This window comes from Alkaliphilus hydrothermalis, from assembly GCF_016908555.1.
Lineage (GTDB): Bacteria > Bacillota > Clostridia > Peptostreptococcales > Natronincolaceae > Alkaliphilus > Alkaliphilus hydrothermalis.
In genome coordinates this window covers 57,672-115,342 of record NZ_JAFBEE010000009.1, presented here as the reverse complement: position 1 = coordinate 115,342, position 57,671 = coordinate 57,672, and the positions used below count along the sequence as shown (strand labels likewise).

Genomic DNA, 57,671 nt, shown 5'->3' with positions numbered 1-57,671 from the left:
ATCCCATCTTAATCGCCGTTTCCTTGTCTATCACTTCTATCTGATGAAAATCATAAATTTCATTAATTTCCCTTGTAATACCATGGGCTAATTCTGTAGCAACTTGCCCTCCATCCTCCCAATATACCTTGTACCCATTGTATTGGGGGGGATTATGACTGGCGGTGACGACAATACCAGCAATTGCCTTTAGTTGTCTTACTGCAAAGGAAAGGACTGGAGTTGCCCTTAAGCTTTCAAAAACAAAAGCTTTTATCCCATTAGCAGCTAAAACCTTCGCAGCTTCTTCAGTAAACTCCTTTGACATATGCCGAGAATCGTAGGCAATGACAACCCCTCTTTTCTTGGCCGCTTCGCCATATTTACTTATAAAGTTAGCCAAGCCTTGAGTCGCCTTTCTAACTGTGTAAATGTTCATGCGGTTAGTTCCCGCTCCAATTACACCTCTAATCCCACCTGTACCGAACTCTAAGTCTTTATAAAAACGATCTTCTATCTCTTTTTCATTCCCTTGCAGATTTTTTAGTTCCTTTTTTGTATTAGAGTCAAAATAATCATCCGTTGACCAAAGCTCATAGTTTTTTATTGTCCTCAAATCCATTCTATATTCCCTCCCGTTACCTAATCTCATCTATACTTATAGAATCTCCCCCTAGTGCCTTAAGTAATTATACGCTAAATATAATGGATTCGATTACTAGATTTCTCTCTTTGTAAAGGTCACATAGCCATGGGGTTACCTTAACACCCTTTTCCTGAAGAATTTTCACAATGGGTCTTTGGAAGTTTTCATTGTTGATAACCTCCACTACCCCCACCATTCCACCATTTATTCTCACCAGCGTCCCAAGGGGATAGGGATTTACTTTCTTGGCAAAAATCCTTGTTAAGTCTATGCTAAAGTATTGCCCCCCTCCACCTAAAATATACTCAATAGCTTCCTTAGCTGGCAATGCCCTACGATAATACCGGTCAGAAGTTAAGGCATCGTATACGTCTGTAATGGAGGTAATTTTTGAGTATATATGAATATCTTTTTCCTTTAATCCATTGGGGTATCCTCTACCATCTACCCGTTCATGATGCTGCAAACTAACGCTCCTTGCTGGTGCAGAGAACTCCGAATAATTCTTCAACCATTCAAATCCTTTGGTGGTATGTTGTTGTATTGCTATATATTCATCATTAGTTAACCCCGATGGCTTTAAAAGGATTTCCTTTGGTATAAATAGTTTTCCTACATCATGCATAAGGGACCCAATAGCCAAATCATATAATTGCTGCTTATTCATGTTGGCACCGATACCTACCATAACAGAAAGTAGCATAACGTTTACACAGTGTCCATAGGTGTAATCGTCCACCTTCTTAATATCCACCATGTTCATAACAATATCTTTTTGAAGGAACAAATCGTCAATGATGGCTTTTACTACTGATTTTACCTCTTCTTCTTTGTTTTGAAGATTCTTCATATCATTAGTACTCATTTTTCTAGTATCAATAGAACCCTCCAAGAAGGCTTGAAGGGACTTAGTAGCCTTCTGTCTCACCTCTGCCTCGATTACATCTTCGATTTCATGCTGGGAGTGTTCATCCTTAATATATAGCGCTAAGAAGCCCATTCTTTGTATCTTTTGAATTAAGGACTCATTAAGCTGAGCGCCTGCCTTCAATAAAATATGGCCATTATCATTGATTAATGGCTTTGCTAAAAAACTTTCTGCCTTAACATGTTGAATAGGAACATATCTCATTTCTTTAACTCATCTCCTAACAAATCCCAACGATTCCAAAGATAAATAATATTCTCTTATATATCATTTGGTTAAATTGATTAATTCCTTTAATTTTTCTGGAAATTATCCACAGAAAAACCACCTTGATGACCTAAAGAGCCTCCCCTCTAGTGTACATACTTGGTAGTTTTTAAGAAAAAACAGGTTTTATTTTGGGTCAATTAAAGCAAAGGTTAAATCGGCACTACAAGCTAGCTCATCCCCAACTAGAGCCTTAGCCGATGCTTTGCCGATTCCTCGTCTTAAAGCAGTCATTTCAATTTCTAATCTTAAGACATCCCCTGGAACCACTTGCTTTCTAAACTTACAGTTGTCAATTCCAGTGAATACCCCTAATTTCCCCTTATTTTCTTCTAAATTCATACAAGTCACAGCCGCCACTTGAGCTAATGCCTCTGTAATCAGGACCCCTGGCATTATTGGATTCCCAGGGAAATGTCCTTGAAAAAAGGGTTCATTAATGGTAACATTTTTAATTCCTACGGCCTTTTTTCCTGGTTCCATCTCAACGATTTTATCCACCAATAAAAAAGGATATCTATGGGGAATGATTTTTTGAATCTCTACATTATTTAACTCCATTTTACACAACACTCCTTTATGTATCTCTTAATATACTTATTATCGACTAATCTTGTAAAATTCAATCTCTACTATTGAAATAAGCCAGGATTACTCCTGGCTTAGTCTGTTCATACCTTTAACTTGTTCCACGGCCGTAAGATTTTTGAACAGCTACTGTTTGTTGCCTCCACAACTCCAATCAAGATTTACTCTTGTTGGGATGGTTTAACATTTGTTACATTGTATGTTCTAGATAATTGGCGATACATTTCCTTTGCCAGTCCAATTCCCTGTCCCTTTGACATTGACTCCGAAAGCTTTTCGTCATACATGGATTCAAAGATCTCACGGCCTTGGCTTTTCTCCGTTAGTCCATCATCAGGTACCGTTGACCGCATCTCCTTTAGCATCATATTAATGAAAACTGCCTCAAACTGACGACATGCCTCCATTAATTTCTTTTGGTCATCGGTTTGTGGGGAATTGATTTTCCCCACTGTTGGATTAGCAATATTATTCATTTCATTAATTTTCATTGCTCCACCTACTTTTTAAGCAAACTATCGCTTAAGATTATTGGCGATTCCCAGCATCTCATCACCAGTCTGGATTGCCTTCGAGCTGATTTCATATGCTCTCTGGGCAGTAATCATTCGAACCATTTCGTCAACCACCTGTACATTGGAGGTTTCAAGATATCCTTGAAGAATATTACTTGTTTTTCCTTCCTCCTCCATACGAATTTCTTCACCAGAAGCTACTGTTGACTTATATAGATTTCTCCCTATGGATTCTAGTCCTTCTGGATTCATAAACTTAACTAGCTTGATGGAGGCAATCTCAACTATTTCGCCACCTTCATTTTCAGCAGTAATTAGCCCCTTATCTGATATGGTGATATTATCAAGGCCTTCCTCCAAAACAATGACATCATCAAACTCTGATAATACCGCATATCCATCAGAGGTTACTAGTTTTCTTTCTGTGTCTTCTACACTGATTTTAAAATTACCGTCCCTTGTATAGGTAAATTCTCCATTGGAGCCTTCGATGGCAAAAAATCCTTCCCCATCGATTGCTAAATCATAGGGGCTTTCTGTCTTTTCTAAGCTGCCTGTGATAAAAGAGCGACTTGTACCAGAGGGCATCACTCCATGCCCCACCTGTAGGTTCACAGGTCTACCAGTTCCATCATTTATATTACTTTTGCTAAGGGTAGCATACAGCAAGTCTTTGAATTCTACCCTTTGTTTTTTATAAGCAGTTGTATTAACGTTAGCAAGGTTATTTGAAATTGTATCCATATTTAATTGCTGTGCCTTCATTCCTGAAGCAGCAGTCCATAATGCCCTCATTAGTTAGCCTCCTCTACAGCTTTCCTATTTCATTCACCGCCCTATGGAGCAGTTCATCATAAGCCTTCACTACCTTTTGATTAGATTCATATGTTCTGTAGGCACTAATCATTTGTACCATTTCTTTAATAGTGTTAACATTGGAGGATTCTAGGTATCCTTGAAGTAGGCCTCCAGTAAATGATTGGGTTTCTGCCGTCGCCCCGTCAACAACTTTGTAGTATCCTTCTCCATGTTTCCTTAGGTCACTTACATTTCGAATATCTACTACATCAATTTTATCTACAGGTTGATTATTAATAATTAATTCACCCTTTTCAGATACTTGAAAATCGTTGCCCTCCACCAGTATAGAAGCTCCCTCATCATTTAGCAGAAAATATCCTTCACTGGTGACAATCTCTCCATTGCTATTAAGGGTAAAGTTCCCATTTCGAGTATAATAAGTATTACCATTTCCATCTGCTATTTTAAAAAATCCATTTCCTTGAATCGCCATATCTAAGTTATTACCAGTTGCTTCGATTGTCCCTTGACTAAAATTCGCCTCAATCTTAAGGATACCAATACCACCATTAATTGTACCTATTGTATTAGGCCCACCTCTGGTAATCATATTACCTACTATTTGACCATTTGCAACCACGTTTCCCGTTGGCATAATCTCGAAATCCCCACTGCCTACGAATATTGGTTGTTTATTTGAGTTTAAAATGTAATTTCCTTGACTAGCATCCACTCTTCCCTCTACATCTCTACTATAGGTTCTTAAATAGCCATCCTTATCTACAGCAAAGCTGGTCTCACGATTGTAGCTAATCCCATCTGGGGTCTTTGCCATGAAAAATCCCCCTTGAGTAGATAGATGATAGGAGCCATTTTTCACCTCTACCTCCACCCTTGTTGATTTATTGAAGGCCTCTGTAGGTAGTTCTCCATTAATTTTGTGTAATAATACCTCTGAAAATGTCTCAGAAACCACTACATCCTTTTTAAAACCAGTGGTATTAACATTTGCCATGTTATTAGCCATTACATCAATCTTTTTTTCGGTTGTCTGCATTGCTGATACAGCTGTGTAGAGTCCTCTTAACATTATACCACCTCATCATTTAATCTCTGTATGTGTTATCGACATAATGGTGTCTAGACTTTAGTCAAAAGTAGGGTTTTCCATTTATTGAATCAAAATAGGTCTTATGTCCTAGTAGAATAAATTTAGAGTATTCTACGATGCTATTATAAGTATTTTGATCTTGTATTTTGACTTCCCTGTTCTAAAATATGTAGAGAGTCTAAAGCCTTCCCAGTTCCCTTTGCTACACATGATACGGTATCTTCTGCAATATAAACTGGTATCCCAGTTCTATTGGAAATTAATTTATCTAGTCCCCATAAGAGGGCTCCACCACCCGTCATGATGATGCCTTGGTCTGCAATATCAGCTGCCAACTCTGGTGGAGTTCTTTCAAGTACACTATGTACTGCCTCTGCAATAGCCATTACCGCCTCCTCTAGAGCATCCTGCATTTCCTTGCTACTCACTTGGATATTGACAGGCAAACCAGAAATAAGGTTTCGTCCCCTTACCTCCATGCTGATTTCATCTTTTCTAGGGGAAGCAGTGCCAATATTTATCTTTAGATCTTCAGCAGTTCTTTCACCGATCATTATATTGTGCTTTTTCCTCATATACCGGATAATCGCTTCATCGAACTTATCCCCAGCCACCTTTATTGATGTACTGACAACAATACCTCCTAGGGAAATAACCGCTATATCACAGGTTCCACCACCTATATCCACCACCATATGTCCATTAGGTTGAGAAATATCGAGTCCTGCTCCTATTGCTGCAGCAATGGGTTCTTCAATAATATGGGTCGTTCTGGCACCGGCCTCATTAGTGGCATCAATTACCGCTCTTTTTTCTACCTCTGTTACACCACTAGGAACACACACAATGATTCTAGGCTTGAAAAATAGCTTTTTACCTACAGTCTTATTGATGAAGTATTTAATCATTCTTTCCGTCATCTCATAATTGGAGATAACGCCATCCCTTAGAGGTCTAATCGCTACAATGTTACCAGGAGTTCTGCCTAGCATTCTTCTAGCTTCCTCTCCTACTGCTAATATTCGATTGGTATTATTATCGATTGCCACTACAGAAGGTTCCTGTAGTACAATTCCCTTTCCCTTTACAAATACCAATACACTGGCGGTGCCAAGATCAATTCCGATATCCGATCCAATTCCAAACATTGATTTCCCTCGCTTTCAATAATAATCTATTGTAATTTCCAATTCCCCTTAAATCTCAGAATTGCAAATTTTTAACTTGTTCATAAATAGGTAAACTTCAACTATTATGACTTCTATAAATTTATGTAAATTCCTTTTTTTTGGGGACTTATTTTTATGTAACTTTTCTGCATATCCACGAGTCTTATTCATCACTTCAAAAAGAAGCAAAGACCCTCAATATCCATTGAAGGCCTTTTTATTGGGGCGTTTATTTTTTAGATCTTTTTCTCAACCTATGAACCAGTCTTGTACTTCATTTTTGTCGCTCTTCCACCCCTAATGTGTCTTTCTGCCTTGTTGATGTCAAGGATGTTTTTGACCTGGTCGGCGATCAGAGGGTTTATCTTAGGAAGTCTTTCTGTGACATCCTTATGTACTGTGCTCTTACTAACACCAAATAGCTTGGCTGTTTGTCTTACCGTTGCTCCTTCGTTGATGATAAAGTTGGCAATTTCCATCACCCTTTTTTCTATATAATCCTTCAAAACTTTAACCCCCCTCTATTAAAGTGTCTTATTTCATCTTATGAGGGGTGTAGGAATTTTAGAATTAAGAATTAGGGAAAATAGTTAAAATATCAACAATTATTTAAAAACTAATTATTTTCAGGTAAATATGTCATCGGATTAACAACTTTTCCATCCTTAATCACCTGGAAATGTAATAAAGGGCCTTCCTCAGCCTTTACTGATGCGGTTGTTCCAACGCCACTGATAATCTGTCCTTTAGTTACCATATCTCCCACCTGTACCATGGCATCGGTGGATAAATTGCTATATCTTGTTAAGACTTCATTTTCATGTTCTAGGGTGATGGTGATTCCCATCACTGTATCATTAATTACTTCTAGAACTTCACCCTCCATTACCGCTCGAACTGGGGTTCCTTCTTCTGCATGGATATCAATCCCCCTATGGGTACTCCATTGATCCAAGGTTTTATGATACACCAAATGGTCGTCCGCATACTCCAGTCCTAGTTCTCCCATTACTGGCATCATCATCACCTGCAAAGCTTTTGCTTCCGCAGCTGTTTCTGTTTCGTCTACTTCCTTTACTTCATTAGTCTTTTCAGACTTTATCGTTTCTTCTTCTTTTTTAGTAGCAGGTTTTTCTTGTTTCTTCTCCTTCTTCGTTTGAGGAATCACTACAGTTTCACTAGCTTCCTCCAGATCTGTGGTTGGATCTTTCTCCACTAGGGTTACATCAGGAGCCTCTTCTCCCTGTTGAGATGGTTTTTCTCCTACGATTGGGTCTTGATTTTGGTTTGAAACCCATATGGCTGATACTGCAACAATGCAAACACAAAGAAAAAGAATGATATAAAACCCTTCCTTGTCCAAAAATTGATACAGAGATTTTTTGTTTTTCTTATCTTCGTTGTCGTGGTTATTATTATATGACATTATATCCACCTCCATTTGTAGTATCACCACTTTAAGGGGTTTCATACAGGAGAAGGTGGATATTTTAGGTTAATTTTGATAGCTTTTCATTTTACTTAAGGTAATACCTTGATAATAGTGTTTTAAGATTTCTTCGTAGGTATGGCCCCTTTCTGCCATACCATTGGCACCCCATTGACTCATTCCTACCCCATGGCCATATCCTCTGGTGGTAAAGGTGATATGGTCTCCTTTTATGTCATATGTAAAATTAGATGATCTCAACCCCAAAATTCGCCTAATATCGGAGCCCCTAAATTCTACTCCTCCAATTTCTATTCTTTTTACGCTTCCGCCTGCACTCCTGTCTAATATCTTTATTTGAGAGTCTATATCCTTTTCCTTCAGCTTTACTGTATCGTTTAGTACCTTCGTTCCTTTAATAAACTCTTTAATAGATACCTTTTTCGTATCAATCAAATAGGGGGCCCGTTCTTCATAGGGGCTGGATACACTTTTGAGATAGGGCATTGCAGTAGAAAATACATCCTCAGAGTTCTCTGTCCTACCACCACTGGTGGAATGATAAAGAGGCTCTACCGGCTGCATATTGTAGGTCATGATAATCCCTCTAGTTTCCTCCACTGCCTCCTGAATCTTAGGCCAATAGCTATACATCCATAGTCGATTGTGTTTTTCCCGCAGTTCCTCCTTTGATAACCAAGCTTGGCAATGATTGTGGTCGGTGCAAAGGTCTGCCTCAGGATGATCTGGGTTCGGTTGATCTTTAAATCTCATCATTTTCCATAGGGCATAGCTTCTGGCGGCCACTGCTTGTGCTTTCAAGGTTTCTACTTCAAAGGAAGCTGGTACTTCTGCCGCCACGACATTGGTAACATACTCTTCTAAGTTCAAATCCATCACTTCATTGGTCTTATGATTTAATACTTTAATTTTTAAATCCGACTCAATAGTTTGCTGTTGTATCGGCTTGTCTCTTAGTGGTATATCCAATTCAAAGGTAGTGACAATTAAGAGCGGTATTAATAGGGTTGAAATAATCAATAAAAGTATTGTAAAAAAAATACCCTTCATCAGCATGTCTCCTTATTATCAAATTATAATAAGGTATATGCTACTGGTATAATTCCTAGAACAAAAAAGACCAGCGGCCGTGGCGTATAAATAATACGCGAGGGTGCTGGTCTCTCGCAGTGACGAAGAAGATGATGGCTTTTCAACAGGCTAAATTTATTCTGATTCTTCTTCTACTACATCCTTCCTATATATCTTAGCACCCAAACCCCGTAGCTTATCTTCTATATTTACATAGCCTCGGTCTATATGCTCTATATTTCCTATAATAGTAGGCCCCTCTGAAACTAGGCCACCTAATATCAAAGCTGCTCCTGCTCTTAAATCAGTCGCCTTTACTGGACCACCCAGGAGATGTTCTCTACCTTTTACGATGGCAGATCTACCTTCGATTTTAATGTTTGCTCCCATTCTTTCCAGTTCTCTAACGTGCATAAATCTATTTTCAAAAACTGTCTCAATAAATACACTGGTTCCCTCTGCCACTGACATCATCACCATAAACTGCGCCTGCATATCAGTGGGGAATCCAGGGTAAGGAAGGGTTTTGATATCTACTGCTTTTGGTCTTTTTTTGGCAATTACCCGAATCCCATTTCCCTCTTCAATTACTTCAACATCACTTTCCTTTAACTTTGCAATAACAGGTTTTAAATGGTCTGCTACTACATTGTCTACTAGCACATTTCCTCCTGTCATAGCAGCCGCCACCATATAGGTTCCTGCTTCAATTCTATCAGGAATAACAGTGTGGACAGCCCCACCTAAGGATTCTACGCCATTTATTTTAATGGTGTCGGTTCCTGCCCCCATTATTCTCGCCCCCATCTTATTTAAGAAGTTGGCTAAATCTGTGATTTCAGGCTCCTCTGCAGCATTTTCTATAATTGTCTGTCCTTCTGCCAATGTCGCAGCCATCATAATATTTTCAGTGGCTCCTACACTTGGAAAATCTAAGTAAATCTTTGTGCCCACTAGGCGCTCTGCCTTTGCTTCTACATATCCGTGACCAAAATTAATTTCAGCCCCCATTGCCTTGAAGCCCTTTAAGTGTAAATCAATGGGCCTTGTTCCAATGGCACAACCGCCTGGCATGGAGATTCTAGCTTCCCCAAGTCTTGCTAACAGGGGGCCCATTACTAAAAAGGAAGCCCTCATTTTTCTTACTAGCTCATAGGGAGCTTCACAGCTTGTAAGATTAACGGCATTTACCTCTACTTTTTCTCCCTCTAGTCTATTAACCTTTGCCCCTAAGGAAGTTAAAACGTCGCATATTACATCTACATCATTTAGACCTGGAACTTCTTCTAAAATACATTGATCTGTCGATAGTAATGACGCGGCAAGTATTGGCAATACAGAATTTTTTGCACCACTTACCCTTACTGTTCCCATGAGGGGGCCGCTTTTTTCAACGATAATTTTCCCCACAACTTTTTCCTCTCTTTCTCTTTCCATCGTGTCATCAGTCCTTTAATATATATCTGTTTTTTAAATTATATGTATACGAATAAATTAATAAGTATTGGTAATTAGAGGTGTCGCAATCCACATATAGGTTTTATCTTCAAAAGCACTATATCGCGTGGCAATTTGAACATTGATTTTCTTATTGTCATATTTCATTACTTTTGAAATCTCTTTGGTGTATAAAGTGGTGCTGGTATAGTCATCATCCATTACCTCTTCAATTTTTTTACCCTTAACACTTTTAATCACTGACTCAACCCACGCTTTTGTACCTTTTTCAGTGAATCTCCCTGCTGTAGTGCCTACTAAGGTAGTGGTGGTTTCGATACGGTCTCCATATTTAGTAAGTAGTTCCTGTTGTTGTCTAATGTTATCTCCTATATCTTTATATCCTTTATTTTTTACTATGTCAACAATAATATGCGATTCTTTTTTATTATCTACCTCAGCAGAGTATAATTTCAGTACTGCCATTTCACCACTTGGATCTATCGAGCTAACAGTTATTTGATTAGTTGCTTCATCTCGATATCTATTAATATAGATTACTTTCTCTTCAATAGCCTCTCCCACCATAAAGTAAGGATCATAGTGCTCTTTATTTTCGGTTAATTTTCTTTCTCCTTCTAATCCTAGGCCTCTTATTAAATTTTCTTTTATATTTTCCATTTCCTCTAATGTAAGTATTTTATTAGGCAGTTGTAGGGTAGAATTAACATTTATCTCCATTAAATCTGTTTCACTTGTTTCAAAAGCTTTTATTAGTGCATTTGCCTCTTGGTGTATTGGGTCTTCTTCTATCCTTGAGTTCCCTTCAGAAACATTTACTAAACTAAATAATAAAATAATAATCATTCCGTAAAAAGATAGCTTTTTCATGTTGATCCTCCTATTAATTGTAATTGTTCGGTGAATATAGCCTCTTGATCATATTAAGCAATTAAAGAGAAGAGAACTAAGATTGTATTTGGATGTTAAAGGGGGACAAAAAACATCTTGCTTCACAACTCATTCTCTTCTCTTGTATTATGATTATAGACAGAATACATTTCCTTATACACTTCAACCCCAAAAACAGAAAAAAATTGCTGTGTTCAACAGCAATTTTTTCTCTACATTAAGGGTCCACCATCTTCAATTTTCTGGCATACAGCGCATTTAATCCCCATCATCCTATCCCCAAAGGAAATTTGATTGTAGCCTTCTATGTACTCAGGTGCAGTCTCTTCTAATTCTTTAAAGTGCTTAGAGCAAAGGGATTTGTGGTGAAGATGTCTAAACTTTTCTGGTAACATTTTTATTTCTGGAACAACATCATTTCGGTTGATGGCTCTACGATTAACCACCACTACCCCCATGGCTTCAATACAGTTGGTTGCCATGGTTTTGTATTCTTTATTCATACGTTTTGCCAGTTGCATATACTTTGTCATTATTTTCATCGGAATTCGATTATTAACAATCAGTATTTCTCCCATTGGGTCCTTTAGCGCATTCTCTACGTATCTGATGGCTTCATCCTCTAGGGCCTGTTGAAAGGTAATTCCCATCAATACCCTTTCTCGGAATTCGCCTAGCCACTTTCTCTTTTCATCCGCCTTCAGTTGTGGAGTCCCATGTAGGGCATAGTCTAACACCCTTTTCAAATCATCGTTTTCAGGCATCATCTTTCCTCCTGTCTTTTAGTCTCCATGAGGTATTTTTTCTCTAATGATAAATTACCCCTTTTTATAGGCTATTATTCTAATGCCGAATTGTCAAGCATACATAAATAGTTTATAATAGTTTTATCGATCTTATGGAAACTCCCATTACTTGATGAATCATCTTAAATGATTTTTTCAATTGCCTGTAGACTGGAGGATTACAATGAAATTTATGAAGTTAATGACAACTGCCGATAAAATTTTGATCCTTTTTATTATAGTTTTAAGTATTTCTTCTATCTTTGCCATTCCCCTATTGCTACCGGAGGGAACAGGTGATAAGGAAGTGGTGGTAAATTTAGATGGTAAAGCAATCCATCGTTTCCCCTTAGTTGATTCCCAAATCCCTGAAATAATTGATTTCGATTTTAAGTTTAATAATAAAAATTATACTGGTCGTCTCGAAATGAAGGATGGACAGGTCAGACTGCACCGACTTTCCGAAGAAATATCCCCGTTGTCCATTCATGCTGACATGGGATGGATCAGCGAGCCCCATCAGATGATCGTTTCTTTGCCTGTTAAAATGGTAATCACCATTGAATCTGCTGAAGAAGCACCATTTGATGCAATTTCATATTAAGCCACAATAGTTTAAATGCTACAGCTGCCAAATAGGATCTATTCGGTGGCTGTTTTAAAAAAAGAATGCTGATCCTTAAATGAATTAGCATTCTTTATTAATGTTAGCTTGTAAGCTAGGGATAAACCCTGCCTACTTCATTACCTTCTCTGGGCCAAGTTAAGACGATTCATTGCCTTCTTTAGGGCAATTTCTGCCCTAAGGGTATCAATGTCTTGAGTTCCCTTATTTAAACGCTCCTCTGCCCTTTCTTTGGCTTCCTTTGCTCGATTTACATCTATTTCATCTGGCCATTCTGCAGAGTCGGTGATAATCACTGTCTTTTCACGATCCACATGAACGAATCCTCCAGCTATAGCTGCTTCTCGAGTACTACCATCTTTGTTGATTTTTAGCTTTCCAATTGATAGAGGTGTTACCATAGGTATATGATTTTTCATGATACCCATATCCCCTTCAACGGTTCTAAGTACTACCATTTCTATCTCTTCATCTAAGAAAGTCCTAGTGGGTGTTATGATTTGGAGATGAAATTTAGAGGCCATCTCATCACCTACTTCCCTTTAGCTTTTTCAATTGCCTCTTCGATTGTTCCAACATATAGGAAAGCACCTTCTGGTAAATCATCATGCTTTCCTTCTAAGATTTCTTTAAATCCACGGATCGTCTCAGCAACAGGTACATACTTACCGGGCATTCCAGTAAACTGCTCTGCTACGTGGAAAGGCTGAGATAAGAATCTTTGGATTTTTCTAGCACGGGATACGATTAATTTATCTTCGTCGGATAATTCATCCATACCAAGGATAGCGATAATATCTTGAAGTTCTTTATATCTTTGAAGAACTTCTTGCACGCCCCTTGCAACGTTGTAGTGTTCTTCTCCAACTACTGTTGGGTCCAGGATTCTAGAAGAAGAATCCAGTGGATCCACCGCAGGATAGATTCCTAACTCTGCGATTTGTCTTGAAAGTACTGTGGTTGCATCAAGATGGGCGAAGGTAGTCGCTGGAGCTGGGTCAGTTAAGTCATCGGCAGGTACATATACCGCTTGAACTGACGTGATAGAACCCTTCTTAGTTGATGTGATTCTCTCTTGTAATGCTCCCATCTCTTGAGCTAGTGTTGGTTGGTATCCTACGGCACTAGGCATACGACCTAGTAATGCAGAAACCTCACTACCTGCTTGGGTGAAACGGAAGATATTATCAACGAACAATAATACGTCTTGACCTTCTTGATCTCTGAAGTATTCAGCCATTGTTAATCCTGTTAAACCAACCCTCATTCTTGCTCCTGGTGGCTCGTTCATCTGACCATATACTAAAGTTGTTTTATCGATAACGCCTGATTCAATCATCTCATGATATAAGTCGTTACCTTCTCTTGTACGCTCACCAACACCTGCGAACACTGATAAACCACCGTGCTCCTTTGCAATGTTGTTGATTAATTCCATGATCAGTACAGTTTTACCTACTCCTGCACCACCGAACAGACCGATTTTACCCCCCTTAGAATAAGGAGCGATTAAGTCTACAACCTTGATTCCTGTTTCAAGAATCTCAGTTGATGTCTCTTGTTCTTCAAAAGATGGCGCTTGTCTATGGATCGGTGACTTGAATTCAGAAACCACTGGTTCCTTCTCGTCTACCTCTTCCCCTAATACGTTAAAGATTCTTCCTAGAGTTGCCCTTCCTACAGGAATTGTAATAGGTGCACCAGTATCAACTGCATCCATTCCCCTTACTAATCCGTCTGTAGAACTCATGGCAACGCATCTTACGATTTCATCTCCGATATGTTGAGCAACTTCAACAACAACCTTCTTCTCTCCAGCCTGTACCTCGATGGCATTTAAAAGCGCTGGCAGATGATCTCTGTTAAATCGTATATCTAGAACTGGCCCGATAATCTGAACTACTTTACCGATGTTTCCTCCAGCCATGTCGTTACCTCCCTCCGAAGGATGTGTAATTAATAGCTAATAACTAATAATTAATAATTAATAATTAATAGTTAATAATTAAAACATCAATCCTTCATTATTCATTATTCATTCCTAATTCTTAATTGCTCTTCTTCATTATTCATTATTCTCTTACTTCAAGGCTTCTGCTCCACCAACAATCTCTGCGATTTCTTGGGTAATAGACGCCTGTCTTGCCCTGTTATATACTAACTTTAGGTTACCGATCATTTCTTCAGCATTGTCGGTAGCACTTTCCATCGCTACCCTTCTAGCTGCCTGTTCACTGGTGGCAGATTCCACTAAAGCCCCAAATACCATTCCATCAACATATTTAGGTACTAGGTAATCCAATACAGCTTCTGGGGATGGTTCGTAGGCGATCATTGTTTTACTTCCCTTTGAACCTTCTTCTGCTGAAATTTCTAGAGGAAGTATTCTTTTCACCGTTGGCTTTTGGTTAATGGTTGAAATAAACTGTGTATAAACTAAATTTACTTCATCCACTAATCCCTGCTTATATAACTCTAGAGCTAGTCTACTGATTTGCTGAGCAGTCGAAAAGGACGGCGTCTCAGATAGCTGAGTATACTCTCCGTCAAAGTCAAAATCCCGCTTCTTGAAGAAATCTCTTCCCCTTGCGCCTACAGCAATAATAGACTTGTTTTGCTTTTCAGCCATATGACTATTGGCAAGCTTGATTACATTTGAGTTGTAACCACCACAAAGACCACGGTCGGCTGTAATAACAATATATGCAGTTTTCTTTACATCTCTTTGGGTTAAAAACTCATGTTTTATCCCCTTTGTATTTGCAAAAATCCCACGGATGGTATCCTCCATAGCATTGAAATAGGGCTTAGTTTTTTCCAACTCTTCCTTGGCTTTTCTAAGCTTTGCTGAAGAAACCAATTCCATAGCTTTTGTAATCTGTTTTGTACTATTAACACTCTTTATACGTCTTTTAATATCCCGCATTCCAAGTCCCAAAAATCTCACCTCCCGGTTAAAGCGGCATCAAATTTAATGATTATAATTCATCTTTGAACTGCTTCTTGAAATCTTCAATTGCCTGCTTAAGTTTTTCTTCTGTTTCCTTCTCAAGCTTACCTGTCTCTACGATGGTCCCTCCAACCTCAGAACGTTGATTTCTCATGAACTCTAAGAATTCAGCTTCAAATCTACTGATGGCATCAACAGGGATGTCAGTTAAAAACTTGTTGGTTACAGCATAAATAATCATTACCTGTTCTTCAACAGGAACTGGACGGTATTGTGGCTGCTTTAAAATCTCCATGATTCTTTCCCCTTGGGCTAACTTCTCTTGAGTTTCCTTATCTAGGTCAGAACCGAACTGAGCAAAGGCAGCTAATTCTCTATATTGGGCTAACTCTAATCTAAGCTTACCAGAAACCTGCTTCATAGCTTTGATTTGAGCATTACCCCCAACACGGGATACCGAAATACCAGGGTTTACTGCTGGTCTAATACCAGAGTGGAATAATTCTGACTCTAGGAAAATTTGTCCATCAGTAATTGAGATTACGTTAGTTGGGATATAGGCTGAAACGTCCCCCGCTTGGGTTTCAATAAATGGCAGAGCTGTTAATGAACCGCCACCTTCAGCATCACTTAATTTTGCAGCTCGCTCCAACAATCTACTATGTAGGTAGAATACGTCTCCAGGGTATGCCTCACGACCTGGCGGACGTCTTAATAGCAATGACATTGCACGATAAGCAACTGCATGTTTTGATAAATCATCATAAATGATTAGGGCGTGCTTTCCATTTTCCATAAATTCTTCTCCCATAGCACAACCAGCATAAGGAGCAATGTATTGTAATGGAGCCAATTCACTGGCGGAAGCTGATACGATAATGGTATAGTCCATAGCACCTTGCTTCTCTAATGTATCATATATTTGAGCAACAGTAGATTTTTTCTGACCGATTGCTACATATATGCAAATAACATCTGTATTCTTTTGGTTGATGATGGTATCAATGGCGATGGCTGTTTTACCAGTTTGTCTATCACCGATTACAAGCTCTCTTTGACCTCTACCGATTGGAATCATAGAGTCAATGGCTTTGATCCCCGTCTGTAATGGTTCATGTACAGACTTTCTCTTAATAATTCCTGGCGCAACCTTCTCAATTTCACGATATTTACTTGTTTGAAGAGCACCTTTTCCATCAATTGGTTGACCTAGAGCATTTACTACTCTACCTAGTAAAGCATCACCTACGGGAACTTCCACGATTCTTTGAGTACGCTTTACGATGTCCCCTTCTTTGATATTGTCATCAGAACCTAAAAGTACACAACCTACGTTGTCTTCCTCAAGGTTTAATGCCATACCATATACATTACCAGGGAACTCCAATAATTCACCGGCCATACATTTTTCTAGCCCATGAATCCTTGCAATCCCGTCACCAACCTGAATCACAGTTCCAACATCTTTAACTTCTAATTTATTTTCATATCTTTTAATCTGCTCTTGAATAATTGAGCTTATCTCTTCGGGTCTGAGATTCACGTCAAATCACCCCTATCCTATACTATGATTTGTGATAATTGTTCCTTCATTTGCGCTAATCGGTTTTTGATTGTTCCGTCGATGACTTGATCTCCCATCTTAATTAGAACTCCACCAATTATACTGCCATCTATTTCGTTTTTGATTGTTACTGTTTTACCAGAGGTTAATGAAAGCTTTTTTTGTAATCGAGACAAATCATCCTTTGACATTGCTTCGGCTGTAATTGCAATCGCCTCAACCATGTTTTTAGCCTTCTCCACCATCCCTTTATACTCATGGATAATTTCTTGAATATGATTTTGTCTTCTTTTATCCACTAAAATGTATAGGAAGTTTGATACTTCTTGGCTAATCTTCCCTTGAAATACCTTAGTGAGAATGTCTTTTTTCTCTTGTGATTGGATGAGGGGAGATTTTAACAACTGGTCAAATTGTGGGTGCGCAGTTAAAGTGTCTAGTATTGCCAGCAGCTCTTCCTTAAAAATCTCTTGCTTTTGCAAAGGGATGGCTACTTCATACAAGGCACCTGCATACCTTTTAGCAACTAATTCTGCCATTTAGCTTCCCCTACCTCATCAATAAATTCTTTGATTAATGCTTCATGCTTATTCTGATCTAATTCCTTTTCAACAACCTTTGAAGCCGCCATAATCACTAGTCCAGAAATTTGCTCCTTTAATTCGTTTAGGGCCTTTTGCTTTTCTCTAGCGATATCATTGTTGGCCTTATCTATCAACTTCTTAGCCTCTAGCTCAGCCTTCTTGATGATTTCCTCACCCCGTTGGTCTGCACGCTTAGTGGCGTCCTTTATCATTTCACTTCTCTCTTCTTTAATCTCATCCAGCTTTCTTTGATATGCATTCTTTAATTCTTCAGCTTCTGCATTTTTGCCTTCTGCCATTTTGATAGAATCTTCGATGCCTTTACGTCTATTTTCCATGAACTCAGTTACAGGTTTGAAAAGAAAATGCTTAAGAATAACGAAAATTAAAATCGTGTTAAGAATTTGGAATATAAAACTCCAACTTATACCTACCAATGGTTCCACCTTGTTGCCTCCCTTCCACTATAAATAATATTAGGTAAATACGGGGGAGTTTTGTCCCCCGTAACATTAATTAACCTAATAGTCTCAAAAACGGATTGGCAAATAACAGAATTATTGCAATGAAAAGCCCATAGATACCAGTTGTCTCTGCAACCGCTTGACCTAATAACATTGTTCTGATAATTTCGCCTTGAGCTTCTGGTTGTCTACCTACTCCTTCAGCACCTTTACCAGCTGCGTAACCTTGTCCAATACCAGGTCCAATACCTGCGATTGCTGCTAAACCAGCACCTATTGCAGACGCTGCCATAACTAATTCTCTACCTGTAATTCCTTCCATTAGTAATTCCTCCTTATAAATATAGATTATTTTTTTACTAGCTTATTTTTTAGATTTCTATTCTATATAAAATAGAAAAATTATAATACGTATGCCCTTTTTCATTATAATCCTTTATTCTACAGCCATAGAAATGAATACCATAGATAACATTACAAAAATAAAAGTTTGTAACACTCCTGAAAATAAGTCAAAATATAGATGAAATACGATCGGAATGGCAGCTTGGAAAACCGGAATAATGGTAATACCTAACATACCACTCAAAGATTGTAGTGCTCCATATAATAACGTTATGATTAGCGCTCCTGCCACTACATTCCCAAACAAACGAAAAGCTAATGAGACTGGGAAAGCTAGTTCTCCAATAATATTCAGTGGTAACATTGCAGGAAAGGGTTCAATATAGTTTTTAAGATAACCTTTAATACCTTTCTTTTTCATTCCACCTAAATGGATTATTAAAAAAGTCATTGTGGCTAATGCAAAAGTAGTGTTTAAATCCGCTGTGGGTGGTCTAAGACCAAATAAACCTGCTAAGTTTGCGAATAATAATAAAAGAGCTAATGATCCCATATAAGGACTAAATCCTTTTTGCTGCTCCCCCATAGTATCAGCAGTAAAATTATTAAATAGGTCTACTACTGCCTCAGCTACGTTTTGCATTCCCTTTGGTATCCTATTTAAACTACGTGTGGAAACAATAGCAAATAAGGTGAGTACACCCATTATAATCCACGTATTAACTACTGTTTCTGATACAGGTATACCCAATATGGGTAATGTAAAAATTATTTCTGCACCTTCCATAATTTATACCTCCTCCTCCTTTCTCTTTAAAATGTCTTTTATTAGTTTTTTATTCAATAACTCATTTCTTAGAATTACCAATTTTAATAAAAACAAGCCTGTTACTACGCCATACACGTTAATGTGATTAGCCCTTACAGCAACAAATAAGACTATTCCGGTAATAACATATCTAACTAAGTAATTACTGGCTGCGTATCTCTCAGCATTATGTGGTAACATATGAACTGCTCTACTTAATGTTAAATATAACAGTCTAAAATTTAGGACACTTGTTATTCCACCAAAAACTAGCCCTAATATAAAGGATTTAGGATTGTTTAAAATAACTAAACATGCAACAGATATGATGCCTATTAGAATAAACACCTCTTTAATAATAATAATAAACTGACTATTTTTTACTTGCACATTTAATCACGTCCTTTTTTTGAAACATTCTTCATTGCCACTCTAAATAAATTTGCAAATGATGAAATTATTCCGAGTATAATAAAAATAAACAAAAATATGGATTCGGTTTTAAACTTATCATCTAGCCATCGCCCTAAATATAAGCCACCTAAAATAGGCAATAGCATCATCAGTCCAATATGACTGATCAGAGCTAGATTTTGTAATGGATGACTTTTCTTTGCCATATCCTTCTCCTTTTCGAAGCTTACTAACCCACCTCATAACGATAACCTCCTACATTAATCTCGTTAAAACATTATCAATATTTGCAGGTTAACTTAAATTTTATGCACATATTGTATACAGTATTATATTATGCAGAAATCACTTACGTCAGGTGTTTACTACGTCATATAGTATTCGACACAGAATTACAAAATCCTTTTAAAAAACACTATTTTGCTTTATGTTTTTTAATTTAGAATCTCTTGTTAATGTTTTAACTCTAAGTGATTTAACGTAGTATTTTTGTATCATTTTTCATAATTTTCTCTATTTTAATTATTTTTATGATAGTTCAACAGTACATCGACTATTCTATCACAGGTCTTTCCATCACCATAGGGATTTACTGCATTTGCCATAGCCTCATAGGCTGCTGAATCTTTTAATAATATTTCAACTTCTCTGACAATATCCTCTTCTTCCACCCCTACAACTTTGACAGTTCCTGCATCAACCGCTTCTGGTCTTTCTGTTTCCGTTCTCACTACAACTATTGGTTTACCAAGGGCTGGAGCTTCTTCCTGTATCCCTCCAGAGTCTGTTACAATTATATCAACTTTGTTTAATAGGTTGGCAAATGCCATATACTCCAAAGGTTCTAGTAAATGGATTCCTTCTACCCCTCCAAGGATTTCTTGTGCTAATTTTCTAATAGCTGGGTTCATATGAACGGGAAAAACCACCTCTACTTCTCGATTTCTTTCCACAATTCCTCTCACTGCTCTAAAAATATTTTCCATGGGCTTTCCCCAGTTTTCTCTTCTATGGCAGGTCATGGCAATTACTTTTTTGGACTTGTAATCAATTTGGTTTAATATTTCTTCTTCAAAGCGATAATCATCCTGTACTACTTGAAGCAATGCATCTATTACAGTATTACCAACTATATGTATTTCATCGTGGGAAACACCATTTTTTATTAAATTTTCATAATTACCTTTTGTAGGCGCAAAGTGGAAGTTAGTTAGTGTCGTCGTAAGCCTTCTATTCATTTCCTCTGGATAGGGTGAATATATGTTATCAGTCCTCAACCCTGCCTCCATATGACCTATTTTGATTTTCTGATAAAAGGCTGCTAATGCCCCGACAAAGGTAGTGGAGGTATCCCCATGCACTAAAACGATATCCGGCTTCGCTTCAGCCAAGACTCCCTCTAAGCCCTTTAACACCCCTACTGTAATGTCTGAGATCGTCTGACCATGTTTCATTAGATTTAAGTCATACTGGGGCTTTATGTCAAAAATTTGCAAAACCATATCCAACATTTCCCTATGTTGAGCAGTAACACATACAACCGATTCGATCTCTTCTTCTTTTTCAAGTCTTTTCACCAATGGCGCCATTTTAATGGCTTCTGGCCTGGTGCCAAATATGGACATTACCTTTAATCTCTTCATTTATCTATTCCTCCTAGTTTATCCCACTATTGATTTTTCCCAAAGTTTTCAATCAATATGTAGTAATTAAATTAATTTTTTTCATTTTATACATAGAAATAATCAAAACCCTTAACATACTTACAACACTTTAAGCATTTAAGGTTAATAATAGTACGTAAATAAGACCTACTTTTAGTTTTGTTTCTTAAAAAACAAGTCCATACCCTTGGTATAGACTTGTTTTAATCATCACTAGGTGTAACCATCCGTTGTATTTCCTTTACTATGCTATCCATCATTTGACTCATATTTAGCTCTTGAGTTCCCGCTATGTATACACCACATCTATTGATGGGAAGAAGCATTTTTTTTGCATTACTACTGGTAATCGCCTCAGCCATTACTGATGTAATTTCCCCCATCATGGAATTAGCCATTAATATCGCTATTGGCCCTATAATTACGTCCACTTTGCTACTCATTACTTTTATAGCATTTTCTCCTGTAGCTCCAGAATTTGCCCCTGCCTTCATCATATTGGAGGTGGCTAGAGAATTCGTCCCTAAAGCAATGATTTCAATATTTGTAGCTTTAATTTGTGCTTTAATCTTTTCGGTAATGGATTTACCCAATCCACCACCTTGACCATCAACCACTGCAATTTTCATAAAACATCTCCTCTGGTTCGGAAAATTAATACTTTTTTACAATCTACTATATTCTATATTAACTAATTGGCAAAATCAAGCCATGTTAAAAAAGACTAATGCAGAAAAAACCTATCTTATATCATAAGATAGGTTAGTGTTTTACTTATATCTTTGCCTTTTCTTCCGTTACAACCTTCTTTACCAACCCAATTCTTAAAGCACCATATAGAATAATACAAGCTACAGCTGTTAATACCGTATAGGCTCCTACTCTACTGTTGGTATCGGATATGAAAACCGCACTGGCCCCCAAAAGTCCGCTAATACTATACAGCACCAGTACAGTTTGCTTTTGGCTCAACCCTCTATCTAATAGTTTGTGATGTAGGTGGCCCTTATCAGCCTCCATAATCGGTCTTCTATTCACCAATCTTCTTGCTATTGCAAAAGCTGTATCGAACACTGGTATTCCTAAGGCTAACACCGGAATTGCAACAGCAATCACCGTAGCACTCTTGATTACTCCTGCCACTGAAACCGTAGCCAGTACAAAACCAATTAATAAAGAACCAGTATCCCCCATGAAAATTTTGGCTGGGTTAAAGTTATGGGGCAAGAAACCTAACGCTCCACCTGCTAATATTAAAAGTAGTAACGCTGCCTCTGGCTGTCCATTTGAGAAAGCGATCACAGCTAAGGTGATGGAGGCTATAGAAGATACCCCTGCTGCCAATCCATCTAGTCCATCAATTAGATTTACTGCATTGGTGATCCCCACAATCCAAAACAATGTCATCGGAACACTATAAATACCAACTTTAATCAATCCTCTGTTTAAAGGATTACTGAAATACTCTATTCTAACCCCACTATAGATTACCACTAACGCAGCTGCTATTTGCACCACTAGCTTGTACTTGGCGGAAATCTGTTTTACGTCATCGATGATCCCTATCAATACAATCATGGAGGCGCCAACCAAAATCCCTGCCAGTTGTTTATTAACTGGGATCATGACTAGAGAGGTAATCACAAAAGCACTAAATATTGCCAACCCACCTAAACGAGGAATTGGGGTCTTATGCACTCGACGGTTGTCCTTTGGTACGTCAATAGCACCAATCCTATGGGCTATTTTAATGGCATAGGGTGTTAATATATAAGAAGTCATCAAGGCAATTAGAAAAGCTATAATGTATTTTTCCATGTTTTCACTCCTTGCTTATCACATTTAATCATTCATCATCATACAACAATGGTTTCTAATAATCAATATTTTCTTTATTATGTTTTCTTAATCAAATTTTATTAACTCCACACCAGCCTCCAGTAACATTCCTTCCGAAAACTGATCAGGATAACTTCCTTTGAATACAACTTTTTCTATCCCAGCATTGATAATAATCTTAGAACAAAGTACACAGGGCTGTAGCGTTACATAAAGGGTTGCCCCTTCTATCTTTACTCCATGCAGAGCTGCTTGAATAATCGCATTTTGCTCTGCGTGAATCCCACGGCAAAGTTCGTGTCGCTCACCTGATGGTATATTTAATTGTTCCCTCAAGCATCCTGTATCTGCACAATGGGCTAATCCACTGGGTGCTCCATTGTAGCCACTGGCTAATATCCTTTTATCCTTGACGATCACAGCCCCTACTTGTCTTCTTAGGCATGTAGCTCGAGTTTTAACTACTTCTGCCATTTCCATAAAGTATTGATCCCAGGAAGGGCGCATATCGTTTTCCCCCTTAATTGAGTATAGTCTACTATCCTACATTTTAACATACTTCTAAAAAAATGTATTGGTTGTCACGAAAACTTAATAATTAAGAAAAATCTACCAATTTACATATAATGCCTTTGGTTTGATTTAAGCCATGAAAAAACCCTCATTTTATATATACGGGTAGGGGATGTATTTTTGGGGGGAGCTTTATATTAATTTTTTATTTGGTATATAAAAAAAGCCAACCCTAGGAATCATTCCCTCTGATTGGCTTACATTCTTTCATTTTCTTTTATTCTACTTCGTTCCGAATAAACGGTCTCCTGCATCCCCAAGACCTGGTACGATATAGGCATGGTCGTTTAATTTTTCATCTATAGAAGCTAAGTAAATATCTACATCAGCATGGGCTTTTTGTACTGCTTCAACACCCTCTGGAGAAGCAATGATACAAACAAGCTTAATGTTAGTGGCTCCACGGTCCTTTAGGAATTTAATGGCTGCAATAGCTGAACCACCGGTTGCTAACATTGGGTCAAGTACGATTAAATCTCTTTCCTCAACATCAGTAGGTAGCTTACAGTAGTATTCTACTGGCTCTAGAGTTTCTGGGTCTCTGTACAGACCAACATGACCTACCTTAGCAGCAGGCATTAACTCTAGGATTCCGTCCACCATTCCAAGACCTGCTCTTAGAATAGGTACGATTCCTAGCTTCTTTCCTGCGATTGCCTTAGACTTAGTCTTGCATACTGGTGTCTCGATTTCTACTTCTTCTAAAGGAAGATCTCTAGTGATTTCATAGCCCATCAACATAGACATTTCCTTTACCAATTGCTTAAAATCCTTTGTTCCAGTATTCTTATCCCTCAACAGGGTTAACTTATGTTGAAGTAGTGGATGATCAATTACAATTACTTTACTCATTCAAATATCCTCCTTAGTATTAAAAGATTACTACTTAGTATTAAAATTTACTCCATAAAGACAAAGTCCTACTTACTATACTTCTTTTCAATATCAGTTATTAAATCCACACGACGTTGATGTCTTCCACCTTCGTACTCTGCCCCTAGCCATGTATCTACTATTTTAAGAGCTAACCCTTGACCAACCACTCTACCACCTAAGGCCAAGATGTTTGAATCATTGTGTTGGCGAGTTGCTTCAGCTGTAAAACAATCACTTACTAAAGCACATCTAACCCCTGGCACCTTGTTGGCAGCTATTGAAATACCTACTCCCGTGCCACATATAAGAATACCCTTTTCATAAGATCCCTCTGCCACTGCTTCCCCCACTGCTTCAGCAAAATGAGGATAGTCGCAGGAATCTGTAGAATCAGCGCCAAAATCCTTTATCTCAATCCCCTTCTTTGATAAATGACTTTTTATGATTTCCTTCAGTTCAAATCCACCATGATCACTACCTATCGCAATTTTCATAATTACACATCCCTTCCAGTAAAATCTCAAACCTATATACTATTCTACGTTTTTTTTAAAAACCCTTTAATTATTTTATGTTATTTTATGTCATAAGGTATTTTTTTATTTGTGCTTTTATCGTACTTTGATCGTGATTGTTTTCTAGCTTTTAGTTTGGCTTTGGGGTTGGCTTTTTATTAATTCTTTTTTAATTTTACTAATAACTTCAATAAACATTCCTTTATTTCCTCAGCACAATTTCGATAAACCTCCACCGGTTGCCCAAAAGGGTCTGATATATCTAAGGAAGCCCTCATATCTATTGGAATCTCTTCTTCTGTAAATTCTTTTAGGGTAAAGACTTTTTCCTCTGCATCTGGCAACATATACAGTAATGCCCTCTTATGATTCATGGTCATGGTAAGGATTAAATCTGCCTCCTCCACTAATTTCTTTGTGATAGGGGTTGATCGATGTTCCTCTAGAGATAACCCCCACTCCTCCATTACAACAATTGCTTGGGGAGAAGCCTTGCCCCCCTCCATTGCATAGGTTCCAGCAGATGAAATTTCAATATCTCCAAAAACTTCTTTTCTATCATTAATCAACTGCTTTAAAATAGCCTCTGCCATACTACTACGACAGGTATTACCAGTACACACCAATAGAATTTTCTTCATATTGTATCACCACCATTTTTCCTTCAATCTAAACCTTTAATATTATCCACATTTCTAATAAAAAATATATGTTTTATCCCCAATATCTACACCATTACCAACATCAAACCTCCAACACCCGATGTCCTGCCGCCTTCATCAGACGGTTCATAATTGCTTGTCCCAGTCCTGTTTCTTCAACAGCCTCAGCTATGATTACTTCCACATCAGTTTCGTCAAACTCCCGTAGAATCCTGAAAAGGTTCGCCGCAATCTCCTTTGGATTACTTCGACTTCCCATTGATTTCACTAAATGATTTCCAAAAAACTTTTCAGTCTCATCAGTACAAATAACCCCAATCACCCTTCCTTCAGATTGGCACTTCTTTTGTACTGCCATCATTTCATCGACAACTTTATCTAATTGTCCTTTGATAATGGTCACATCAGCCTTTGGGGCATAGTGGGTATACTTCATCCCTGGGGACTTTGGGCTCATTGTAAAGTTTTTGTCCTCTAAAGCAGGGTCTATAGCTACCTCTGGAAGAATCATCTCCAGCATCTCTTTAGTAATTCCCCCTGGTCGTAAAATAGTTGGAGGCTCTACCGTCAAATCCAACACCGTCGATTCAACCCCTACGTCACTATTACCTCCAGCAACGATGGCATCCACCTTTCCTGTTAAGTCCTTGATCACATGCTCTGCCTTTGTTGGACTTGGCTTCCCAGAAACATTGGCACTGGGGGCTGCTACAGGGACTCCAGCCCCTTCTATTAGTTTTCTGGCAATGGGATGTTGGGGTATTCTAATCCCTACAGTATCTAATCCCCCTGTGGTTTCCTTTGGTACAATGCTACTTTTTTTCATCAGTAGCGTAAGGGGACCAGGCCAAAAGGTTTCCATTAATTTTATTGCCACCTCTGGGATTTCCATAACCAAGGGCTCCACATCTTGAGGATTTGCTATATGTAATATTAACGGATTATCAGCTGGTCTACCCTTTGCTATAAAAATCTTTTTCACTGCATTGGGGTCCAATCCATTTGCCCCTAGTCCATATACTGTCTCAGTAGGAAAAGCCACCGTTCCCCCATTCTTTAAAATTTTGCTACCTTCTGCTAGTATTTCTTCCTTTATACTAGAGGGATCTACCTCTAGTATCCTTGTATCGATCAATTTAAAACACCTCTCCTCAACGCTTCCTTCATTAGTTCTCTTGCAATAGGAGCTGCCGCTGCACCACCCGTCTTACCTTCCTTCTCCAACACCACAGCTATTGCTATTTTAGGTTTATCAGCAGGGGCAAATCCTATAAACCACGCATGACTGGCTCCACTATCATTTTCAGCCGTTCCTGTTTTACCAGCCACTGACACCCCTTTGATCCTCGCATTTTTTCCTGTTCCTTCATTCACAGCCGCCACCATCATGTCCTTCACTTGGTTGGCAATAGAAGCTTCCACAATATCTATTGCCTCGCTCTCCTCAGCCTCAGACCCTCTCCCCTCTGGCGTTTCAATCTCCTTCAAAACCCTCGGCTCCTTCATGACACCACCATTGGCAAAAACCCCTGCCACCAACGCCATATGTAGGGGGGTCACTAAAAGTTTTCCCTGCCCTATTGATACAGCCGCCAACTCTGTAGGCTCCATATTTCCCTTATAGGGGAATAGACTTTTAGTTATAGGAAAATCCCCCCTTAGATCTCCATCCAAGAGAAAGCGACGGGAAATCTCCATAATCTTTTCATCCCCTAGCTCAACCCCCATACGGGCAAAATTCGTATTACATGATACCACTAGGGACTTCCTTAAATCCAATGGCCCATGACCACTTTTATCATAGTCCGAAAGGGTATATCCATCAATCGTAATGCTGCCAACACAGTCATACTGAGGATCAACATCTCCCGATTCTAAAATCCCAGCCGTTATAACTGTCTTATATGTTGAGCCTGGGGGATAAAGCCCTGATAAGCCCCTATTGAGTAAAGGACTGCCCTCATCATTCACCAAATCGTCCCAATCCTCCACCAATCTATTGGGATTAAAATCTGGTTTACTAACCATTGCTAAAATCTCCCCAGTGGCAGGATCTAGAGCAACAATCGAACCCCTTTTACCCGTCAATAGAGCCTCAGCCTTCACCTGTAGCTGATGATTTAGGGTTAAATATAGATGATTTCCTTTAATGGTGTCATTGGTGATTCGCTCAATAATTTTATTTACAGTCCTTCCATCAGAAAGACCCATCAATTCTTCATTGTAAAAATCCTCAACTCCAGCCCGACCATATTGTCTATGGCTATAACCTACTAGATGGCTGTATAGCCTGTTGTAGGGATATTTCCGTGTGTATCCTTCTTCTCCATCAAAGGTTTCTGCCAAAAGAACGCCATTGCGGTCGTAGATATTTCCCCTTAGGGTCATTTCCTCCCGTTGCCATTGTCTTCTATTGTAGGTATTCCCCACTATGGTTTTGGCTTGAAAGATTTGAAAGTAGGTAAGATATGCAATAATACTAAAAAACAATAGACAAGTAAAAACAATTAAATGAATAATCTTCTTATCATTGGCCTCCAACGATGGCAACCTCCTCTCCATCCATAGATTTTTTGGAAAGAGCCTGTAAAATACCTAATGCAATGAATCCAGAAATCAACGCACTCCCTCCATAACTAATAAAAGGTAGTGTAATCCCCGTCAATGGAATCAGCTTAATTACTCCTCCGATAATGATAAAGGTCTGATAGCTGTAGGTTAAAGTAATCCCAAGGGCCACGGTTCGTTTGAAGGTTTCCCTGATGGTAAGGGAAATCTTGAAGCCCCTATAAATTAAAATAAAGTACAATAATACTACTGCAATACCCCCGAAAATCCCTAGTTCTTCACAAATAGCAGAGAAGATAAAGTCAGTATGTACTTCTGGAATATAGTCTGGTCTTCCCAAACCCAAACCCACACCAAAGAAGCCCCCCTCTGCTATGGCAAACAAGGACTGGGTGATTTGATATCCCCTCCCCGCTATATCCCTCCATGGATTGAGCCATGCTTCAAAACGGACTTGAACATGGGTCATGGTAAAGTAACTAAAGACTGCGATGGGAATTGCCAACAAGAAGTTTGAGTAAAACAACCTCCAATCCTTAAAGTAAATATAATAAATACTAATGAAAATTCCATAAAATAATACCGCCATCCCTAAATCCCTTTGGAGGACCAGGAACATAATATGTACATAAATTAATCCTAAAAAGATATATTCATTTTTAAATTTATCGGGAAATTTAACATAGGCCGCGATGAAAAAAACATAGAAGATCTTAATGATTTCTGCCGGTTGTAGGGTAAATCCACTGATTTTAATCCAATTGGTTGCCCCCTTCACCTTTGTCCCTAAAGCAAAGGTTAACACAAATAAAATCAGTCCTCCTGCGACATATAAGTACCCATAGTTCTCCCAGCCCTTAATCCAGTTGAAAATCAGATAGGCCAAGAAATATAGCACTACTCCTATCCCATACCAGCTGATCTGCCTAAGGCCATAGTAGGGGTTAAGTCTGTAAAGCATCACTACTCCAATACTTGTTAGTACCGACAGGATTAAAAAAATATATTGGTCCCCCATCTTGGCTTTAACAATGATAAAATACGCCAGCATCATCAGCCCCGTCAGTCCAGCACCAGCCAATAGGATATCCGTATCATAGGGCCCTATGTATAGGAACAACAGTCCAAAAAACAGGAAGTTGATAAAAAACAATATGTTGATGGGTCCACTTAAAACAAGTCTTTTAAACATCTACTAATCCACCTCTTTTACAAATAAAAACTCCACCTGCCCCAAACCGATTCGATCTCCATTTTTAAGCTCCACCACATCTTCTATTCTTTCACTATTTAAGTAAGTGCCGTTAACACTCCCCACATCTTCTAAAAAGTACGCCCCTTCATCTACTATAATCTTAGTGTGGTTGGAGGAGATATACTTGTCCATAATTTGAATATCATTACTTTTGTTGCGACCAATTGTGGTAACTGTCCCCAAATCGTAGAATTCTCTAATATCAAAGTCAAGGCGGTCTTTACGATTAATCAACTTCAAATATACCTCCGCCTGACTCTGTCTTCCTCGATTGTGGATGGATTGGATATCTAAATAAATCAACCTAATAATACTAAAGATAAAATAATAGATCATTCCTATAAATAGATATCTTATTGTCCAAGAAAGTATTTGAAACATGGAAAATTACCTACTTTCAACTTTGTTATTTATCTTATTTTATACAATAATCGCTAAATTAACAATGTTTTCTAGAACCTTTTTGAGATTATTATACCCAGCATAAAGCCCATAATAGCAAAATAAGTGGATACTTTCCCCTTATGAAGTTCTTTTCCCCTAGGCAATAGTTCACCAAAGGTTATATATAGCATTGTTCCCCCCGCAAAGGCAAGACATACACCAATAAACCCAAAAGCAAATTTACCGATCAAGGCCCCTAGATACGCTCCTGCCCCCATAGGTGCCCCAGCTAAAAGAGTGATCAAAAAAGCCCTCATTTTCCTTACTCCCCCTACCCTCATGGGAGTGACCATAGCAATTCCCTCTGGCATATTGTGAAGGGCGATGACAATGGCTAAACCTATGCCTAGCCTTTCTTGTGCCACAAATCCCGAGCCTATAGCAAGACCCTCTGGAAAGTTGTGTAGGGCAATACCAACACCAATAAGAATCCCTGTCTTGATATATCCATTACCACCTCCTTTTCTTCTCCTACTAAATCCAGATATAATACTATCCAATACCGAAGCCATCAGAGCTCCTGCCCCTAATCCTAAAACTGTTGCAGTGACTCCCCCCAACAAAAATGCCTCTGGTAATAATTCAAAGGTGACAATCGCCATCATCAACCCACTGGACATCCCAATAATAGAACTCAAAAACTTATTTGAGGGCTTGTTTAGAAAAAACGCCATAGCCCCCCCAACACCAGTACCTACTATTCCTACAAAAAAACCCACTAAAGTTGTTCTTAACAATTCGCTCAATTGACTCCCCCCCTATGTTTAACACTACCTACCCCTTCATCATTGTAAATATATTCTTGTAGGAGGAGAAATATCATTAAAATAGCCGATGTCAATATCCGTAGTAAATTTTTTTAATATGATTAATACGTACGTTGTAGGTCACTATTTTTCATCACCTTCCATAATACAAATCATATTATATTATTAAGCGAGGACATTGCATAATACCTTATCTATGACTTTATATTGGATTTGTGCAAAAATAAAAACCGAGTCGCCCGTTGTGAAAAGAGTAATTTCTACAACTAAGTAAAAGGAGTGAAATGAATGTATCATGGAAATAATCCATACCGATGTCCTTACCACGGTAACACGCCAAACAATGACTATAATGTGTATAACTACTATCGGCAATACCCCTGCTGGGTCTACCCACCAATGTATAATCACAACTATGGGAGCCAACCTATTCACTTGAAGGATTATGGACCTTGTCCCTATGTCGTTAATATCGAGGAAGCCTCTAAGCAAAACGATAATTTCCGTCTTGCCTTATGGACAGGAGGGCATTTACAGGTCACTTTAATGAGTATTCCTGTTGGGGAAAGTATTGGGTTAGAAGTCCACCCTAAGCTAGATCAGTTTATCAGAATTGAAGAAGGTCAAGGCTTGGCTCAGATGGGGAATTGTAAAGATCAGTTAGATTTTCAAGCAGAGGTCTACGATGATTACGCCATTATTATCCCTGCTGGCAAATGGCATAACTTAACTAACACCGGTTGCAAACCACTGAAGTTATATTCTATTTATGCACCCCCGGAGCATCCATTTGGAACGATTCATAGGACTAAAGAGGATGCTGAGAGAGAAGAGGGGCATCATGAACATTAAATTTTAAAGGATCACCCCAATGATTCATCCCTTTAACTAAGTTAATCTAGAAAAAGGACCGCCTCTATCATTAGGAGCAGTCCTTTTTCTAATTTCTTATTTATATCTAGATTTTAAAAAAGTGAATGGTACACAAAACCTTTCAACTTTTATTTCAAGATAGAACCTATATTATGCTTTTATTTCCATTTAGAAAAATTAAGTCTTCAATTGCATCACTTCTTATGACTCCCCTTGAATTCCTCTGGAACTCTACTAATAATAGCTTCATCATCCATTTTTAATTTAGTAATAAAATAATATTTCATCAACAAGTGAGTGCCAAAACTCATTATACAGCCCAATAAGATCAAGAGTGTTCCTAAAATAAAAACTACTTGTTTATTACTATCGACCTTACCAATCATACTTTTTGCTATAATTATACCTAATCCACTTCCAATGGTAATTATTCCTATTGACTTGAAGGAATAATTTGTTACCGATGTATAGTATCCATTACATATAAGCTTTAGATTTATATAATTAGAAACTAATACAGAAAAAATGTACAACACAACTAGAAACAAAGTTCTTTCAATTGTCATTACACCAATCCATGAAAAAAATTTATATGCAGCAAGAAATAAGGTTATAGAAAATATTAAAAAAATCACCCCTTCTAATAAAAAAAAACTCTTAGGACTGCTCTTTTTGTTAGTCACTATAAGTACCCAAATACCACAAGAAATTGTTAATAGCAAATAAATGGGTCGAGTATATTCGGTGTATACCCCAAATAGAGCAGTTGGAATAATAGCAACTAATAACAATATAGACACATCCCACAAATATTTATTAGTAACTGTAATATGAGCATTGTCTTTAATGTAACTCATAATATTTACAGGTATTTCTATTGTTTTTTTTATCACTTAAATCATCTCCTTAATATGTATTAGCCAACAATTGCATAAAGTTTGATTAATAATAACCATTTAACTCCTTATATTCTTCTTTGTGCAATAGCTGGTAAAACACATTTTATAGTAAATATTAACTACTAAAAACAGCGTAATTACGATTGAGGAGAAACATGTCTGCCAAAGCACCTTTAACTTACTTATATATCATCACCGTTGGTTGGTCATGCCCCATGTTTACAGAGGCATTCTGTTTTCTATAAGTTGTATTGGTTCTATTTTGTTAGCTCGACCACTATTTTCATTTGAAGGAATACTTATTTCATTTACTGAGTCTCCAATAGTTGGCAGAGGCGGTGCGTTGGTAATTGCATCATAGAAACCATCTTTAATCTTATTTTCTAATGTAGTTTCATTAGTAGTCATAACTTCTGTAACAACAGTGTATGCTGTTCCTCCAATCACCCCTGCAACAAATCCAGCGGCAGCATCCCCCGGGCCTCCAGGTGTAGGAGGTGATTTCTGTTCCTTTTGTTTCCTTTATTAAATTACCGTTGTTGTCATAGTTGTATGTGGTTATTATACCATTGTTGGTACTTCTTGTTAATCAATTTCTAGAGTCATACTCATAGGTGGTAATATCTTGTCCTTTTTATTTCCTTATACGATTTCCTGCGTTATCGTAGGTGAAGACTTCTGTCTTTGATTCAGGATATTCCGCTGTTTTTAATCGACTTATTTTATCGTAGGTATAGATTGTCGTTTCATTATCCTCATTCTTTGTCAACTGATTTCCTCTAATGTCATAGGTGTAGGAAAAATTGTTGATTATTTCTCCATGTGGATTTTTATGTTGCTTTGAAATGGCACTATCTACATTGTCGTTATATGTTGCTAATAGGGCTGCTCCTTATTCTACAGTGTTAATCTACCTAATAAATCATAGGTCTAACTTGCTGTTTTACCCATGGAGGTAATCCCTGTGACACCTCCATTTTTATAGGGAATGTAATTATATTTGCGGGTAGATTTATATAGATTAGGAGTTTAGTTCTTATTTTAGACATAAGTACGCAACTGAAATTTGCTTTCAGTATTATTTAATGAAAGACCCTAACCAGCATATTTGTCAAGGAAATTCAGTCGCTTTATTGTAATCCCAATCCTTTATATTTTTGATGTTGATATTTTTTAATATTATGTACTTAATAGTCTATGGGTATTTATCTTCTGTGTTCATCATGCTTCTGCCCTCGCCTGATTAAAACATAGATAAAGACTAGGTAATAATAGGTAAAGAAAAATTCCAGATACACGGTGGCAACTGGCAATTTAAGTGATTTTCTGTATTCAGTTTTTTTGTGGTTTATAATACCTTTTTACAGTCTTATTCTGTGCGTACAGAGAAATTCAATAAATATCTCATAGAGCTGGCGGGGGTATCCTATATAGTAATTGTGGTATTGGTTTACCTAGGCACCGGGTACCCCTCCAAAAAAAAGCAATGAGTAATAAACATTACTCACCGCAAGATTATTTACTTTCTAATTTATGGTTCTGCTCAGATTATTAACAGATTCCATTATCTCTTCTTTTTCAAAATCATCAAGTTCCTCATAGTCTTCCATTGAAATATTCGAACTGAAATGACTTAGAAAGTTACTCAAATGCTTTCTGCAATCTTCATTTTCTTTCCAGAAGAAAGTATCAATATCCTTTGATATAACTTCAATTAGCTCACCATTATATTTTTCTCCACTACATGGATTTTTGTAGAGCCTATTTATGGATTCAAAGAGAATATACTCTAAATACATCCCCTGTCTTATGAATCTAGCTAAATCCCCCTCAGATAATTGAGATAACTTCTTTGTACGAATACTCTTATACCAAGCAGGCAATGCACTTTGAATCTCATGCTTATCATCATATGCAATTCCTTTTTTCATCTCAATTTCCTCAATTGATATATTTTTTTTCACAATTAATCACCTACTTTATTCCTAAATCATTAATTCTTTGAATATATTGAGATGCACTATCTAAAGATTCCTGTAAGAACTGTCTAGTCGCTGAATCTAGATTGTTTAATGAACCTTCTAGTCCCTTTTGAACTCTTTGTAATCCAGTTAGTGTATCCTGCATTTCACCAAGATGGTCCCAATAACCTCCGCCTGGCTTCGATACAGGATTACCTTGTAAATCACGCAAAGCACCAGAGAAATCAGTTTCCTTCAGATGGTCTTTGATCAAATTATCAAGTTTATCAATGTGTTTTTGCTGACTTCTACTAAGATTTACCGTCCCCCTTAAAGCTGTAGCTGTTTCATCACTATTCTTTAATATTACACTAGCCTCGTCTGTATATTTAAGTGCACCAACTACAGGGAGTAATCCTATTAAATCAATTGTTGTCTGTCCTGCATGCCTCCATGACCATTCCCAATTTGTAACATCATAAGTCAAATCTCTTATATCTCCTGGTACGCCTATTCCTACGATACCCATACCAATTTGTCCCGCCGTTCCAAGTACGGTTACATCTTCAGTGTAATTACCCATAACCATTTGCTTTGCTGATGAATTTAGGTAACCTACCAACTTCTGTGTAGTTGTAGGTCCAGTTTCACCCGTCCCCTTAGCATCACATTTAGAAGATGAATTAGATTGTGGATTAGCTTTTGGAGGTGTCTGATTTGAAGTAGTTGTAGTCTTTGTTGTAGTTTTTTTACTATATACAGAATTTCCCTTAGCATCATATGTGGTACCGTTAAAATGAATTCCGCCATTACCATCATCTGTATAATTTCCAGTCGGATCAATATATCTTATGGGGTTATTATGGACATAGGTATAAAGATTTAATCCATCGCCTCTGTGGGTATCTTCTTGAGTAAAGCGTCCTATCTCTGGGTCGTAGTATCTAGCCCTTAGGTAATATTGACCTGTGATGTTATCAAACTGCTCTCCTGCATATTTGAAACGGTTGGCTACTTTTTCAGTATAGCTTGTGGTGTTACCAAAGGCATCATATTGATAGTCGTTTAGGATTTCTCCTGTACCCTTTACTAGGTTGATGACGTCTCCATGTTCGTTGTTAAGGTAGTAGTTGGTGTTGCTTTTCGGGTCTTCCATTGCTAATAAGCCGTAACCCCTTACATACTTCGTAAATGCCTCTGTATTGCTGTTGATTTCTCCTACAACGTTTCCTCCTGAGAAGATAAATTCATGGTGAACTCCATTCTCTGTCATACCTACCCTTAGTCCCATTGCATCGTAGTGGTTGTATTGGTAGGAACCATTTGGTTTTTCAACTCCTAATGTTCTGTTGAAGCCATCGTAGGTGTAGGAGGTGATTTCTGTTCCTGTTGTTTCCGTCAATAGATTTCCATTGTTGTCATAGTCATATGTGGTTATTATATCATTGGCCATGGACTTTGTTAATCTGTTTCTGGAATCATATTCATAGGTGGTAGTATCTTGTCCCAGTTGTTTTTGTGTTCTATTTCCTGCGTTGTCATAGGTAAAGGATTCTACTGCTGCTGTTGGATACTCTACAGTTTTTAGCCTATTTATCTTATCATAGGTATAGATGGTTGTTTCGTTATTCTCATCTTTACTTAACTGATTGCCTCGTAGGTCATAGGTATAGGTTAGGTTGTTGATGACTCCCCCCTGAGGATCCTTTTGAAGTATTGAAGTTATGTTTTTATCTCGGTCGTAACCATAAGTAATGTTAATTCCTGTGTTGTAGTTTATTGTGGCGATGGTATTGTCAACATTGTTGGTGTAGGTGGCTAATAGGCTACTACCTTCACTTACAGTATCCAATCTTCCCAACACATCATAAGTATAGTTGGTGGTCTTACCCATGGTGGTAACTCCTGTAACGTTACCGTTTTTGTTGTAGGTGTAATCCAACTGGGTTTCACCATTTCTACTTTTTCTCTTTAAATATCCGCCTAAGGTATATTCAAATACATCTATTCCATTGCTATTGGCTGCTGCTAATAGGGTTCCATCTTTGTTGTAGTAGTAGGATTCTACGTCTTGAGTTCCTTCCACTTGTCTTAAGGTCAGGTTATTATCTCGATTGTAGTGATAGTTGATAGTGTTACCATTTCTGTCAATTTCTTTGACCCTTCTACCTTCTTTGTCGTATAAATAGATGATGGTTTGATTTGAAGGATCTGTTATGCTGGATACTAGGTTTAGGCTGTTGTAGTTGTAATATGTTGTGTTTTCTTTACCATCCTTTGACATGACAACATTTCCAGCAAAGTCATATTGGTAGTATTCACTGATACCCTCTGCATCAATGACTCTAGTGGCTCTTCCCCATGGATCTCTTTCATATGTTGTTATGTTACCTTCTGCATCCTGTTGGGTCAAGATGTTATTTTGAGCATCGTAGGTGAAGCTTACACTGGTTTTACTATTTGTCTTTGCCTCTGGGGTTGTAATATTTACTACACGGCTTCCTATGTCGTAGGTATATTCAACACCGTATCTTCCACTATCAGTGGTTGCTGATAGATACCCTTGTCCATCAATTACTTTGACTATATTTCCATTGATGTCATAGATGTTCTTTTGAACCACTGCCCCTTGTGGGTTTTTGATGATGGATAATCTATTCATGGAATCATAGGTATAGGTTATTCCTGCCCCATCGTCTAGCGTAGCATCATAGTTTTCTGGCATAACTTCTTTGATTCTATTCCTACTTCATCATAGAATACTCTTGAGATATTACCTGTCTTGTCCTTTACTGAGATGAGTCGATTATATTTATCGTATGAGACTAAGCAGGATACCAAAAGGGACATGGAAACCAGGGGTCATAATAATAGTAGACCAGCTAGTAATAGTCAATAGCTTTTAATGAAAAAGTTTTTTAAATGCTGAACTTAAAAAATTGCATAACAAAAACACCTTTGTAAAATACGAACAATGGCTAAATAGTCTATGCTGCAATAACTAATCTATTTTTGTTTTCTAAGTACATTTTGGTATGTAACTTAGGATCTCTAACTTCATAAGGTTGTCCATTTTTCAAAATTGAAAAAATATATTTTATTAGTTTGTGCATGATTGCTACTAGTGCTACTTTCTTCTTTTTACCCTTTAAATTTTCTTGATAGTATTTAAGCAGAACTGGGTTGATAGGTATACCAGTACGAGTTTTACGGACTGATGCTAATGCTACGGCATATAGAGCTCTACGGCCAATCCTAGTACCTCATTTAGACATTTTATTCTGTGTACTATTGAATTTACCTGATTGATTAACTGATGGATCAATACCAAAGAAGGCTGTTAGCTGTTTAGATTTTTTAAATCTTGTGATATCCCCTATCTCACAGACAATTGTAACCGCTGTAATAAATCCAACACCCGATAGGGTAGTGAGCAGCTTTACGCCTTGGCGAAATGCCTCTGATAAGGATTCACTTGTTAAGATATCTTTGATTTGATTCAGTAAAGTATCTATTTCAGTAGTATTGGCAGAAAGAAGATTTAAGTATCTTTGGATTTTGCTTGAGAAAGCAACGTACTTAACCCCTATAGCTCGAGCATTTTCAGTAGCCATCATTAGTTTGATATAGACCTTTTGAGCCCATAGAATCCCTTTTCTAGAGTGAGTACTAAGAAGGTTAACTACTTCATCTTTAGGAGCTTTAGCAATTGTCTCTGGTGTTGAGTATGCTTCTAATATAGCTAAAGATGTGTTGCCTGTGATATCTGAAAAACCGTCTTGATAACCAGGGAAAGTTAATCGAAGATCACTTGATAATTTCTTCTTAAGGTTAGCTCTAGAATCAACGAGGTCATAGTATTCTAGCCAAAGGTTTCTTAAGGTATATACACTGGTATCAAGCCAACTTGATGCCTTGATATTTTCATATTTACCAAGCTTAGCAATAGAAATTGCGTCTGTTTTATCATTTTTTACTTTTCTTATGTTCTTATTCTTGGTACAATTAGTAACAAGAGGATTGATAACGAAACTGTTTACTTCGTTATCTTGAAGAAAGTAGAAAAGAGTAAGGTGATAAATACCAGTCGCCTCCATGAAAAGTGCAATTTTCGTGGCAAACTCTTCTTCTACTTTTTTTATTTGCTCTAATAAGTAGTTGAAGCTACTGGCATCATGGTTGATTTTGAATGGCTTACGGTAAATATCCCCGTTAGGGGCTAAAATTGCAACCATTGAAAAATCAGCAGAAACATCTATACCGACAACTGGAACATTATAATAATTTGACATAATAATCTCCTTTCATTAACTGGAGTAAATAGAGTATCCATTATTTTCAGCAAGTCAAACATCCTTGTTGGTGACTAGGGTAATTCCTAAAAAGGAAACCCAACCAGCTAAATCATAGAATCTCACTGTTGGAATGGCACGCTTTTTTACGGGTATCGGTTTTTTTTAAAAACCACCCAGGAGGGATACGCCTATCCCCTATTCAGGAGATATTATATTATAGATTAACCAGTTGAGTCACCTTCCTTTATTAGGTGATTAGAATTAAAGAACTAAGATAGAAAAAGATAGGTAGAAGAGATATTAACAATAAGAAGATTTATGAAGAAGTATGAATTTTAATTGGAAGTTTTAAAAGAATGTTCGGTAGAGAATAAGATTAGCTTTCTATCAAATGTTCTAACTATATTATACAAGGAGGGACTTAAAAAAGCCCCCTATTTAAAGTTTCATAACTACAATAAGGAGCTTTAAAAATCTGCCTATCATCTTGCTATACATATAACTAGAAAGCAAAATTCTAACTTTCCTTGAGTAATCTATTTATAAATTTATGAAAATTTTTATACCTATGCTTATTTAGTAATAATTTTCTATTATTTAATATTTTTAATATATATGCATTAGTTTAAAAGTACCCCTTTTTGTACCAATTTGCGATAATCTGATATCTTTTAATAAAATCTCTTTTTTACTGATTAGTTTGTAAATAAATATTCTTTCATCTTCTTTCTTAACTTTAAGGGATATACTAAAAAGTAAAACTTTTCCATTATTAGAATTGCTCCTATACTACTAATCCATATTGTTATCACAAGGGATTTGATAAAATGGGTTGACATTATGATACTCCACATTACGAGCAATGAAGCGATTATCGTCATATCTAATATCTTACTATACAAAGTTCTTTTTATTTCCACCTTTTCATCCTCCATTCTCTCTATATAATATTGTTTAGTTTTTTATACATATCCATAATTCACCTAAAATATAGCAGTTTGTTTTCATCTACCCATTTTAAAATTAATTTTTAAACCAATGCTACTCTTCTCCTAGTTGTTTTTGTGTTCTATTTCCTGGATTTTCATAGGTAAAGCTTTCTACTGCATCTGTTGGATACTCTACAGTTTTTAGTATATTAAACATAGGTGATGTTAATTCCTGTCTTGTAATTTACTGTGGAGATGGTGTTGTCAATATTGTAGGCACTATTCTTTACTTTTAAAAAGCATAATATAAAATCAGATACTTGATAATATTTAATGAATACTTTTAACAAAAAATAATAGCCACCCCGGATAAAAACTTCCAAATACCAAGGGTGGCAAAAAATAGTATATACACTTCTACTATTCCCATACATTAAATGAAACTGCTGTATTTAAAAGACAACTTTAATATCGTACTTCAACAACCATGCATGAGGTTTTAAATTCATCAATCCCACTTCATTACAATAATTCAACTTTAGGTTCATATGCAGCAATAACATCGACTATTGAGTCCACAGCAAAGAACGAAAAATGAATTAATGATTCTGAATCAATGATATTATATGATTGAACTGATAACCATTTCATATACTCTGAATTAACAACTTTAAAAAATGTCCATTCAGAATAAAACTGAGTTCCGTAGGCTTCATCTAAAATATTTATAGTACTTTGTCTGAAACTTTCATCAGTACTTCTGTAAGCATGAACTGAATTTTCAAATATCACATTAACCTTGTTTTCTTCCTTATCTGCATCAGAAAGAACAATCCTAAATCCATCAAGAACATCTGAAATGGACTCTATATAATATTTTTGTGACAATCCATCGACTGGTTTCCACTCGACCCACTGCTCTGACATTAGCTTCATCTCCCTATCAATTTCCATACCTAATTTTAATGCTACTCTTTCCATCATAAATTTCTAATGTTGGTCTACCATCCGAACTTTTATTCCTAACATTTATAGTTCGACCGTCTGGTAATTTTCCAACTTTTCCACCTGGTATATCTTTTACATCTATTGGACCCAAATCATTAAAATCATTCAGGGCATCATCGTAATCCCCAGACTTTTCGAATTGTTTTGCCTTACCTTTTGTATTTCTGCCAGGCGTAGCATCTTTCAATACATCATCTACAGTCTTTGTACCTCGATCAGAATTAGATTCATCATCTGATGTTTCCGAAAACATATTCTTTATACCTTCCATTATTTGCGCCCCATGTTGTGCTATGATTTGACCAGCTTCATTTAATGCAGGTCCAATCTGATATATGACTCTTCCCAATGTGTCCAGTATGGTAGGACCATACTGCGTAATTGGTATTGTGATAGCTGGAGTAGAAGCAGTGGCAACACCAGAAACACTTGCCACAGTAGTAATGCTACTATTTAAGTTACCGTTATAAGCTAATTGCAGTGGTTCTCCATTACTACCCAACACGGGTAAAGCAAAATTTCCTTTACTACTACTTTTAGGAGCTTTCTCATTCCCACTAGGATCCACATACCTTACCGGATTATTACTTACATAAGCATAAAGATTTAATCCATCACCTCTGTAGGTATCTTCTTGAGTGAAGCGTCCTATCTCTGGGTCGTAGTATCTAGCCCTTAGGTAATATTGACCTGTGATGTTATCAAATTGCTCTCCTGCATATCTAAAACGGTTAGCAACTTTTTCAGTATAGCTTGTGGTGTTACCAAAGGCATCATATTGATAGTCGTTTAGGATTTCTCCTGTACCCTTTACTAGGTTGATGACGTCTCCATGTTCGTTGTTAAGGTAGTAGTTGGTGTTGCCTTTCGGGTCTTCCATTGCTACTAAGCCGTAACCCCTTACATACTTCGTAAATGCCTCTGTATTGCTGTTGATTTCTCCTACAACGTTTCCTCCTGAGAAGATAAATTCATGGCGAACTCCATTCTCTGTCATGCCAACCCTTAGTCCCATTGCATCGTAGTGGTTGTATTGGTAGGAACCATTTGGTTTTTCAACTCCTAATGTTCTGTTGAAGCCATCGTAGGTGTAGGAGGTAATTTCTGTTCCTGTTGTTTCCGTCAATAGATTTCCATTGTTGTCATAGTCATATGTGGTTATTATATCATTGGCCATGGACTTTGTTAATCTGTTTCTGGAATCATATTCATAGGTGGTAGTATCTTGTCCCAGTTGTTTTTGAGTTCTATTTCCTGCGTTGTCATAGGTAAAGGATTCTACTGCTGCTGTTGGATACTCTACAGTTTTTAGCCTATTTACCTTATCGTAGGTATAGATGGTTGTTTCGTTATTCTCATCTTTACTTAACTGATTGCCTCGTAGGTCATAGGTATAGGTTAGGTTGTTGATGACTCCCCCCTGAGGATCCTTTTGAAGTATTGAAGTTATGTTTTTATCTCGGTCGTAACCATAAGTAATGTTAATTCCTGTGTTGTAGTTTATTGTGGCGATGGTATTGTCAACATTGTAGGTGTAGGTGGCTAATAGGCTACTACCTTCACTTACAGTATCCAATCTTCCCAACACATCATAAGTATAGTTGGTGGTCTTACCCATGGTGGTAACTGCTGTAACGATTTGGGATGTTTTTCATTATGCTATACATCATGACACTAACCCTTGTCCCATGGGGGATTTATAGAGACATCTAGATTGAATGGGTTAAATCCCTTTTACTATCTAAAGTATCTATTTGAAGAGCTCCCAAACACGAAACTTACTAGCCCTGGTGCACTGGATCATCTTCTCACTTGGTCAGAGACCTTGCCGGAAGAATGTAGAACCCCCTTTAAATCTAAGAAATAGCAAAAGACCTATCTACGAGAATTATCTCATAGATAGAATTTTCTTCATATGTGGGATGTATTTGACGGATACGCTTGAAGTGACTGCAGAATGTTATTTCTCCCGTGAGATTTTTATTGATGGACAAAGAGAAACCCATGGTCTGACTGGGATTGTCGAAACCATGGGTTGTGTGTCGAATTATGTGGTGAGATTACTCCTTTTTATGTTGTCAGCTTTTTTTTAACTCAAGCACAATATACCTAGCTCCTAATGCAAAAATATATGACATTCCGATAAATACAAATGCAGCAGTCGTTATTCTAATATCATATGATAATGCTCTTCGTATATATGTCGAAATAACAACACCTAGTGATGATGCAGTTATTAATGCCGCAGTAGAATACTTTAACTGATTATTATTTTCATCGTCTTTCTCACCAGACTGCTTTAACACAGAGTAAATTATTAAAAATATTTCAATTACGTAAAACGAAATAAAAGATACTGATAACAAGATGAAAGGAACTTCAGCCAAAACAAAACCTATGACAAACATTGAAATAGAGTTGACCATGTAACTTATACCAACCAACATTCGTTGTCTTGAGTCATTCATTTTCTTCCACTGGAACCTATATGCAATAATTACACTGCTTGAAAGTCCAACAAAAACGATATTGAAAATACTCAAACCAAAGTTCAGTAAACTTGCAGCCATTATAAATATCATTAGCACTACGTTATTCTTAATGACAAAATCTATATTGTCAATCTTTCTTGTTACTCTAAATAGCATTTATCTTCCTCCTACTTAAATGAGCTCATATAGAAATCCGCTGCAACATCCACCCATTCTTTAACTTGTGCTTTAGGTTTTTCCATTACTGTATCAAAGGTTCCCGATGCTAGGACAGAACCTCCAACGACCGCTACACCTCCAACAACTGCACCTACTGCTGTACCAGCAACAGGAATGACTGAGCCAATGGCCGCACCTGCAGCAACACTACCTGCACTAAACGTTGCATCAACTACTGCATCAGTTACTATCCTCTGTGTATCCGTTCCATTTTGGATATTATCATATACTCCCATGCCAGTCGAAGTAACTACTGCACCTACAGCAAACACCTTTCCACCAACTTTTGTAGCAATTTTTGTCTGACTTGCAACTCTATTGTCAACTAACATTCCAACACCAGTCTGATTTTACTCGTTATATTGCAATTTTTTTCATATTACTCGATTAAAATATCACCACATCATAATAGCTGGCTCTGTATGATTTTCCCCTTATGGCTTTATTTTTTGTATGATTTGATCACGCACCAAAAAGCTTAAAGTTAACTTAGAGTGTACAATTCGACACTGTTCATTATATTCCTTTTATTATCCTTCGACACAATATGACATTTCCAAAGTTGCTAAATTTTTATTGCGTTTGTTGATTAGAACAAAGTCTTCCTTCGGAGGATTTATTGATGACTTATGTTGAAACTCATTTACGAAAAAGTTCTCTTTTATATTAATTAAATGTAGAACTTTCCTATTCGTTATAAAAAAACACCTCCTACAATAGCATCCACTATCATAGAAGGTGTCAAAATCATAATTCTTATTATCTTATGTTATTGTTGCATTTCTTTCAGTTTATCAGCTTGGTCAGAAGTAATCAGAGCTTGAATCATTTCTTCAATATCTCCTTCTAGGAAGGAGTCAAGTTTATAGATCGTTACATTAATTCTATGGTCAGTAACCCTTCCTTGAGGATAGTTGTAGGTTCTGATCCGCTCACTTCTATCTCCTGTACCGATTTGGCTCTTTCTGTTTTCAGCAACCTCTGCATTTTGCTCTTGAATTGCTTGATCAAGTAAACGAGCCTTTAGGATTGTCAGTGCCTTTTCCTTATTGGAAAGCTGAGACTTTTCATCCTGACAAGATACCACCAAACCTGTTGGAACATGGGTAACCCGAACAGCAGAGTCGGTGGTGTTAACGCTCTGTCCACCTGCACCAGATGAACGGAAAACGTCTACCCTTACGTCATTCATATTTAGTTGGAAATCTACGTCATCAACCTCTGGTAATACTGCTACAGTGGCAGTAGATGTATGAATTCTTCCACCTGATTCTGTAGTTGGAATTCTTTGGACTCTATGAACACCACTTTCAAACTTTAGCTTAGAGTAAGCACCTTTACCACGAATCATAAAGACGACTTCCTTATATCCTCCCACACCAGTTTCATTGACGCTCATCATTTCTACTTTCCAGCCACGGTCTTCAGCATATCGCGTGTACATTCTGAAAAGCACAGCAGCAAACAGACCCGCTTCATCTCCACCAGCCCCTGCACGAATTTCAACAATAACGTTTTTATCGTCATTGGGATCTTTAGGTAATAAAAGAATCCTTAACTCTTCACGATATTCTCCAATCTTTTCTTCCATTTCACCGATTTCCATTTTTGCCATTTCTCTTAATTCTTCATCTGCACTCTTATCGTAAAGAATCTCCTTTGCCTCTGCCAACGATTCCTCTGATTGCTTGAAGGCCTTATATTTCTCAACAATAGGTTCTAATTCAGCGTGTTCCTTTACCAGCTTTGTCCAAACCGGTTGGTTGCTGATTACATCAGGGTCACTGATTTTTTTGCTTAAATCAATATATTTGTCTTCTAAAAAAGCTAGTTTATCTAGCATTGTAATTCACCTCTACCGCATTTTATTTTACACATTTAAATATTATACCATACTTTAGCATTTGTGACTATGCTTTGAAAATCTTATATCACTATTTTTTGCCTAATACCACTCGATCTAAACCTGCTAAATCTTTTATTACCTTAACTTCTTTAAACCCTCTAGCCTCCATCAAGCAGGAAACCGATTCTCCTTGGTCATAACCAATCTCAAAGACTAACCATCCATCATCTTCTAAATACAGAGGGGCATTTACAATAATCTCCCGATAAAAATCTAGTCCATCCTCTCCCCCCACTAAAGCAAGGTGGGGTTCATAGTCTTTTACTTGGGGCTGTAGACCCTCCACCACAGCCCTAGGTATATAGGGAGGATTTGAAATAATCATTTGTAGGCCATTGTCATGTCCATTATCCCTCAAGGGCTCCAGTATACTTCCTTGTACAAATTGTATTTTGTCTACTACCCCTAAGCCTTCAGCATTTCGTCTTGCCACCTCTAGGGCTTTAGGTGATATATCAATGGATATAACTTCTATCCTTTCGATGAACTTTGCCAAACTGATGGTGATGGCTCCACTGCCTGTGCCGATATCCACTACTTTTATTTGTTGAGTAGGATAGTATTTCTTGTATAGGGAAAGGACTTCCTCCACTAAAATTTCTGTGTCTCCCCGTGGAATCAGTACCCCTTCCTCAATAAAAAAGTTCATTCCCATAAATTCCTGTTGATTGATGATATATTGGACTGGCATAAATTTAGCCCTTTTCTCAACCGCTTCTCTGAATTTCCGACATATTTCCCAGGAAATTTCCTTCCCGGGATACATGTGCAGATGTATTCTTTCCACCTTTAGTAAATGGCATAGAATCACCTCAGCATCTAACTGAGGTGTATCTAAGCCAACTGAATTAAATTTTTCTCTTGCTTCCTTCAACAGATCAAAAATCCTTACCAATCTGCTTCCTCCTTATTTTCCACTAAAACATTTTTTAGAGCTTCTAATGCCACTTCTATTTGCTGATCATCTGGCTCAATGGTGGTTAGTCTTTGCATCATCATCCCAGGATAGTTTACTACTGCCATAAGTGGTGATGTACTCTTTCCTGCCAGTCTAATAATTTCATAGGAGATTCCAGCAACCAATGGTAATAACACCAATCTAGAAACCACTCTAACTAATAAACTTGACCATCCCATTACAGAAAACGCCAACATACTTACCATCATTACAATAAATAGGAAGCTGGTTCCACAACGGGGATGTAGTGTCGTATATTTTTTAGTGTTCTCCACCGTCAATTCTTCACCATTTTCATAGCAATAAATGGCTTTATGCTCTGCTCCATGATATTGGAACACTCTTCTCATATCCTCTAGCTTAGAAACTAACACAATATAGATTGTAAAAATAGCCAACCTCACAAAACCTTCTATAAGATTTAGCACCACGGTGTTATCGGTAATAAATCGACTAAACAAACTTACTAAAAATGTTGGCCCTAAAATAAAGATTCCTACAGACATCAATATTGCTAGAAATACAGAGGTGTATAGCATCACATCATTGGCTTTATCCTTGAAGATTTTTTGCAAAAATAAATCAAATTTATCAGGTTCTTCATCTTTAAAGCCCTCCTCCACCACCTCGGCGGAGTAGGTTAAGGACCTAACCCCTAGTACCATTGAATCTACTAAAGCAACTGCTCCTCTAATAAAAGGAATCTTCTCTAGCTTCAGCTTTTTTGTCAAGCCTGAAACAGGTTCCTTCTTTACCGCTATCGTATTGTCTGGCCTTCTTACTGCAATCGCCACTTCTCTAGGGCCCTTCATCATTACCCCTTCTATCAAGGCTTGTCCTCCTATTGAGGTTGGACGGGCCTCCTTTTGGTTGGTCTTCCCCATAATAATCTTCCTTTCAACGGTATACTACTTAAAAATACCATAATAGTCTTTATACATTAATACGCTATTCTACGCAATCATGTTAACCAATATTCCCCACTTATCTATTACTATGTACTTTTATTATACCTTATGTTGCCACACTTAACAATTCATAATGGTTTCTTTATTTTTCCGTCTGGTCACTTTCAGAAATACTCTTTTTGCCAACTAGATGGTCTTTCCGTCCATCTATATACAGTTGATTTGTATCATCAAGGGTTGCATAGATTACTTCTTTAATATCCTTTATTCCCATTTCCTTGAGTCGCTGAAACAACCATTGGGCCGTCAATCCTTTAGACTGGAGATTTTGATAAATAATTGTCCCCGTCACCACCACCTCAGTTGGTAGTTCCTGTTGTTTTGTCAATAAATCCAAATCCTCCGCCCTCACATATTCCTTCTTTGCAACCTTTATGATACTCAACTCTCCTGTTGGTTCTAATATCCCATACCTGACGTCTCTAATGTCAAAAACATCCTTTTTCCGCAAGAGTACATTCAGCTCATCTATTGTGTATTGAAAACGACTTAAATTATTTTCTAGTATCATTCCATTTCTAATCACCATAACGGCCTCCCCCTCCACCAACTTTTGAAAGGTTCTGTTTTTCTTAGCCATATAGGCAACTGCAAGGGTAAGAACGCCAAATAAGAAAATACCAATCAAATGATGCCAAGTCCTTTGGTTCAAGTCTGTTGCCAATGTGGCAGCTATAGATCCAAAAGTAATCCCATTGATATATTCGTAAAGAGTTAGTTGTGAAACCTGTTGTCGCCCCAAAATGCGGGTAATGAAAAGTATTGAGAAAAAGGCCAATATTGTTTGTAGTACAATCTCAATGTAAACTCTCATGTTTAATCTCTCCCTAGCATAATGTAGTTTCTTTTTCTTAATACTAGTAATATAGAGCATTTGAAAAAGAATTATGCAGGAGGAATTTATATGGACTTGTGGCTTCAGGCCCTCTTTACTTTTTTATTTGTGGTTGTGGGTTTTATCATCCTTTATATTTTGTATAAGAAGAAGAAGATTTAAAACATCCTCCATCCTCTATGATTCAATATTATAGAGCTTTGGGTATATCAATGGAAAAGGATAGTAATGGTATGAGCTCCACACTATCCTGATTATCATAATCAATATTTTGATTAGTTTTTACTAGTCCTCTTCAATCACTAGTGAGCCTCCCCCAAGACTCCAAGCAAATGCTAATAAAAAGATAATTACTGCGAAAATTACTAAGAACACTTCTATTCCTCCCTTTACTTTGGTGTTAGTATTAGGACAATACCCCATTTCTACTCTTGTAAACTCATGTCCCAGTACATTATAACCCCTTGACACCTAGAAAATTGTAGAAACCTGTAGGTAATAAAATATTTTTTTAAATGATATTACACCATTTGTTCTTAATAATTTATACGTATACCTTTCGTTGCTTACTTTCGTTCTATTTCTCCAATAGTGATATCTTATCGTGAATGAGTTGCATTATTTTTTCCTTTCACCATCACATTGGCAATAGCTAATTCTGTCTATCATTGTTTGGTCATCTTCAAATCCTTTTTTTGTAACACCATCAATAAATGCTTTTAGCTCATTTATCCTTAAATCATTTATACAATAGAACATCCACTTCCCTCGTTTTTCTCCTTCCACCAAACCTGACTGCATCAGCACCTTCATATGGTGGGATATTGTAGGCTGGGTCAGTTGAAAATGTTCCTGTATATCACAGGCACACAATTCTCCCCCCACTAGCATTTGTACTATTTTTATTCTATTCTCATCCGATAGGGCTTTAAAAATATCTACTAACTCTTTGATACCATCGCCTCCGTTTACATTGATATTCCTCAATATTTTCTTTATAACACACACTAATGATGGTGTCAATGCTGTCGTTTTAAATTAATTTCAGAATATTTTATATTTTATAAAAATTTATATTCCTTTTTTGACTTTTCTGTTATATAATAAAGTAAATAGAATCCGGTAGCTTCCTACCAATCCACCTTAAAAGCATAAATTACGCGTTTGAAGCTAATCACTAAATTTTCAAGGTAAAGTTCATATCCATTTTGTACAAAAGTCAAAACCAAGAAAGGATGATGATGCACCAATTTATGATAACGATTGAGGCAACAAAGTTAAAAAAGCAACACCTAGGTTGGTATAGCTACTTCCGATTCTATTATCCATAAAAAGGGTATTTTCATATAGGATGAAGATACCCTTTTTATTATTATTTTATTGCAATATTTCCAACGATACATCAACTACTGCCTTGAGCATGAAGTGCATTGCAAAGAATTATTAGGACAATAGAAATAGTAGCATCAACCAACTTCGTAATGATGCTACTTTTTTTAGGATTTACATTCTTTTTACAATTTGATAAGTTTTAATTTGGTCAACCTTTCCCGAGAAAGCTGGTTTTCCATTGATAAGAGTAATGGGAAGTTTAAGCCCTCTCTCAATTACTTTTTTTGCATTTTCAAAATCCTCCATGTTTTCTTCCTCTAAATCAATAAATGTCATTTCAAATTTATCCTTTACATCTGTTTGCTCTAGAAATCTACAAAGGTCTTTATACATTTCCATCGTTGTTGGATCCTCACTAGGACCGCAGTCTGTGCTTGGGCCTCAGCCGCAGGGCTCTGCCACCCTTTCATGCTTTATTCCAAACATCTGAATTTTTATTTTCTCCTCCATTAGATCGCCTCCATCAATTATATACTTGATTGATTATTTGAATAGCTTACTTAGATTTTCACCCTTCACTTCTTCTGGAATCCATTTAATCACTGCAATATTACCCTTAGATACTTCATTTACCTTGTTAATCCACTGAATTTCATTACTTGCCTTAACCTTCAGTATTTCATTGGTGGTGTTGGTGGCATAAAGGCTCGAGTTAATAAGCCACCACTTTACATTAATCCCTGCTCTATCTAAATCTTTCTTCAGCCTTATGGCTTCATAAACTGGGGTCGTTTCAGCTAGGGTAACAATGATCACTTCCGTATGTTTTTCGTCCCTTAGCTTAGGTAATAACTTTTTAACAGACTCTGGTATATCTCCTTGAGATCGTTCAATTTCCCTGTGGTAGCTTTGGGTTGAATCTAATAATAATAACGTATGGCCTGTAGGTGCAGTATCAATAACAACAACCTCATTTTCTGACTTTTCTACTATTCCAGCAAAAGCTCTAAATACAGCCATTTCTTGAGTACAAGGGGAGCTTAATTCTTCCTCAAGAAAGGCAAGGTCATCATCACTCATTGTCTCTCTTGCTTTACCTAACACTTCTTCTTTATATTTTTCTAACTCTTTTTTCTCATCCACATTGCTTATTGTAAGGTTATTACCTTCCTCTAATACAAACTTTAAGTGGTCTGCTGGATCAGTGGTGGTTAAATGTACTTTTTTACCCTTCTTAGCAAGTTCCAATGCAATTGTAGCGGCTATGGTGGTTTTTCCAACTCCACCTTTTCCCATTGTAAAGATAACTTTTTTATCCGATTGATATAGGTCTTCTATTACATCATTTAAGTTAGGAATATGGCTTGCATTCAATGTATCGCTACTAGGTTTAGCAACATCATTCTTAAAGAATCCCCTAACATTCTCTATCCCTGTTATATTATAGGGTCTTAGGGGAATTTCAAAAGTGGGAATCGTCTTAAGTCCATTTGGCATATGGTCTAGTGCTGCCTTTTGCTTTTGATAGATAGCAATAGAAAGCTGGTCATCATGAAGCTTTAGGACCCCATTGACGATTAAAACTTGATTATTCACTCCTATATCTTGAAGCTCTATAGACGCTCTTTCTGCTTCTTTTAAGGATGATTCTTCTGGTCTAGAAACCAGTAAAAGAGTCGTTTTTTCTCCGTCAGATAGATTTTCTACTGCATTTTTATAGACTTCTTTTTTATCTTCAAGGGCAGATAATGGTCCTAGACATGATGCACCATGGGTATTTTCGTTGATAAAATTTGTCCACGCTGAAGGTAGTTCTAGCATTCTTAGTGTATGGCCTGTAGGTGCAGTATCAAATACAATATGGTCATATTCCATAGCTGCTTTTTTGTCTGTAATAAAGCCTGAAAACTCATTAAAAGCTGCTAACTCCACTGTACATGACCCAGATAGTTGCTCTTCCATATTATTGATTACTGCCTCTGGTAGCTTCCCTCTATAGGGCGCTATTACACTTTCCTTATATTCTGCAGCGGCTTTTTCTGGTTCAAAATTTGCGACTACTAAATCGGGGACGCCTTTGATGGGTACTCCCTTGTTATTGAGTTCTGTATTAAAAACATCTTGAAGATTTGAAGCTGGATCGGTACTAATCAACATTATTTTTTTACCTTGATCAGCTAAAGCTACTGCAATAGCACAGGCTGTTGAGGTCTTTCCAACCCCACCCTTACCAGTAAAGAATAAATATTTGGTTAAGTTAATATCTGCTATATCAAAGTCTTTAAGTAACATACAAGTTCATCTCCTTTTATGCTTCAACAACAGCCACCGTCAGAACCACAACATCCTTTAGATTCATTTTTACTTGGTGGTTTTAAACAGTCTTCTGACACGTCTAAAAATGAGGAAAATTCTTCGTTTGTTGGATATCCCTTCGTTTTTACAACCTTCCCATCCACCATCACCACTGGTAGGATTTCAATGCCTTCTTGATCTAGCATTGTATTTATCTCTGTATTTTGAACAAATATTAAAGGATTGCTGGTTAGGTTATGTCTCTCCACAGTTACTCCATTATTCTTTAGATTATTGATTACAGTAGAAACCCTTAATAGTTCTTGATCTACCGAAGGGCCACAAACCCCTGTAGAACAACACATAGCTGGTTCAAATATCACCATTTTTTTCATCTAACTCCACTCCTTTTATTTATCATAAAAAATTTTCAATTGTTAATTCTCATGAACATATCGATAATTATCTATACTTAAAGTATAGAATATCATCTATATGATGTCAACAGAATTAATGCTAATGATTTTTTAATAATTTTAGTATTTTCCTCCTCTTATTGCTTTATTCAATCACTACTAAGTCTCAGTCTTCTCAAGGGAAAGAACCTCTTTTCTTCACCATGTCCAATGATTTCTCCCAAGGGTAGATTGTTTTCTTAGGGTCAAAAAAACTCCGCCTACTAGTCCTTTAAACTAACAGTCGGAGTTTGCTATGATCTTTGCAATTTATACGACAAATGAATTTTACTTTAATTATATTTAAGAAAGCTTAGATAAAGAAGTATGCAAAAGCATTAAATAAATATCCTATAATCAGTATTCCTGCAGTCACAATACCAATAAAAACTCCTAATAGTTTACGCTTCACAACTTTACTTAGCATAATCATAGATGGTAAGGAAAGAGCTGTTACCGCCATCATAAAGGCCAGTATCGTACCAACTCCTACCCCCTTCATAAATAAAGCTTCTGCGATTGGTAATGTTCCAAAAATATCTGCATACATAGGTATCCCAATAATCGTTGCCAATAGTACTGCAAAAGGATTGTTGGAGCCTATCCACTGCTCTACCATTGATTGAGGAATCCAGTTGTGGATTACCGCACCGATTCCAACCCCAATTAAAACATAGCGCCACACCCTATGGATAATTTCTTTAACTTGATCTTTTGAATAGGAAATTCTTTGTTTTCGATTCATTTCTGGAATTTCAGCATCTACATTTGGTATCTCTCGAACATATCCTTCTACGTATTTCTCAAGCCCTAGCCTATCGATCAAGCTTCCTCCAATTACCGCCAGTATCAGCCCCACCACCACATAGGCTGTTGCGATCTTCGCCCCAAAGAAGGACATCAGCAGTAGAAATGATGCTAAGTCCACCAATGGTGAAGATATTAAAAATGAAAATGTAATCCCCAAGGGTAGCCCTGCAGCGGTAAATCCTATAAAGATCGGTATACTAGAACAGCTACAAAAAGGAGTAATCGTTCCCAATAATGCCCCTAGTATATTTCCTTTTATCCCTTTGATTCCCCCCAATATTTTCTTCGTTCTTTCAGGAGGAAAATAACTTTGAATATAGGATATAGCAAAGATCAGTACAGATAGAAGGATAAATATCTTTATGGTGTCATAAATAAAGAAGTGTATACTACCGCCTACTCTATCCTGAATAGAAAGGCCAAATACTTTTTCAACCAAAGTTTCCACTAATCGAAAGAGCCATGTCATTTTTAATAATTGATCGCTTAAAAATGTGAACACTTGAGTTATTAAATTCATTCCAATCACCCACCTACTATAGTTTATAATAATTAATTTATAGACCCTTACCCAACTTTAGGATAAAGGATTCAGCCTCTTGAAGCCCCTCAATATCCTTTTTTATAATCGAATAATCGTCTATATCCAATACTATGTTCTTCAATACTTCCCCAAGAATCCTGTTGTCTTGATTTAAAGAGTAAAATACAAACTGCTCCTGTCTTTCGTCATTTACCAGCTTCATATCCCTCAGCTTGCCTAGATGCTTTGAGATCTTAGGCTGACTTTCTCCCAATATCCCCTGCATTTGACATACACATAATTTTCTATGATATAAGAGAACCAATATCCTCATTCTTGTTTCATCAGACAACACCCTAAACAAATTAATTAATTTATCCATGTTCCACCTCCTTTAGTATAAGTATCAATAGGAAGGAGGTTACCCCTCTTTCATATGTATATATACCCATATGAGTATGTGTTCATAATAATATAATATTATCTGGTGAAGTATTTGTCAATCCTTTTCTCTATTGCTATTCCTTTATAGTTACTTAGTAATTTAGTCTTTTATATTTCAAAGTGTTTTAATCTCTTTTGACAATGATTGATTTAATGCCAAAACAAAAGACCCCCAAGATCATCCTCAGAGGTCACTACAGTTTAACAATAAGTTTTAATGCTAAGTACTTTATCTATCATATTTTAAGGTTTTCATTTCAAAACTATTTTTTTAGTAGTGTTCTTAGTATAATTCCTTTAGTCTTTTATTATTTTAGTCATTTATCGCTTTACAATCTCATGACACTTACGACATCTTGCCTCATAGGCTTCCTTTGCCCCTACTAGGATAATGGGATCTGTATATTTTGCAGGTTGTCCATTTACTAGACGTTGGGTTCTAGTGGCTGGGTCCTTACACACCATGCAGATGGCTGTCAGCTTCATGACATGCTCTGCGATTGCCATCATTGCTGGTACAATCTTAAAGGGTTCCGCTTTGAAATCCATGTCAAGACCAGAGCAGATTACCCGTTTTCCTTGATCTGCCACCCTTTGACAGGCTTCTATAATTTTTTCATCAAAAAACTGTATTTCATCTATTGCAAGGACATCAAATTCTTCTTTCTCTATAATCTCCAGCATTGCATCAGTTGTTTCGATTGGTATACAGGGGGTTTGCTTTCCGTTATGGGAAGCTATACAGTCACTGGAATATCTCTGATCGATTTTGGGCTTAAAGGCCAAAACTTTTAATTCTGCTATCTGGGCACGGTTGATCCGTCTAATAAGTTCTTCACTTTTACCAGCATACATAGGACCTACAATAATTTCTATACTGCCAATCTTTGAATATTCCATAATGTCGACCACTATATTTTCCTCCCTCAGCTTTACTACAATTAATTATAGTTTAAAACAGCTTAATAATAAAGTAGGTTTTCTCGTTTGTCATTAATTGAGACTAATAGTCTACGAAAAAAATCAAGGTCAGAAGTTTTCTTCCAACCTTGATAAATTCTTTTCTTAGTAAATGATTACATACCGAATTTCTTGTTGAACTTCTCAACACGTCCACCTTTTTCAACTGTTTTTTGCTTACCAGTATAGAAAGGATGGCATTCTGAGCAAATTTCTACTCTAAGTTCCTTCTTAGTTGAGATACTCTTGAAGCTGTTGCCACAAGCACAGTGTACTTCTATCTCATTAACCTCTGGATGAATATCCTTTTTCATTGTCTTCACCTCTTCTTTCCATTGCGCTTATATATCTCTACAATTAAGTAAATTGTATTTAGCACTAATACTATTGCCAACAGGCAAATTAACTATTACATTATAGCATACATACCAAACAGGTGCAACATCAAATTATATCAAATCCGTTTCTTAAACATTTCTACAAATTCAAGATTATTTTTCGTTTCCATCAAGGAGCTGACAATCTTTTCAGTGACATCTTGAACAGAGCTATTTCCTAGAGCCCTTCTAACACTCCATATCGTTTCTAATTCCCCCTGGCTTAATAATAATTCTTCTCTTCTTGTGCCGGATTTATTTACATCAATAGCTGGAAAAATACGTTTTTCTGATAATTTTCGATCTAAGTGAAGCTCCATATTACCAGTTCCCTTGAATTCTTCAAAGATGACATCATCCATTCTACTGCCTGTTTCGATTAGGGCAGTTGCGATAATCGTAAGGCTACCTGCCTCCTCAAGATTTCTTGCAGCTCCAAAGAATCGCTTAGGTTTGTGCAGTGCTCCTGGGTCCAATCCTCCAGATAGGGTTCTTCCTGTAGGGGGAATCGTCAAGTTGTAGGCTCTGGCTAATCTTGTGATACTATCTAACAATATCACAACATCTCTCCCATGCTCTACTAGTCTTTGGGCACGGTTTAATACCATCTCCGCTACTTTAATATGATGGCTAGGCAACTCATCAAAGGTGGAATAAACCACATCCCCCTTAATGGATCGTTGCATATCAGTTACTTCCTCAGGTCTTTCATCAATTAGCAGTACGATAATATCCATATCAGGATAATTTGTAGCAATACTATTGGCTATTTTCTGTAGCAAGATGGTCTTACCAGCCTTTGGAGGTGCAACAATCATACCCCTCTGACCTTTACCTATTGGGGCGATTAAGTCGATTAAACGGGTAGAAAGTTCGGTACTATTCAGTTCTAAGTTAATTCTCTCATTGGGATAAATAGGGGTGAGCACTTCAAAATTAGGTCTTTTAGTAGCTGACTCTGGATCTACTCCATTGATCTTTTTGACATAGAGAAGGGCTTTGAATTTTTCCCCACTTTTAGGTGGTCTTGTGATTCCAGTTATTTTGTCGCCTGTTCTCATGTTGAATCTTCTAATTTGGGATGGGGATATATAGATATCATCATCACTGGAAAGGTAGTTTTCTCTCCTTAAAAAACCATAACCATCAGTATGGATTTCTAAAATCCCTTCAGCGATATTTACTTCTTCGCCAGCAGGTATTTCATCTGAAAGATGTTCAGGCAACCCTTGGTTCTTAGTTCTTGGATTTGCAGGCTTTTGTACCTGCTCTTTTGGGGCTTCTTCTTTTACGATAGACCCACTAGTTCCTTCGTCTATTATCGGTTTATAATTATCCTTAATCCACTGGACTATTTCATCTTTTTTATGTTTAGTCACATATTTCATTCCCATACCTTTAGCAATGTCTCTAATCTCCTGAAGCTTCATTTCCTCTAATGCTTCAATATTCAATAAACCACCTCCAAAATAAAACTAATTTATGGAAGGGACAAAACGAACTCTGCCCCTTAATTATTCAAATTCTACCATTTACTGGCCCTATAGTCAATACCACACTAGACTATATTTCATCTAATAGGCGTACTTAGGCTTTTTATTTAGCTTATGGATGGCCTCTACAAAACGAATCGTTCCTGTTTCTGATCTCATTACCACTGAGTGGGTCTTAGCAATACCCTGACCACTGAATACAACGCCCTTTAATAACTCGCCATCAGAGATACCAGTGGCTGCAAAGTATACTTCATTTCCCTTAATTAAATCTTCCATATATAATACTTTATGGACATCTATACCCATTTTTATACATCTTTCTCTTTCTTGATCTTCATAGGCGATTAGCTTTCCTTGAAATTCTCCCCCCATACACTTTAGAGCAGCAGCCGCAATAACACCCTCTGGTGCCCCACCAATACCAACCAACATGTCTACCCCGGTATCTGGGAAGCATGTCGCCATAGCCGCCGCCACATCTCCATCCTTAAACAGCTTGATTCTTGCACCAGCTTCTCTACATTGACGAATCAAATCTTCATGTCTTGGTCTATCCAGCATTGTTACTGTCAAGTCTGTAATGCTTTTGTTAAGGGCTTCTGCTGTAGCCTTTAAGTTTTTGTGGATTGGTGCATCTAAATGAATTCTACCTGCTGCCTTTGGTCCAACAGCAATTTTATCCATATACATATCAGGCGCATTCAATAGGCACCCCCTTGGAGCCATCGCCACAACAGCAATGGAATTTGGAAGTCCCTTTGCCACTGAATTTGTTCCCTCTACAGGGTCAACTGCAATGTCTACTTTAATCCCACCATTACCAACTACTTCTCCAATGTAAAGCATAGGTGCTTCGTCCATTTCCCCTTCACCAATTACGACAGTTCCTTCTATATTAATGGTGTCAAACATTTTTCTCATACCATCTACACCAGCTTGGTCGGCTGCAATCTTATCGCCTCTACCCATATGCTTTGCAGCACCTAAAGCCGCTGCTTCTGTTACTCTTACTAAGTTGATAGCTAAATTACGATCCATTTTTTCACCCCATTCTATTTTC

65 protein-coding genes (1 of these 65 only partly in view) are annotated in these 57,671 nt (G+C 37.3%); 3 read left to right on the top strand and 62 right to left on the bottom strand.

Annotated features, from left to right (window positions below):
* From JOC73_RS08340 to JOC73_RS08280, 13 genes are all read right to left on the bottom strand, one after another.
* Positions 1 to 601, bottom strand: the start of a protein-coding gene (locus JOC73_RS08340; protein ID WP_204402003.1) for a phospho-sugar mutase. 1,133 nt of this gene lie to the left of the window's left edge; 601 of the gene's 1,734 nt are visible here — the first part of the coding sequence; its start codon is at positions 599 to 601; its stop codon lies beyond the left edge, outside the window.
* A gap of 67 nt (positions 602 to 668) precedes the next feature.
* The gene (locus tag JOC73_RS08335; protein ID WP_204402001.1) at positions 669 to 1,757 is read right to left on the bottom strand and encodes an HD-GYP domain-containing protein; all 1,089 of its coding nucleotides are present in this window, start codon (positions 1,755 to 1,757) and stop codon (positions 669 to 671) included.
* A gap of 189 nt (positions 1,758 to 1,946) precedes the next feature.
* Complete coding sequence (fabZ, locus tag JOC73_RS08330; RefSeq protein WP_204401999.1) at positions 1,947 to 2,381, bottom strand: 3-hydroxyacyl-ACP dehydratase FabZ; 435 nt, start codon at positions 2,379 to 2,381, stop codon at positions 1,947 to 1,949.
* Positions 2,382 to 2,569: 188 nt separating this feature from the next.
* On the bottom strand, positions 2,570 to 2,899 hold the full coding sequence (locus JOC73_RS08325) for a rod-binding protein (protein ID WP_204401997.1): 330 nt from the start codon (positions 2,897 to 2,899) through the stop codon (positions 2,570 to 2,572).
* 24 nt (positions 2,900 to 2,923) lie between these two features.
* Positions 2,924 to 3,718, bottom strand: a complete 795-nt coding sequence (gene flgG / locus JOC73_RS08320) for a flagellar basal-body rod protein FlgG (protein WP_204401995.1) — start codon at positions 3,716 to 3,718, stop codon at positions 2,924 to 2,926.
* Between the two features lie 13 nt (positions 3,719 to 3,731).
* Complete coding sequence (locus JOC73_RS08315) at positions 3,732 to 4,814, bottom strand: flagellar hook-basal body protein (RefSeq protein ID WP_204401993.1); 1,083 nt, start codon at positions 4,812 to 4,814, stop codon at positions 3,732 to 3,734.
* A 143-nt stretch (positions 4,815 to 4,957) separates the two neighbouring features.
* Positions 4,958 to 5,983, bottom strand: a complete 1,026-nt coding sequence (gene mreB, locus JOC73_RS08310) for a rod shape-determining protein (RefSeq protein ID WP_204401991.1) — start codon at positions 5,981 to 5,983, stop codon at positions 4,958 to 4,960.
* A 275-nt stretch (positions 5,984 to 6,258) separates the two neighbouring features.
* On the bottom strand, positions 6,259 to 6,510 hold the full coding sequence (gene spoIIID, locus JOC73_RS08305; protein WP_204401989.1) for a sporulation transcriptional regulator SpoIIID: 252 nt from the start codon (positions 6,508 to 6,510) through the stop codon (positions 6,259 to 6,261).
* Positions 6,511 to 6,620: 110 nt separating this feature from the next.
* On the bottom strand, positions 6,621 to 7,430 hold the full coding sequence (locus JOC73_RS08300) for a M23 family metallopeptidase (protein ID WP_204401987.1): 810 nt from the start codon (positions 7,428 to 7,430) through the stop codon (positions 6,621 to 6,623).
* Between the two features lie 69 nt (positions 7,431 to 7,499).
* Positions 7,500 to 8,504 (bottom strand): stage II sporulation protein D, encoded by a 1,005-nt coding sequence (gene spoIID, locus JOC73_RS08295; protein ID WP_204401985.1) that lies wholly within the window; start codon positions 8,502 to 8,504, stop codon positions 7,500 to 7,502.
* Positions 8,505 to 8,660: 156 nt separating this feature from the next.
* The gene (gene murA, locus JOC73_RS08290; protein ID WP_204402020.1) at positions 8,661 to 9,935 is read right to left on the bottom strand and encodes a UDP-N-acetylglucosamine 1-carboxyvinyltransferase; all 1,275 of its coding nucleotides are present in this window, start codon (positions 9,933 to 9,935) and stop codon (positions 8,661 to 8,663) included.
* Between the two features lie 84 nt (positions 9,936 to 10,019).
* On the bottom strand, positions 10,020 to 10,853 hold the full coding sequence (locus tag JOC73_RS08285) for a YwmB family TATA-box binding protein (protein WP_204401983.1): 834 nt from the start codon (positions 10,851 to 10,853) through the stop codon (positions 10,020 to 10,022).
* Between the two features lie 233 nt (positions 10,854 to 11,086).
* Positions 11,087 to 11,638, bottom strand: a complete 552-nt coding sequence (locus tag JOC73_RS08280; RefSeq protein ID WP_204401980.1) for a YueI family protein — start codon at positions 11,636 to 11,638, stop codon at positions 11,087 to 11,089.
* Between the two features lie 205 nt (positions 11,639 to 11,843).
* Here JOC73_RS08280 and JOC73_RS08275 point away from each other — a divergent pair, with 205 nt between their 5' ends.
* The gene (locus JOC73_RS08275) at positions 11,844 to 12,263 is read left to right on the top strand and encodes a NusG domain II-containing protein (RefSeq protein ID WP_243427898.1); all 420 of its coding nucleotides are present in this window, start codon (positions 11,844 to 11,846) and stop codon (positions 12,261 to 12,263) included.
* A 140-nt stretch (positions 12,264 to 12,403) separates the two neighbouring features.
* Here the strand turns inward: JOC73_RS08275 and JOC73_RS08270 are convergent, their stop codons facing one another.
* From JOC73_RS08270 to JOC73_RS08165, 23 genes are all read right to left on the bottom strand, one after another.
* Positions 12,404 to 12,808: a F0F1 ATP synthase subunit epsilon gene (locus JOC73_RS08270; protein WP_204401978.1), complete on the bottom strand. Its 405-nt coding sequence runs from the start codon at positions 12,806 to 12,808 to the stop codon at positions 12,404 to 12,406.
* 8 nt (positions 12,809 to 12,816) lie between these two features.
* The gene (gene atpD, locus JOC73_RS08265; RefSeq protein WP_204401976.1) at positions 12,817 to 14,211 is read right to left on the bottom strand and encodes a F0F1 ATP synthase subunit beta; all 1,395 of its coding nucleotides are present in this window, start codon (positions 14,209 to 14,211) and stop codon (positions 12,817 to 12,819) included.
* Between the two features lie 153 nt (positions 14,212 to 14,364).
* Positions 14,365 to 15,231: an ATP synthase F1 subunit gamma gene (gene atpG / locus JOC73_RS08260; RefSeq protein WP_334297447.1), complete on the bottom strand. Its 867-nt coding sequence runs from the start codon at positions 15,229 to 15,231 to the stop codon at positions 14,365 to 14,367.
* Positions 15,232 to 15,262: 31 nt separating this feature from the next.
* On the bottom strand, positions 15,263 to 16,777 hold the full coding sequence (gene atpA / locus JOC73_RS08255; RefSeq protein WP_204401972.1) for a F0F1 ATP synthase subunit alpha: 1,515 nt from the start codon (positions 16,775 to 16,777) through the stop codon (positions 15,263 to 15,265).
* 17 nt (positions 16,778 to 16,794) lie between these two features.
* Positions 16,795 to 17,337: a F0F1 ATP synthase subunit delta gene (locus JOC73_RS08250; RefSeq protein ID WP_204401970.1), complete on the bottom strand. Its 543-nt coding sequence runs from the start codon at positions 17,335 to 17,337 to the stop codon at positions 16,795 to 16,797.
* Complete coding sequence (atpF, locus tag JOC73_RS08245; RefSeq protein WP_204401968.1) at positions 17,325 to 17,828, bottom strand: F0F1 ATP synthase subunit B; 504 nt, start codon at positions 17,826 to 17,828, stop codon at positions 17,325 to 17,327. The genes JOC73_RS08250 and atpF overlap by 13 nt, the downstream gene beginning before the upstream one ends.
* A 70-nt stretch (positions 17,829 to 17,898) precedes the next feature.
* Complete coding sequence (gene atpE / locus JOC73_RS08240) at positions 17,899 to 18,168, bottom strand: ATP synthase F0 subunit C (RefSeq protein ID WP_204401966.1); 270 nt, start codon at positions 18,166 to 18,168, stop codon at positions 17,899 to 17,901.
* 114 nt (positions 18,169 to 18,282) lie between these two features.
* Complete coding sequence (gene atpB / locus JOC73_RS08235; protein ID WP_204401964.1) at positions 18,283 to 18,978, bottom strand: F0F1 ATP synthase subunit A; 696 nt, start codon at positions 18,976 to 18,978, stop codon at positions 18,283 to 18,285.
* A gap of 3 nt (positions 18,979 to 18,981) precedes the next feature.
* Complete coding sequence (locus JOC73_RS08230) at positions 18,982 to 19,389, bottom strand: ATP synthase subunit I (RefSeq protein WP_204401962.1); 408 nt, start codon at positions 19,387 to 19,389, stop codon at positions 18,982 to 18,984.
* 2 nt (positions 19,390 to 19,391) lie between these two features.
* Positions 19,392 to 19,559: an AtpZ/AtpI family protein gene (locus JOC73_RS15480; RefSeq protein ID WP_243427901.1), complete on the bottom strand. Its 168-nt coding sequence runs from the start codon at positions 19,557 to 19,559 to the stop codon at positions 19,392 to 19,394.
* On the bottom strand, positions 19,510 to 19,656 hold the full coding sequence (locus JOC73_RS15120) for a hypothetical protein (protein WP_243427902.1): 147 nt from the start codon (positions 19,654 to 19,656) through the stop codon (positions 19,510 to 19,512). Before JOC73_RS15120 ends, JOC73_RS15480 begins: the two co-directional genes overlap by 50 nt.
* 275 nt (positions 19,657 to 19,931) lie before the next feature.
* Positions 19,932 to 21,056 (bottom strand): non-hydrolyzing UDP-N-acetylglucosamine 2-epimerase, encoded by a 1,125-nt coding sequence (gene wecB / locus JOC73_RS08220; RefSeq protein ID WP_204401958.1) that lies wholly within the window; start codon positions 21,054 to 21,056, stop codon positions 19,932 to 19,934.
* 224 nt (positions 21,057 to 21,280) lie between these two features.
* A complete protein-coding gene (locus JOC73_RS08215; protein WP_204401956.1) occupies positions 21,281 to 21,706 on the bottom strand; it encodes a DUF3842 family protein in 426 nt (141 codons plus the stop codon).
* A 145-nt stretch (positions 21,707 to 21,851) separates the two neighbouring features.
* Positions 21,852 to 22,895, bottom strand: a complete 1,044-nt coding sequence (locus JOC73_RS08210; protein ID WP_204401954.1) for a glycosyltransferase family 4 protein — start codon at positions 22,893 to 22,895, stop codon at positions 21,852 to 21,854.
* An 87-nt stretch (positions 22,896 to 22,982) separates the two neighbouring features.
* The gene (locus tag JOC73_RS08205) at positions 22,983 to 23,423 is read right to left on the bottom strand and encodes a deoxycytidylate deaminase (RefSeq protein ID WP_204401952.1); all 441 of its coding nucleotides are present in this window, start codon (positions 23,421 to 23,423) and stop codon (positions 22,983 to 22,985) included.
* Between the two features lie 288 nt (positions 23,424 to 23,711).
* Positions 23,712 to 24,341, bottom strand: a complete 630-nt coding sequence (gene upp, locus JOC73_RS08200; protein WP_204401950.1) for a uracil phosphoribosyltransferase — start codon at positions 24,339 to 24,341, stop codon at positions 23,712 to 23,714.
* Between the two features lie 68 nt (positions 24,342 to 24,409).
* Positions 24,410 to 24,859, bottom strand: coding sequence for a ribose 5-phosphate isomerase B (rpiB, locus tag JOC73_RS08195; protein ID WP_204401948.1), 450 nt, complete (start codon positions 24,857 to 24,859; stop codon positions 24,410 to 24,412).
* Between the two features lie 179 nt (positions 24,860 to 25,038).
* Entirely contained in the window at positions 25,039 to 25,521 is a 483-nt protein-coding gene (locus JOC73_RS08190) for a low molecular weight protein arginine phosphatase (RefSeq protein ID WP_204401946.1), read from the bottom strand.
* A 103-nt stretch (positions 25,522 to 25,624) separates the two neighbouring features.
* Complete coding sequence (locus JOC73_RS08185) at positions 25,625 to 26,677, bottom strand: L-threonylcarbamoyladenylate synthase (RefSeq protein ID WP_207755078.1); 1,053 nt, start codon at positions 26,675 to 26,677, stop codon at positions 25,625 to 25,627.
* Complete coding sequence (locus tag JOC73_RS08180) at positions 26,674 to 28,083, bottom strand: peptidoglycan D,D-transpeptidase FtsI family protein (protein ID WP_243427897.1); 1,410 nt, start codon at positions 28,081 to 28,083, stop codon at positions 26,674 to 26,676. Before JOC73_RS08180 ends, JOC73_RS08185 begins: the two co-directional genes overlap by 4 nt.
* On the bottom strand, positions 28,070 to 29,302 hold the full coding sequence (locus tag JOC73_RS08175) for an FtsW/RodA/SpoVE family cell cycle protein (protein ID WP_204401941.1): 1,233 nt from the start codon (positions 29,300 to 29,302) through the stop codon (positions 28,070 to 28,072). The genes JOC73_RS08180 and JOC73_RS08175 overlap by 14 nt, the downstream gene beginning before the upstream one ends.
* A 3-nt stretch (positions 29,303 to 29,305) precedes the next feature.
* A complete protein-coding gene (locus tag JOC73_RS08170; RefSeq protein ID WP_243427896.1) occupies positions 29,306 to 29,701 on the bottom strand; it encodes an FHA domain-containing protein in 396 nt (131 codons plus the stop codon).
* 116 nt (positions 29,702 to 29,817) lie between these two features.
* The gene (locus tag JOC73_RS08165) at positions 29,818 to 30,555 is read right to left on the bottom strand and encodes a ZIP family metal transporter (RefSeq protein WP_243427895.1); all 738 of its coding nucleotides are present in this window, start codon (positions 30,553 to 30,555) and stop codon (positions 29,818 to 29,820) included.
* 309 nt (positions 30,556 to 30,864) lie between these two features.
* Here JOC73_RS08165 and JOC73_RS08160 point away from each other — a divergent pair, with 309 nt between their 5' ends.
* Entirely contained in the window at positions 30,865 to 31,428 is a 564-nt protein-coding gene (locus JOC73_RS08160) for a cupin domain-containing protein (RefSeq protein WP_204401937.1), read from the top strand.
* A 215-nt stretch (positions 31,429 to 31,643) separates the two neighbouring features.
* Here JOC73_RS08160 and JOC73_RS08155 read toward each other — a convergent pair whose 3' ends face one another.
* From JOC73_RS08155 to JOC73_RS08120, 9 genes are all read right to left on the bottom strand, one after another.
* Complete coding sequence (locus tag JOC73_RS08155) at positions 31,644 to 32,342, bottom strand: hypothetical protein (protein WP_204401935.1); 699 nt, start codon at positions 32,340 to 32,342, stop codon at positions 31,644 to 31,646.
* A gap of 225 nt (positions 32,343 to 32,567) precedes the next feature.
* On the bottom strand, positions 32,568 to 32,756 hold the full coding sequence (locus tag JOC73_RS08150) for a hypothetical protein (RefSeq protein ID WP_204401933.1): 189 nt from the start codon (positions 32,754 to 32,756) through the stop codon (positions 32,568 to 32,570).
* 226 nt (positions 32,757 to 32,982) lie between these two features.
* Positions 32,983 to 33,117: a hypothetical protein gene (locus JOC73_RS15295; protein ID WP_279381044.1), complete on the bottom strand. Its 135-nt coding sequence runs from the start codon at positions 33,115 to 33,117 to the stop codon at positions 32,983 to 32,985.
* A 757-nt stretch (positions 33,118 to 33,874) separates the two neighbouring features.
* Entirely contained in the window at positions 33,875 to 34,312 is a 438-nt protein-coding gene (locus JOC73_RS08145) for a contact-dependent growth inhibition system immunity protein (protein ID WP_204401931.1), read from the bottom strand.
* A 10-nt stretch (positions 34,313 to 34,322) separates the two neighbouring features.
* Positions 34,323 to 37,034, bottom strand: coding sequence for an RHS repeat-associated core domain-containing protein (locus JOC73_RS08140; protein ID WP_204401930.1), 2,712 nt, complete (start codon positions 37,032 to 37,034; stop codon positions 34,323 to 34,325).
* A gap of 538 nt (positions 37,035 to 37,572) precedes the next feature.
* Positions 37,573 to 38,601, bottom strand: coding sequence for an IS110 family RNA-guided transposase (locus JOC73_RS08135; RefSeq protein ID WP_330613143.1), 1,029 nt, complete (start codon positions 38,599 to 38,601; stop codon positions 37,573 to 37,575).
* 1,141 nt (positions 38,602 to 39,742) lie between these two features.
* Positions 39,743 to 39,883: a hypothetical protein gene (locus JOC73_RS08130; RefSeq protein ID WP_204401928.1), complete on the bottom strand. Its 141-nt coding sequence runs from the start codon at positions 39,881 to 39,883 to the stop codon at positions 39,743 to 39,745.
* A 172-nt stretch (positions 39,884 to 40,055) separates the two neighbouring features.
* A complete protein-coding gene (locus JOC73_RS08125; protein ID WP_204401926.1) occupies positions 40,056 to 40,517 on the bottom strand; it encodes a hypothetical protein in 462 nt (153 codons plus the stop codon).
* A complete protein-coding gene (locus JOC73_RS08120) occupies positions 40,477 to 42,159 on the bottom strand; it encodes an RHS repeat-associated core domain-containing protein (RefSeq protein ID WP_204401924.1) in 1,683 nt (560 codons plus the stop codon). The genes JOC73_RS08125 and JOC73_RS08120 overlap by 41 nt, the downstream gene beginning before the upstream one ends.
* Before the next feature lie 63 nt (positions 42,160 to 42,222).
* Here JOC73_RS08120 and JOC73_RS15510 point away from each other — a divergent pair, with 63 nt between their 5' ends.
* Entirely contained in the window at positions 42,223 to 42,408 is a 186-nt protein-coding gene (locus JOC73_RS15510) for a transposase domain-containing protein (RefSeq protein WP_279381043.1), read from the top strand.
* 211 nt (positions 42,409 to 42,619) lie between these two features.
* Here JOC73_RS15510 and JOC73_RS08110 read toward each other — a convergent pair whose 3' ends face one another.
* The 17 genes from JOC73_RS08110 to glpX all read right to left on the bottom strand — a co-directional run bounded on the left by JOC73_RS08110 (position 42,620) and on the right by glpX (position 57,649).
* Complete coding sequence (locus JOC73_RS08110; protein ID WP_204401920.1) at positions 42,620 to 43,189, bottom strand: hypothetical protein; 570 nt, start codon at positions 43,187 to 43,189, stop codon at positions 42,620 to 42,622.
* Positions 43,190 to 43,200: 11 nt separating this feature from the next.
* The gene (locus tag JOC73_RS08105) at positions 43,201 to 43,584 is read right to left on the bottom strand and encodes a hypothetical protein (protein WP_204401918.1); all 384 of its coding nucleotides are present in this window, start codon (positions 43,582 to 43,584) and stop codon (positions 43,201 to 43,203) included.
* 437 nt (positions 43,585 to 44,021) lie between these two features.
* The gene (gene prfA / locus JOC73_RS08100; RefSeq protein ID WP_204401916.1) at positions 44,022 to 45,095 is read right to left on the bottom strand and encodes a peptide chain release factor 1; all 1,074 of its coding nucleotides are present in this window, start codon (positions 45,093 to 45,095) and stop codon (positions 44,022 to 44,024) included.
* Between the two features lie 91 nt (positions 45,096 to 45,186).
* Complete coding sequence (gene prmC, locus JOC73_RS08095; RefSeq protein WP_204401914.1) at positions 45,187 to 46,053, bottom strand: peptide chain release factor N(5)-glutamine methyltransferase; 867 nt, start codon at positions 46,051 to 46,053, stop codon at positions 45,187 to 45,189.
* Complete coding sequence (locus tag JOC73_RS08090; protein ID WP_204401912.1) at positions 46,047 to 47,000, bottom strand: DUF1385 domain-containing protein; 954 nt, start codon at positions 46,998 to 47,000, stop codon at positions 46,047 to 46,049. The genes prmC and JOC73_RS08090 overlap by 7 nt, the downstream gene beginning before the upstream one ends.
* A gap of 166 nt (positions 47,001 to 47,166) precedes the next feature.
* Positions 47,167 to 47,898: a DUF421 domain-containing protein gene (locus JOC73_RS08085; RefSeq protein ID WP_204401910.1), complete on the bottom strand. Its 732-nt coding sequence runs from the start codon at positions 47,896 to 47,898 to the stop codon at positions 47,167 to 47,169.
* 306 nt (positions 47,899 to 48,204) lie between these two features.
* A complete protein-coding gene (locus JOC73_RS08080) occupies positions 48,205 to 48,390 on the bottom strand; it encodes a hypothetical protein (protein ID WP_204401908.1) in 186 nt (61 codons plus the stop codon).
* Between the two features lie 147 nt (positions 48,391 to 48,537).
* Positions 48,538 to 48,906, bottom strand: coding sequence for an ArsR/SmtB family transcription factor (locus JOC73_RS15290; protein ID WP_207755077.1), 369 nt, complete (start codon positions 48,904 to 48,906; stop codon positions 48,538 to 48,540).
* Positions 48,907 to 49,422: 516 nt separating this feature from the next.
* Entirely contained in the window at positions 49,423 to 49,650 is a 228-nt protein-coding gene (locus tag JOC73_RS08070; RefSeq protein ID WP_243427894.1) for a hypothetical protein, read from the bottom strand.
* 144 nt (positions 49,651 to 49,794) lie between these two features.
* Positions 49,795 to 51,543, bottom strand: coding sequence for an arsenical pump-driving ATPase (arsA, locus tag JOC73_RS08065; RefSeq protein ID WP_204401906.1), 1,749 nt, complete (start codon positions 51,541 to 51,543; stop codon positions 49,795 to 49,797).
* A gap of 23 nt (positions 51,544 to 51,566) precedes the next feature.
* Positions 51,567 to 51,941 carry an arsenite efflux transporter metallochaperone ArsD gene (arsD, locus tag JOC73_RS08060; protein ID WP_204401904.1) on the bottom strand — a complete coding sequence of 125 codons (375 nt, stop codon included), beginning with the start codon at positions 51,939 to 51,941 and terminating at the stop codon, positions 51,567 to 51,569.
* Between the two features lie 373 nt (positions 51,942 to 52,314).
* Positions 52,315 to 53,331 (bottom strand): permease, encoded by a 1,017-nt coding sequence (locus tag JOC73_RS08055; RefSeq protein WP_204401902.1) that lies wholly within the window; start codon positions 53,329 to 53,331, stop codon positions 52,315 to 52,317.
* 37 nt (positions 53,332 to 53,368) lie between these two features.
* On the bottom strand, positions 53,369 to 53,716 hold the full coding sequence (locus JOC73_RS08050) for an ArsR/SmtB family transcription factor (RefSeq protein ID WP_204401900.1): 348 nt from the start codon (positions 53,714 to 53,716) through the stop codon (positions 53,369 to 53,371).
* Positions 53,717 to 54,099: 383 nt separating this feature from the next.
* Positions 54,100 to 54,690: a thymidine kinase gene (locus JOC73_RS08045; protein WP_330613142.1), complete on the bottom strand. Its 591-nt coding sequence runs from the start codon at positions 54,688 to 54,690 to the stop codon at positions 54,100 to 54,102.
* Positions 54,691 to 54,854: 164 nt separating this feature from the next.
* Complete coding sequence (gene rpmE, locus JOC73_RS08040) at positions 54,855 to 55,052, bottom strand: 50S ribosomal protein L31 (protein ID WP_204401897.1); 198 nt, start codon at positions 55,050 to 55,052, stop codon at positions 54,855 to 54,857.
* A 140-nt stretch (positions 55,053 to 55,192) separates the two neighbouring features.
* Positions 55,193 to 56,569, bottom strand: coding sequence for a transcription termination factor Rho (rho, locus tag JOC73_RS08035; protein ID WP_204401895.1), 1,377 nt, complete (start codon positions 56,567 to 56,569; stop codon positions 55,193 to 55,195).
* A 120-nt stretch (positions 56,570 to 56,689) separates the two neighbouring features.
* Positions 56,690 to 57,649, bottom strand: a complete 960-nt coding sequence (gene glpX, locus JOC73_RS08030) for a class II fructose-bisphosphatase (RefSeq protein ID WP_204401893.1) — start codon at positions 57,647 to 57,649, stop codon at positions 56,690 to 56,692.
* Positions 57,650 to 57,671: the final 22 nt, after the last annotated feature.

Excerpts from the sequence above, each read along its gene's own strand:
- JOC73_RS08325 (WP_204401997.1), bottom strand. The coding sequence starts at position 2,899 with ATGAAAATTAATGAAATGAATAATATTGCTAATCCAACAGTGGGGAAA.
- JOC73_RS08215 (WP_204401956.1), bottom strand. The coding sequence starts at position 21,706 with ATGAAAATTGCAGTGGTTGATGGTCAAGGTGGTGGATTGGGTAAATCC.
- JOC73_RS08190 (WP_204401946.1), bottom strand. The coding sequence starts at position 25,521 with ATGAAGAAAATTCTATTGGTGTGTACTGGTAATACCTGTCGTAGTAGT.
- atpB (WP_204401964.1), bottom strand. The coding sequence starts at position 18,978 with ATGGAAGGTGCAGAAATAATTTTTACATTACCCATATTGGGTATACCT.
- JOC73_RS08105 (WP_204401918.1), bottom strand. The coding sequence starts at position 43,584 with ATGTTAGTTGACAATAGAGTTGCAAGTCAGACAAAAATTGCTACAAAA.
- JOC73_RS08160 (WP_204401937.1), top strand. The coding sequence starts at position 30,865 with ATGTATCATGGAAATAATCCATACCGATGTCCTTACCACGGTAACACG.
- JOC73_RS08285 (WP_204401983.1), bottom strand. The coding sequence starts at position 10,853 with ATGAAAAAGCTATCTTTTTACGGAATGATTATTATTTTATTATTTAGT.
- JOC73_RS08275 (WP_243427898.1), top strand. The coding sequence starts at position 11,844 with ATGAAATTTATGAAGTTAATGACAACTGCCGATAAAATTTTGATCCTT.
- JOC73_RS08315 (WP_204401993.1), bottom strand. The coding sequence starts at position 4,814 with ATGTTAAGAGGACTCTACACAGCTGTATCAGCAATGCAGACAACCGAA.
- JOC73_RS08150 (WP_204401933.1), bottom strand. The coding sequence starts at position 32,756 with ATGACTACTAATGAAACTACATTAGAAAATAAGATTAAAGATGGTTTC.
- JOC73_RS08085 (WP_204401910.1), bottom strand. The coding sequence starts at position 47,898 with ATGAGAGTTTACATTGAGATTGTACTACAAACAATATTGGCCTTTTTC.
- spoIID (WP_204401985.1), bottom strand. The coding sequence starts at position 8,504 with ATGAAGGGTATTTTTTTTACAATACTTTTATTGATTATTTCAACCCTA.
- JOC73_RS15120 (WP_243427902.1), bottom strand. The coding sequence starts at position 19,656 with ATGAGGTGGGTTAGTAAGCTTCGAAAAGGAGAAGGATATGGCAAAGAA.
- flgG (WP_204401995.1), bottom strand. The coding sequence starts at position 3,718 with ATGAGGGCATTATGGACTGCTGCTTCAGGAATGAAGGCACAGCAATTA.
- JOC73_RS08335 (WP_204402001.1), bottom strand. The coding sequence starts at position 1,757 with ATGAGATATGTTCCTATTCAACATGTTAAGGCAGAAAGTTTTTTAGCA.
- JOC73_RS08050 (WP_204401900.1), bottom strand. The coding sequence starts at position 53,716 with ATGGATAAATTAATTAATTTGTTTAGGGTGTTGTCTGATGAAACAAGA.
- arsD (WP_204401904.1), bottom strand. The coding sequence starts at position 51,941 with ATGAAAAAAATGGTGATATTTGAACCAGCTATGTGTTGTTCTACAGGG.
- glpX (WP_204401893.1), bottom strand. The coding sequence starts at position 57,649 with ATGGATCGTAATTTAGCTATCAACTTAGTAAGAGTAACAGAAGCAGCG.
- JOC73_RS08120 (WP_204401924.1), bottom strand. The coding sequence starts at position 42,159 with ATGGGTAAGACCACCAACTATACTTATGATGTGTTGGGAAGATTGGAT.
- JOC73_RS15480 (WP_243427901.1), bottom strand. The coding sequence starts at position 19,559 with ATGCTATTGCCTATTTTAGGTGGCTTATATTTAGGGCGATGGCTAGAT.
- JOC73_RS08125 (WP_204401926.1), bottom strand. The coding sequence starts at position 40,517 with ATGATGGAAAGAGTAGCATTAAAATTAGGTATGGAAATTGATAGGGAG.
- JOC73_RS08250 (WP_204401970.1), bottom strand. The coding sequence starts at position 17,337 with ATGGCAGAATTAGTTGCTAAAAGGTATGCAGGTGCCTTGTATGAAGTA.
- JOC73_RS08210 (WP_204401954.1), bottom strand. The coding sequence starts at position 22,895 with ATGGAAAAATACATTATAGCTTTTCTAATTGCCTTGATGACTTCTTAT.
- JOC73_RS08055 (WP_204401902.1), bottom strand. The coding sequence starts at position 53,331 with ATGAATTTAATAACTCAAGTGTTCACATTTTTAAGCGATCAATTATTA.
- JOC73_RS08170 (WP_243427896.1), bottom strand. The coding sequence starts at position 29,701 with ATGATCTATTATTTTATCTTTAGTATTATTAGGTTGATTTATTTAGAT.
- JOC73_RS08140 (WP_204401930.1), bottom strand. The coding sequence starts at position 37,034 with ATGCCAGAAAACTATGATGCTACGCTAGACGATGGGGCAGGAATAACC.
- rpmE (WP_204401897.1), bottom strand. The coding sequence starts at position 55,052 with ATGAAAAAGGATATTCATCCAGAGGTTAATGAGATAGAAGTACACTGT.
- prfA (WP_204401916.1), bottom strand. The coding sequence starts at position 45,095 with ATGCTAGATAAACTAGCTTTTTTAGAAGACAAATATATTGATTTAAGC.
- JOC73_RS08090 (WP_204401912.1), bottom strand. The coding sequence starts at position 47,000 with ATGGGGAAGACCAACCAAAAGGAGGCCCGTCCAACCTCAATAGGAGGA.
- mreB (WP_204401991.1), bottom strand. The coding sequence starts at position 5,983 with ATGTTTGGAATTGGATCGGATATCGGAATTGATCTTGGCACCGCCAGT.
- JOC73_RS08270 (WP_204401978.1), bottom strand. The coding sequence starts at position 12,808 with ATGGCCTCTAAATTTCATCTCCAAATCATAACACCCACTAGGACTTTC.
- JOC73_RS08280 (WP_204401980.1), bottom strand. The coding sequence starts at position 11,638 with ATGCCTGAAAACGATGATTTGAAAAGGGTGTTAGACTATGCCCTACAT.
- arsA (WP_204401906.1), bottom strand. The coding sequence starts at position 51,543 with ATGTTACTTAAAGACTTTGATATAGCAGATATTAACTTAACCAAATAT.
- atpD (WP_204401976.1), bottom strand. The coding sequence starts at position 14,211 with ATGGCTGGAGGAAACATCGGTAAAGTAGTTCAGATTATCGGGCCAGTT.
- fabZ (WP_204401999.1), bottom strand. The coding sequence starts at position 2,381 with ATGGAGTTAAATAATGTAGAGATTCAAAAAATCATTCCCCATAGATAT.
- JOC73_RS08070 (WP_243427894.1), bottom strand. The coding sequence starts at position 49,650 with ATGGAAATGTATAAAGACCTTTGTAGATTTCTAGAGCAAACAGATGTA.
- wecB (WP_204401958.1), bottom strand. The coding sequence starts at position 21,056 with ATGAAGAGATTAAAGGTAATGTCCATATTTGGCACCAGGCCAGAAGCC.
- upp (WP_204401950.1), bottom strand. The coding sequence starts at position 24,341 with ATGAGTAAAGTAATTGTAATTGATCATCCACTACTTCAACATAAGTTA.
- JOC73_RS08135 (WP_330613143.1), bottom strand. The coding sequence starts at position 38,601 with ATGTCAAATTATTATAATGTTCCAGTTGTCGGTATAGATGTTTCTGCT.
- atpE (WP_204401966.1), bottom strand. The coding sequence starts at position 18,168 with ATGGAAGGAATTACAGGTAGAGAATTAGTTATGGCAGCGTCTGCAATA.
- JOC73_RS08300 (WP_204401987.1), bottom strand. The coding sequence starts at position 7,430 with ATGTCATATAATAATAACCACGACAACGAAGATAAGAAAAACAAAAAA.
- JOC73_RS08205 (WP_204401952.1), bottom strand. The coding sequence starts at position 23,423 with ATGCGCCCTTCCTGGGATCAATACTTTATGGAAATGGCAGAAGTAGTT.
- rpiB (WP_204401948.1), bottom strand. The coding sequence starts at position 24,859 with ATGAAAATTGCGATAGGTAGTGATCATGGTGGATTTGAACTGAAGGAA.
- JOC73_RS08175 (WP_204401941.1), bottom strand. The coding sequence starts at position 29,302 with ATGTTTAAAAGACTTGTTTTAAGTGGACCCATCAACATATTGTTTTTT.
- JOC73_RS08110 (WP_204401920.1), bottom strand. The coding sequence starts at position 43,189 with ATGCTATTTAGAGTAACAAGAAAGATTGACAATATAGATTTTGTCATT.